This window comes from Gilliamella sp. ESL0250 (assembly GCF_013345045.1).
Classification (GTDB): Bacteria; Pseudomonadota; Gammaproteobacteria; order Enterobacterales; family Orbaceae; genus Gilliamella; species Gilliamella apicola_H.
On the sequence record NZ_JAAEDV010000010.1, the window covers coordinates 57,672 to 115,342 of the forward strand.

Consider the following 57,671-nt stretch of genomic DNA (forward strand, 5'->3'; position numbering starts at 1 on the left):
CTGTTCTGGGGTTATATTTTTTAAGAGTAAAAAGAAATACAATTTGTTTGCTCCCGTAGTCGGGAAGTTCTTTGTTGTGTCACTCACATCGGCGACTTTAAACCCTTTTTGATCATTCCATAAATCTGGCGATTCATCTCCAGCAGAAAACAATAAATTGGGCTGAGCAAAAGCAACGGAAGGACATGGCTTATCCATATTAGGAACAACAATATGATAGGTATAACGATCACCTATAAAGGTATTGCTCTTTGGCTGACCATACTTCGTTGATATACTAACATTTGTTGCCGTTAGTGTCAGTTTATAAGGTGCGCTACACGCGCTTAATGTTGCTTTTTGGTGATTTTTGACTTGTATTGTAATGTCTTGACCTTTTTTGTCTTGCCATTGGATCATCAAGCTCCCCGTTGCACTTATTTCAACATCACCATCGTCATCTTTCCCGTAATTATACGGTGAATTAACCAATTTATTTAACTCAATGCTAGGATAACTTGCCACTGGCACCATTGTTTGTATATCAGCAAACGTTGTGGTACTTGGTAACTCAATAGGATTGCTTGCGCTTGACGTATCTATCGTCGCATTAGGATAAAGCGCACTATTTACCCCAGGTGGAATATAATGCCCATTAGGTAACGTTATTCCTAATAGTCCTTCAGCACTATTTATTTTAGTTTCCCCACCATCCAAGCTTAAGTACGGAGCGCTTCCATTTACCACATTTGCTGTCGCTGCCGATAATGCATTCGCATTATTAACGAATAACATAGGATAAATAACAATCAATAGAATTAAACGTAAATTGCAACATTTTGACAATGACAAAGTACATTCAACTAACTTAGTTACTACATAGGAGCGATAATTAAAATAAGAAGCTAACCATGTAAAAAGAGAAGCATTTTTTGAAATTAATTTTTGTGGGTGATCAAGAAATGTGTTTGATTCCTTCATTTTATAATTACCTATTCCTTTTGATAATTCTTAACTTATTTTCAATTTTCTAGAATAAAATTCTATAGGTGCCTTTTTTATCTATTTTTCCATGCAAATAATAAGAACTGTGCAAATTAGCATATAGAACTTGCATTATAAATAAAAAACAATTGTTTGAAAGTAAAAAACTAGATTTTTGTTAAGATTTGTAAATATATTGTACAAACGCTACACGTTTATACCAAAGACTTGAGATAGATTTTTTGAATATATTATAATGACTTAAAAATCTTGGTAATTTAGACACTTTTATATCATGATAATAAACAGAAAATAAAAACTTTTGTTATATCGAGTCTACAGTAGGTATATCTTTATTCTATCATAAAAATAGACTTTGATGGTGTCTTTATTTTTTTGCTTGTTATAATACAAACTATCTTTTTTTAAATATCTAATGAAAATGACAGCAAACCCTTTATTACCTTTACGAGATAAGATTAATGAGCTAGATAAAACGTTGTTAGAACTTATTGCTGAACGACGCAAACTCTCAACACAAGTAATTCATACTAAAATTGATGCGAACATTCCGGTGCGCGATATGGAGCGTGAGCGTTCACTGATAAGATCCTTAATCAATCAAGGCAAAAACTATCATCTTGATGATGTATTTATTAAACGCTTATATCAATTAATTATCGAAGATTCAGTACTATTACAACAAAAAATATTACAAGAAAAGCTTAATCACGGCACTAGTGCCACTGCCAAAGTTGCCTTTTTAGGTCCCAAAGGATCTTATTCACATTCAGCTGCTCGCCGCTATGCTAGCGCTCACTTAGATGAAATGATTGAATTAGGCTGTTCAACCTTTAAAGATATTTTTGAACAAGTCGAAAATGGTGCGGTAGATTATGGCATTTTACCAATAGAAAATTCTAGCTCAGGCTCGATTAATGAGGTTTATGATTTATTGCAAAAAACCAATTTGCACATTATTGGTGAGCTTTCTTTACCTATCGATCATTGCGTTCTCGCTATACCAAATTCACAACTTGAGCAAATTAATACTATTTATAGTCATCCACAACCATTCCAGCAATGCAGTAACTTCCTAGAAAACTACCCTCATTGGAAGATTGTATATTGCGACAGTACCTCATCAGCAATGGAAACTGTTGTTAAATTAAATCAACCTAATGTTGCAGCAATCGGTAATAAAGATGGCGGTGAATTATATGGACTGCAAGTCCTTGAACATAACTTTGCTAATCAAAAAGAAAACATTACGCGTTTTATTGTGTTGGCACGCCAGCCGTTTGAGGTTTCGGATCAAATTCCAGCTAAAACCACAATTTTAATGAAGACTGGCCAACAAGCAGGTGCTTTAGTTGATGCCCTATTAGTATTACGTAATCATAATATCGTCATGACTAAACTTGAGTCGCGTCCAATTCATGGTACACCATGGGAAGAAATGTTTTATATTGATTTGCAAGGCAACATCCATTCTTATGAAATGCAAACAGCACTCAAAGAACTAGCATCAATGACGCTATATACTAAGGTGCTCGGATGCTATCCAAGTGATTCAATTGTTGCGGTAATGTAATGACTATGGCAATGCAACATTTTTCACAAGCGGTACTTAACTGGTATGAACAGTATGGTAGAAAATCACTACCTTGGCAAATCGAAAAAAGCCCTTATCATGTTTGGTTATCAGAAGTCATGTTGCAACAAACTCAAGTTGCAACTGTTATCCCTTACTTTAACCGTTTTATTGAACAATTCCCCAAGGTAACTGACCTAGCAAAAGCTTCAATAGATGATGTATTGCATCTTTGGACAGGTCTTGGCTATTATGCAAGGGCACGTAACTTACATAAAGCAGCCCAAATGATTGCTGAAAAGTTTAATGGTGAATTCCCAACACAATTTGACGATGTCATTGCACTACCCGGCATAGGGCGTTCAACTGCTGGGGCAATTTTATCACTTTCACAAAATCAGCATTATCCCATTTTAGATGGCAATGTAAAACGTGTTTTAACCCGATATTTTGCAGTTGAAGGCTGGCCTGGTATTAAAACTGTTGAAAATAATCTCTGGCAATTGAGTGAGCAAGTTACACCAAAAAATGATGTTGCAAAATTTAATCAAGCCATGATGGATATTGGAGCAACGGTTTGTACTCGCTCTAAACCTAAATGCACTTTATGTCCTTTACATAATCATTGTCTTGCCTATAAAACTGAAAGTTGGCAACAATACCCAACCAAAAAACCTAAAAATACTATTCCTGAAAAAATAGCTTATTTTTTAATGCTTGAATATAACCAAACTATTTGGCTCGAAAAAAGACCTGCGTCTGGCATTTGGGGAGGCCTATATTGTTTACCTCAGTTTTCAAGTAAACAAGCGTTAACTGACTGGTTAAAAAAATACGGAATTGAAACAACAAAACCAAAGCAACTCATTGCCTTTCGCCACACATTTAGCCATTTTCACTTAGATATTATTCCTATCCATTGTGTTATCACTAAATATAAAAAATGTTGGGATGAATCTTGTGGCTATTGGTATAACCTTAAAGCTGACAATGCCAAAATAGGACTAGCAACGCCTATTTATAACTTATTAAAACAAACGACTTACTAACGCTTCTTTATCAGTATCTAGGTTATTTTTCGTATATAATTACCGATTATTTTTAACGATATTCTGTTATGCAAAGCAAACCACATCAAAGTTTATCTAGCTACTTAGTCTTTTTAATGGCATTTGCTATTGGTATTACTATTGCCAGCAATTATTATGCGCAGCCGCTATTACATTCGATTACACATGATCTGCATATAAAAGTAGAAAATGCAGGATCAATCATTATGGCTGCGCAATTTAGTTATGCTGTTGGCTTACTTTTTATCGCACCACTTGGCGATAAATTGGAGCGTAAAAGGCTGATTATTATTTTAATGATATTATCCACTTGTGGACTTATGGTAAGCGCATTATCTCAAAATATAGGCATGCTTATAATAGGCACAGCTATGACAGGGCTATTTTCAACGGTGGCTCAAGTTTTAATTCCTTTTGCCGCTACGCTATCAAAACCAGAGCATCGTGGTAAAATTGTGGGCATGTTAATGAGCGGTATGCTACTAGGTATTTTATTAGGTAGAACCTTTGCTGGCATCATTTCAACAATTGCTGATTGGCATGACGTGTATTGGATTGCAACAGGTATGATGACCATTGTGACGCTATTACTCTGGATTTCTCTACCTAGTTACCGTAGTGATATTAACATTAATTATTTTAAGCTGTTATGGTCGATTGCTTTATTATATAAACAAGAACCAACGCTTAGAATTCGTTCACTATTAGCCATTATATCATTTGCACTATTTTCACTATTATGGACACCGCTTGCCTTTTTGTTAACTAATGCACCATACCACTATTCTGATTTTATTATTGGCTTATTTGGACTTGCTGGTGCGGCTGGGGCAATGGGATCACCAATAGTAGGAAAATTGTCAGACAAAGGCAAAGGTTTTATTGCAACCACTATTGGGTTATGCTTATTACTGTTATCTTGGTTGCCACTCTCGTTAGCCCAATATTCAATTTATGCCTTAATTATTGGCGTGATTTTATTAGATTTTGCCGTACAAGTTACCCACGTCTCAAGTATGAATGCCATTTATCAAATTAGGCCCGAAGCACGCAGCCGAATGAATACAGGTTATATGGTATGTTATTTTATTGGCGGAATGCTAGGATCTGTGGGTTCGACCTATTTATTTAGTCATTACGGATGGATAGCGATAATCATTGCAAGCACGTCTTTGGCAATATTAGGTATCATTTGCTGGCTTTTTTATACTAAAACGCATTCCTATTAGAAACTTTTTGACAAAATCACAGTAATAAAATGTCAACCTAGATCAAATATGCATAGCATATTTGATCAATTGTTTTTTTAATAATGAGCTATGATTAATAGCATTCATACCAATGGTTCTTAATGTCTTTTTCAGCACATTATCACCATTAAACATATCTTGAATAGTTCGCATGGCTGTTAACATAACTAACGTATCTTTACGACGGTTAAACTCAAATGACTTCAAATTATTTACAAGTCCAATATCTTTTTGTGTATCAATTAATTGTTTAATGGTCGAAACTAATAAAGCGGAGTCTTGAAACCCTAAATTGACACCTTGTCCTGCTAAAGGATGAATCGTGTGCGCAGCATCACCAATAAGTACTAGGCGATGTTTAACAAATTGTTTTGCAAAACGCGCTTTTAATGGAAATACCATGCGCGGGTTAATTAATTTGCATTTGCCTACCTTATCGCCTGTTAACGCTGATAATTGATTTGAAAATTCAGATTCACAAAGCGAAGTCAAAATTGCTGCATTATCAGGTTTAGTCGACCAAACTAAGCAACTTTTATATTCATCCCAAAGAGGAAGAAAAGCGATAATCCCATTGGGATAAAATACTTGTCTAGCACAAGATTGATGTGGATACTCAGTTTCAACAGTTGTAATAACAGCATGATGAATATAATCGCGCTCAAAAACAGAAATATTTTCGCATCTACGCACCCAAGAATGAGCACCATCTGCACCTACCATTAATTTAGATTGTAAAACAGTTTTATCAGCAAGCGTCAAAAAGGCAAAGTCATCATTAAATGTACAATCAATGGCTTCACAACTAAAAATATTGATATTGGAGCAATTTAAAGCATATTGGTAAAGATAATGAGAAATGACATTATTTTCGATTATATATCCAAGGTTAGGATAATCATAATCTTTGGCATGAGCAGACAAATGAGCTTGACCATATTTTTCCCATACACCTATTTCGCTAAACTCTTGTACACGTTGACTAGCGCACAAATCATCCCATATACCGATTTGCGAAAAATACCGTTGACTTGCGCCATTAATAGCTGAAGCTCTAATACCAACATCTTCATATGACAAGGATGCATGCTGATGAATTTTAGTATCTATAATTGCAATGTTTAGAGCATATTGACTAAGTGCGCACGCCGTTGCTAAACCCACTAACCCACCACCAACAATTGCTACATCAAAATGAGTATTCATACCTATAAGTACAACTATTTATTATCTAACTTATCATCATTTTTCGATTCAACTTCGTCATCATTCATCGCCTTTTTAAAGCCTTTTAATGCTGAACCCAGATCCGAGCCTAAATTACGTAATTTTTTAGTCCCAAATAATAAAATAACTACGGCCAAAAACACTAAAAGGTGTGGAATGCTAAAAGACATAATCAAATCCTCTCAATAAATATAACGCTCTATTTAGGGTGGGCTTTAAAATAAATTTTATAAAGTGCTCATTATACTCTTTTTATGACGTGATTTCATGAATAGTTAAAGAATAAAAAAAGACCTGTATAAAATTATACAGGCCAACATGAAATATAAGGAATATAAGGAAAGAAAACAATGAAAAATCCTTACCCTGCTTATTATCCATTTTTTTTCGCTTTAGTCAACGTTTTTATTTGTTTTCTAGCTTATTTAACAATTTCACAAGAAACAAACAAATTCAATAAAAACATGATGATATATAAAATTTAACCACTAAAATTCACCTGATAAACATCAAATTTAATAAAAAAAACATTTATAAAACATTAAAATAAGCAAATTTCACAGAAAAATACAAGAATTCGAGCAGAAAAAACAAAAAATAATCGTTTTTTTTAACAACACGATAACTCTTATATTAAAAAACGAAAAACAACATAAAATCGAATATATAAAATTAAAAAAGCACAATTAACATAGAATAAAAACCACTGAATTGATTTTATATACTATTTTCATATACAAAATCACAAAAAAATGCACTATAATTAATGAATTTATGCGAGAAATAATGGATCAAAGATGAATTCAATTAAAAATAATAATGTTAAAACTTTCAAAGATAGATTACACAGCTCAATGCAAGGTTTATCTGTTTCTGCATTCGCGAAAAAATGCGATATGTCAGAAACTGTAATTAGAGATTATCTATCTGGTAAAACGTACCCATCACTTACCCGTTTAGAAGTCATTGCCGAAAAATGTAATGTTTCTTTCAATTGGCTGGCCACTGGGCATAGGCTAGAATTTGTAGATTCTAAAAATGAAGAAGATGTTTACAACGAAAATATTTATCGAATCCCTGTTTATAAAAAACAATTACCAACCAAAGAAGAAGCGCAAAAAGAACGTTTTGTTAGAGAAACACCGCCATTAATGAACTATCCTATTATTGAGGGTTGGGCTAAGCATCGCGGTTTAGATGCTAAAAAATTAATTATATACTGGGCAAAAGGTGATTTAATGTCTCCAGAAATAGAAAACAATAATGGGCTAATTCTAAATACTGAAATAACTGATATTGTTGATGGTGCAATATACCTAATTGAATATGAAGATATTACCTTTTTAAGAAAAGTACGTTTAACACTCGATGGGTGGTTGTTAATTTGTAATAATAGTCAGAATCCAACTATTGAAGTTTCTAAGATAGATTTTCATAAATACCATATTGTTGGGCGTGTGGTGCTTATTATTAAAGACATTTTTTAATACAACTAATCGCTATATATTAACTTTCAAGATATAATCCAAAAGCGAGGAAATATAAAACATTTTATTTCCTCACTAACTTCTTTGATATTGATAAATTTAGCAATAACAATTATATAGCTAAGTAATGCTTATTTAAATTTCATATAAAATTTGAGTGTAAAAATACTTTATAGCTATTTGCACTCACCCCATTTTTCTATATCATTGACAATATAATCAAAGAAAACCTTATTATTAATTAGGTCTAAATATGTATCAATTCTTCGAAAAATTGGTGTCATCTTATCCGAAAGATGAACCAGAGCCTATGGCTAAAAACTTTTTTAGTTTCATATGGCAATCAACTAAAGGAACTCGTTTATTTCTACTGTTATTAATTATTTTTAGTGCATTAGGTGGAGTTTTTGAAGCCTTTTTATATGCAGCTCTTGGTAAAGTCATTGATTGGCTTGCAGTTGTTGAACCTAGCAAATTTTGGCAACAAGAAAAAACAACATTAGTTTTATTAGCCTTAATCATCTTAGCAAGTACCATTATCATTGGACTACAAACGATTATTAAACACCAGTGCTTAGCTGGGAATTTTCCAATGCGAATGCGTTGGAACCTACATCGACTAGTACTTAATCAAAGTATGCGCTTTTTTCAAGATGAATTTGCGGGAAGAATATCAGCAAAAGTCATGCAAACGTCACTAGCAGTTCGTGATACTTGCTTTTTAGTGGCGGATATTTTCATCTATGTCCTAATTTCGTTTATTACTATGGCAACAATCATTGGGAAATTAGATATTTGGTTATTAATACCATTTATGAGCTGGTGTCTACTTTATGGTATTGCCATGTATTATTTTATTCCCCGATTAAGTAAAGTTGCAAGTATGCAGGCTGATGCTCGTTCTACAATGACAGGACGAGTAACCGATGCCTATACTAACATTATGACAGTAAAACTATTTTCTCATGCAGGCAATGAGGCAAAATATGCCCAAGAATCAATGGATGAGTTTTTAGTTACTGTTAATAAACAAATGCGCCTAGTGAGTAGTTTTGAAATTGTTAATCACTTATTGTCTATTTCGTTAGTACTAAGTACCACAGGCGTTGCACTTTGGTTATGGACGGATCAATTAATTGGCGTTGGCGCAATTGCAACAACAACGGCTGTTGCACTTCGTTTAAATGGTTTTTCACATTGGATCATGTGGGAAATAGCAGCTCTATTTGAAAATATTGGGGTTGTTAAAGATGGTATTAATACTTTTTCAGCAACTAAAACGGTTGTTGATCAACCCAATGCAACGTCGCTTGATGTTACTCAAGGTAAAATCGAATTTAAACATATTCATTTTACATATGACAAGAAGCAGCATCATTCAGTCATTGAAAATTTAGATTTAACAATTAAATCAGGTGAAAAAATCGGACTAGTTGGTCGTTCAGGGGCAGGTAAATCAACACTTATCAATTTATTGCTTCGCTTTTACGATTTACAAAGTGGCAAGATTGTTATTGACGGTCAAGATATTACCACTGTAAGTCAAGAAAGCCTGCGCGCGCAAATTGGTATGGTGACACAAGATACTTCATTATTGCATCGAACAGTAAGAGAAAACTTGCTCTATGGTAACAATCACGCAACCGAAGAACAAATGATTGAAGCAGCTCAAAAGGCACATGCTGATAACTTTATTCAAACGCTTGTTGATGCAAGAGGTCGAACTGGTTATGACGCATTTGTCGGTGAGCGAGGCATAAAATTATCCGGTGGACAAAGGCAGCGTATTGCAATTGCTCGCGTTATTCTTAAAAATGCCCCTATATTATTATTAGATGAAGCAACAAGTGCGTTGGATTCTGAAATAGAGCAAGCCATTCAAGAAAGCCTATACTCTTTAATGGAGGGAAAAACCGTTATAGCCATTGCTCACCGGTTATCAACTATTGCAGCAATGGATAGGTTGGTTGTACTTGATCAAGGTAAAATCATTGAACAAGGAACACACCAAGAATTACTCAAGAAAAATGGATTATATGCACAGCTTTGGAAACATCAAAGTGGTGGATTTTTAGGAAATAATCTTTAATTTAATACATTTTACTGACAATAAATCAGGACACATATTTCATTTTCATATCAAACCTATGTGTCCTTTTAGTCCTTAATTAATGAAATTTTTATAAAACTCTGATTCAAATCGCATAATTGCACTATTTTTTGGCTCATTTTGCCTATCGGCGTGGTAACCCGATATTAACTGTACAAAAGCCACATATCTACCATCAGACTTTTGGATAAATCCAGCTAAATTATAACATCCTTGAATATAACCTGTTTTGGCTCGTATTGTCTCTTTAAAAGGTGCTTGGTTAAAACTCTTACGATTTTGCAATGTACCATCAATCCCGGCAATTGGTAACATTTCAATAATCCTTAATTGCGTATTATGGGCAGCAATGTATTGCAAAATTTCCATTAATTTGTCAGCACTCACCAAGTTTAATCGAGATAAACCAGAACCATCAGCAATAACTAAGTTTTCAAGGTTAATACCTGCTTTTTTGCGTAAAATTTGCTTAACAGCATCACCACCATTACGCCATGTACCTTGAACATTATAATAATGAGCACCTAAAGTTCTAAAAATAGCATCTGCATATAAATTATTCGATTTTTTAAGCATCACGGTTAACAGTTCAGAAAGTGGTGCTGACTGATTAGAAGCTAACAAAGACAACTGTTCACTAGTCCTCTGATTGCGTTCAAAGAGTGATCCGGTATAAGTGATTTTTTGTTGCTTAAGTTCATTTTTAAAAATAGTAGAAAAATATTCAACACCATCAATTACCGCAAATTTTAGCGGCGTTTTATCAGAACTTGAGGCAATACACCCTGATAGATAATAACGATTTTTATCTAAATAGCTTACATCTAATTCACAATACTTATCATTGAGATTTTTACTGTTTTTTGCGATCGTTTTCACATCACCTGTCACAACAACAGGAATATTCGATGACTTAGAAATAGAGGCTTTCGCTCCTACTTTACCTGGGGTCAATGTTGCATAGAAACAATTATCATCAATAATCACTGCAGATGGTGGAGCATTGTAACAAGCTGTTAGATTATTCCATGACCACCCCTGAGCTTTGTCATGACTTGTAAATATTGAAGTATCGAGAATTACATTTCCTGCAATTTTTTCAATACCTTTTTGACGTAGCTCTGCAATCATATTTTTTAATTGTGCGCGAGTAAAAGTAGGATCGCCACTAAACTGAATAATCAGATCACCATTTAACTGTCTATTACTAACCGTGCCATTAGTTTGCATGCGCGTTATAAATCGGAAATCACTCCCTAATTCAAGCTCAGCTGCCAAAGCGGTTATTACTTTTTGAGTACTTGCAGGTTGTTTAAACTGATCACTTTTATATTTTGCTAATGTCTTAGGATTACTTCCTACAGACTGAATCAAAATGGATAAATCACTTCCTTTAGGTAAAGAAGATACGTAAGGTTCCACTGATTGTGCATGTAATAACCCTGAAAAAAGAGGAAGAAAAAAGAAAATAATTACCCTAAATTTTATCATGAATGTTGGCTCAAAAAGTTATTAAATTAAAACAGTTAAACGAGACCTGCAAATATAACTTTTTTTGATTTAGCTAGCAATATATACTCAATCACTTTTATAATTATGATCTATTTAATAATTCAGCATAACAAGAAACAAAATTCACTCCATATAGCATTTAATACTAGGTAATATAATTATGATTCAAGACTCATTAGGTTTTCCAATAGAAACTATATTGGTATTTATTGGGCTAGCCCTAGCCGCAATTATTATTGATTTATATGCTCACCATAACGATAAACCAATTAGTTTAAGCAATGCCATTGTTTGGTCTCTATTTTGGATAATGGTTGCCCTGGGGTTTGCGCTATACTTGTACCTTCATCATGGCAGTGCTATAGCCAGCTTATTTATTACAGGTTATGTCCTTGAAAAAGCATTATCGGTCGATAATTTGTTTGTGATTATGGCTATTTTTTCGTGGTTTGCAGTACCTAATAATTATCGTCATCGCTTACTTTATTGGGGAGTTATTGGTGCTATTATATTTCGCGCCATTTTTGTCGTAATTGGTACAGGTTTGTTATATTTGGGGCCGTGGATGGAATTTGTATTTTCAATCTTGGTGGCTTGCACAGGAATAATGATGTTGAAAAATCAAGACAATGACCAAGATATCAAAGATTACTCAAATCACTTTGCGTTTCGCATAGCCAAACGTATTTTTCCATCTTATCCCAAAGTTGTCGGCCATCACTTTTTATTATCTCAAAAACAACTTGATACAGAACTTACTAAACCTGAAAACAAAAATTTAGTCGATAAAATACCTAAAAGCAGGTTTTATGCTACACCGCTATTTTTATGTATTATTGTAATTGAACTCAGTGACGTTATGTTTGCCTTTGATTCTGTTCCTGCAGTGATTGCTGTCAGCCAAGAGCCACTAATCGTCTATAGTGCCATGATCTTTGCTATTTTAGGCCTTAGAACGATGTACTTTATTTTACAAGCCATGAAACAGTATTTAGTTCACCTTAGTAAGGCTGTTATCTGCTTACTCTTTTTTATTGCCGGAAAATTAGCTTTAAATGCAAGCAACCATTTATTGGGATATGGTGTTGATATCGATCCAACCACAAGTCTCTATATCGTTTTAGGTATACTTGCTTTGGGTATTATTGCCAGTATTATCTGGCCAGAAAAAAATAAATCTCAGTAACTGCAGTAATGATATTGGCAGGGTTCCCTGCCATTTTGAGTTTAGATTCATTGGCGTTTTAAAGAGCGAATAAAATAGCTCACACCTAAAATAGCAAACCAAATAGGTGTGGCTACTAATGCTTGGCGGGTATCAGCCTCGAAAGTAAGTAACACAATCATGAAAGCAAAAAAAGCTAAACAGACACCGCACATCAAAATCCCGCCAGGCATTTTAAATTGAGATTGTTCATGCAAGTTTAATTTTTTACGACGATAAGCAATATAAGAAATAAGAATCATCGACCAAATAAACATAAATAAAATAGCGGAAATTGTGGTTACTATGGTAAAGGCCTCCATAACATCAGGCACTAAATAAATCAAAACCACACCACCAAATAAACAAGCACACGAAAATACTAAACCATTCGCTGGCACTGAACGACTTGATAATTTACCAAAAGGTTCTGGCGCATCTTGTTTTTTAGCAAGTCCAAATAGCATTCTACTTGTTGAGTAAATACCGCTATTAGCTGAAGATGCTGCTGATGTCAGTACTACAAAATTAATAATACTTGCGGCAGCTGGCAAACCAATTAAAGTAAATAATTCAACAAACGGACTTTTATTTGGAGAAATTAACGTCCACGGTGTGACACTCATAATAATAATTAAAGCAAAAACATAGAAAAAAATAATACGTGCTGGCACGGAGTTAATAGCACGAGGTAAATTTTTGCTCGGATCAACTGTTTCTGCAGCGGTTGTACCAACTAATTCAATTCCCACAAAAGCAAAAATGGCAATTTGAAATCCAGCAAAAAAACCCATAGTACCATGAGGAAAAAAACCACCGTATTGCCATAGATTTGAAAATGTAGCTGTGGTATCAGTTTGTTCAGAATGGAAAGCCGTTACAATAAGCATGAGTCCAATACCAATCAGAGCTAAAATTGCAACAATCTTAATCATTGAAAACCAAAACTCTGTCTCACCAAACATTTTTACAGTTAACAGGTTTAAGGTTAATAGTAAGACAACCGTTAATAACATTGGTATCCAAGATTGTAATTCTGGGAACCAATGTTGAGCATAACCAGCAATTGCGATAACATCCGCAACACCTGTAACCACCCAACAAAACCAATAAGTCCAACCAGTAAAAAAACCCGCCCAAGGGCCTAAAAGGTCGTTGGCAAAATCACTAAAAGACTTGTACTTCAAATTAGAAAGCAGAATTTCCCCCATCGCGCGCATAACAAAAAAAAGGATAAAACCAATAATCATATACACAAAAATAATAGAAGGTCCAGCAAGGCTAATTGTTTTTCCTGAGCCCATAAATAAGCCAGTGCCAATTGCGCCACTGATTGCAATTAATTGAATATGACGATTAGAAAGGTTTCGCTTTAGATCATGCTTTGAGGATGTAATGCTCATCGCTTTTATTACCTTTAGTTTTCAAAATGTTCTAATATTTCTTTTATTATAGGACTATAAAGTCTCCAACGTTAAATCGCAAGCTGAATCTTTATGAAAAATTTTTATGGTTACTTCATAATTATTGGTAGTTTCTTATAATAGAATTGTGTAGCATAACTAGTTATATTACTTAACATATTATATATGATTTACCAAAATGAAAGAAAACAGCCATTATTATCGTTTTTATTTTTTATGTGTTTTACTTGTCTTATCTCTTCTAATTGGTAGCCAATACAATTCAAATAAACCAATCAATCAAGGTCAACAATATAAAGATGGAAAACTATCTTTACCACTTAATATAAATCACCCTCAATTAAGTATTCCAGTTAATATATCAGACTATATTATTCAAATTGAAAAAATTAAATCATCATCCCCATCTTTATATCGTAAAAATGAACAAGTTTATAAGGCTATAGATGAATGGATAAACCACTCTTTAAGGACTGATGAATTTTACAAAGTTGGACTTAACAGTTATGAAATGGCTGGACAAGATGAATACGGTAATGTGCATTTGACAGGCTACTACACCCCGATAATCAAAGCAAGGCATCAACCAACCGCAGAATTTAAATATCCTATTTACAAAATGCCTGATAACAGTGGCGAACAATTACCAAATCGCGAACAAATTTATGATGGTGCATTAGCTGGAAAGGATCTTGAAATTGCTTATAGTAACTCTTTAATGGATAACTTCATTATGGAAGTACAAGGTAGTGCTTATGTTGATTTTGAAGATGGCTCGCCTTTAGTTTTCTTCTGCTATGGGGGTAAAAATAATCATGGTTATTCAAGTATAGGAAGATTATTAGTAGAACAAGGTGAAATAGCAAAAGAAAACATGTCGATACAATCAATTAAAGCTTGGGCTGAAAATAAACATGAAAAGCAACTTAAAGATTTATTAATTCAAAACCATTCATTCGTTTTTTTCAAACCACAATATAATGCTGAGGTTACAGGCGCAGCAGAAGTACCTTTGATTGCAAATGCATCAGTTGCTTCAGATAAATCTATTATTCCTATAGGGTCTGTAGTATTAGTCGATGTACCACTTCTTGATGAAAATGGACAATATCGAGGTAGACGAGAAACTCGACTGATGGTAGCACTCGATGTTGGCGGTGCGATAAAAGGACAACATTTTGACCTTTATTTGGGCATTGGTGATAAACCAGGTAAATTAGCAGGATATTATAACCACTATGGACGTGCATGGGTGCTAAAGCCTTAAACGACTAACATCGACGCCACTAAAAGAACCTGTTAGAATAAAGCAATACAAGCTGAATTGAGGATAACTCATGAGATTATGCGACAGAGATATCGAAGCGTATTTGCAAAATGGTAAATTAAAAATAACACCACAACCTGCTAAAAGCAGTATTAATGGTGCGACAGTTGATGTTAGATTAGGTAACCAATTTAGAACTTTCCGAGAACATACCACACCTTATATAGATTTAAGTGGACCTAAAGAAGAAGTATCAGCTGTGTTAGAACGAGTAATGAGTGAAGAAATGATATTACCTGAGGGGGATGCCTTTTACCTACACCCTGGTGAATTAGCATTAGCTGTAACATTAGAATCAGTCACTATTCCTGACGATTTGGTTGGTTGGTTAGATGGACGTTCATCGCTTGCCAGACTAGGACTTATGGTTCACGTTACAGCTCATCGTATCGATCCGGGTTGGCAAGGACAAATTGTTTTAGAATTTTATAATTCAGGAAAAATTCCATTAGCACTTAGGCCTGGCATGACAATCGGAGCCCTCAGTTTTGAAACACTTACAGGATCTGCTGCAAGGCCATATAATAGAAGGCAAGATGCAAAATATAAAGACCAACATGGCGCTGTCGCCAGTCGTATTGATAAAGACTAAGCGGTTTATAACTATAACAAAGGAACGTTAATATGATCAAAAAAATATTGGTTATTCTTTTTGCCTTAATTTTACTTATCACAATTAGTATTTTTTCGCTTATTGTTTTTGTCGATCCTAACAACTTTCGTGGGTTTATCTCTGATACAGTGAAAGATAAAACAAGTTATGAGTTATCTATTGATGGCAATTTGCGCTGGCATATATGGCCACAAATAAGTATTCTAACCGATTCAGTAAAACTATATGATACTGGCGCTCAAAAGCCGATTTTGATAGCAGATAATATGAGACTAGATGTTGAATTATTACCTCTTTTCTCAAAAAAATTATCAGTTAAAAATGTATTTATCAAATCAGCAATCATCAACATTACAGATGAAAGTAAAGGCAATATTGCAAAAAATGATACTAATAGACCATCTATTAATGCGAATACTCATGAAACATCCGATTCAAAAAATCAAAAAAATTCATCTAGTTGGAAATTTAGCTTAAATAAATTTGAAGTTGCTGATAGTACTGTGGTGCTTCAACATAAAAATGATCTCATTAACTTCAGAAATATCAATCTAGTAGTAGAACAAAATAAAGATAAAAACATTTCAATCGATCTAAGTGGTAATATAGATAAAAATCAACAAGATGCATCATACATAGCCCATGCTTATGTCGATTTAAATCAATTCCCTGAACAAGCAATAATTAATTTAAAAAAATTTGATTTCACTTATAAAGGCGTCGCTAATTCTACTAAAGAACTAAAAGGTAACATAAATGGCGTATTTAACTATCAGCAGACGCCTACGTTGCTGAAAAGCCAAAATTTATCTTTTTCAATTAATGACAATTATTTTACTGGTACTATCAATGCTGAGTTAGCAAATAAACCGTACATAGATGTGCAGGTAAATTCAGATAAAATCGATCTCTCCTCGTTTTTGAAAATAGATGAAAAATCGAATAAAAAGACAACGACCCAACAAACTTCACCTGTGGTGTCAAATATTACTAAAACCAATAATGAATTAAGCTTTCTAAATACTTTTAACGCTAAAGCTAAGTTAAATATTAAACAGATCAATGCTAACAAAATAACATTAAATAATATTAACATTGATATGACTAATAATGACGGTATTGCAATATTTAAAAACATCAGTTTAGATTTTGCTAAGGGTCATATAGTCGCAACAGGTGTTGCAAATGGCAAACAAAAAAATACACTTGTAAAGCTTAATACCAAGATAACTGATGTTGATTTAAATACATTTTTTAACCAAATGGATACGGCACATGATCTAGAAGGCTTATTTAACGCTACAGGGGATTTAGAGAGTAACAGCTTATCAGGTTCCAAACTTTTAGCTAACTTGCAAGGCAATGTCGCTATTGTTGTAAATAATGCAAGACTCAATAATCTGAATATTCAAAGTATTATCCAAAATGCAGCAGCACATTATTCAAAAGATGTCATGACACCTGAAAATCAAAAAAAATATACCGAATTTCATACAATTTCGGCCAATGCTGAATTGAAACAGGGAAATTTGGAGTTTTCGACATTAAACGCTAATTCTGAAACACTTGATGTCATTGACGGTTCAGGAAGAGTCGGAATATTAAAACAGGACTTGGATATAAATTTGAACTTAAAAATGCTAGGTGGTTGGAATGCTAAAAATGAAACTATTGCAAAACTACAAAAGTTAACAATACCGCTGCGCATTTATGGTCAATTTACTAAACTTCGTTACCAAATTGATATTGGTAAATTAGTTACCGATGTGTTAAGTGATAAATTACAAGAACGTTTAGAAAAACTTCGCGATAAATTAGAGAATCATAATTCTAAAGATCATTCGAAATCTAAATCAAGAGCTACCGATATCTTAGGAGAATTACTAAGAAAATAAGAATAAAAAAGGTGAGTAAAACTCACCTTTTTATGCCTAACATAAGCTAATTATAAAATAAACTTACTTAAATCCTCATCTGCAACAAGTTTATCTAAATGATCACCAACGTATTTAGCATCAATTGTAACAGTCTGTCCATCAAGTTCACTCGCCTCAAATGAGACTTCTTCCATCAAGCGTTCCAATACAGTATGTAGCCTACGAGCACCAATATTTTCATTTTGTTCATTCACTTGCCATGCTGATTCTGCTATTTTACGAATACCATCTGGAGTAAAATCGATATTGACACCTTCCGTTGCCATTAGCGCCTTATATTGAACAGTAAGCGAAGCATTTGGTTCTGTTAAAATACGCTCAAAATCTTCACTAGTTAGTGCTTGTAATTCAACTCGAATAGGTAATCGACCTTGCAATTCAGGGATTAAATCAGATGGATTTGCTGTTTGGAAAGCGCCTGAAGCAATAAACAATATATGATCTGTTTTAACAGAGCCATGTTTAGTCGACACAGTACAACCTTCAACTAATGGTAACAGATCTCGTTGCACTCCCTCACGTGAAACATCTGGACCTGATGAGTTACCACGTTTACAGACTTTATCTATCTCATCAATAAAAACAATTCCGTTTTGTTCAACTGCCTCAATAGCTTCATGTTTAAGCTCATCAGGATTAACTAATTTAGCAGCTTCTTCTTCAATTAGCTGTTTAAATGCATCTTTGATCTTCATTTTACGTGGTTTAGTTTTTTGTCCACCTAAATTTTGAAACATTGACTGCAACTGATTCGTCATCTCTTCCATACCTGGAGGCGCCATAATTTCAACACCAATATTGACACCTGCGACTTCAATTTCAATCTCTTTATCATCAAGTGCACCTTCACGTAGTTTTTTGCGAAAAGCTTGCCTTGCAGCTGAATCAGTATTATTTTCAACTTGTCCCCAACCATCTTTAGCCGGCGGTACAAGTACATCTAAAATACGATCCTCTGCTAATTCTTCCGCTCTATTACGGTTACGTTCAATCGCTTCTTGACGGATCATTTTTACCGCAGAATCAGTTAAATCACGAATAATGGAATCAACTTCTTTACCTACATAACCAACTTCAGTAAATTTAGTCGCTTCGACTTTAATAAACGGAGCATGTGCTAATTTTGCTAAACGTCTTGCAATTTCCGTTTTACCAACACCTGTTGGGCCAATCATAAGTATATTTTTGGGTGTAACCTCATGACGCAATGTTTCATCAAGTTGCATACGACGCCAGCGATTACGCAGTGCTATAGCCACAGAACGTTTTGCTTTATCTTGTCCTATGATGTGTTGGTTTAGTTCGCTTACAATTTCGCGAGGAGTCATTTCAGACATAATAATATTCTCTTTAATTCGGTTGATTAGTAATTGAGTTCTTCAATAGTTTGGAAGTTATTGGTATATACACAAATATCGCCCGCTATTGACAATGATTTTTGTACGATATCGTGTGCAGAAAGTGAGGTATTATCTAGTAAAGCTCGAGCCGCTGCTTGCGCATAAGGACCGCCAGACCCAATAGCAATTAAATCATCTTCTGGTTGGATAACATCACCAGTACCTGTAATAATCAATGATGCACTTTCATCAGCAACAGCAAGTAATGCTTCTAGTTTGCGTAACATTCTATCGGTTCGCCAATCTTTAGCGAGTTCAACAGCAGCCTTAGTTAAATGTCCTTGGTGCATCTCTAATTTCCGCTCAAACAGCTCAAATAGTGTAAAAGCATCAGCAGTACCACCAGCAAAACCTGCAATCACTTTGTTATTATATAAACGACGAACTTTACGGGCATTACCCTTCATAATAATACGTTCGCCTAACGTGACTTGACCATCACCACCAATAACGACTTGCCCCTCACGACGGACACTGACAATTGTTGTCATGTTCTGCTCCTTCTTTTACTTAAAAACTTGATTCGAAATGAATAGAGGATATATTGGGATGATTAATGTAATTTCAATATTCACATTTGAAGATATAGATAATTTATTGTAAAAAAGTTTCAGAAAACATCGTGTTTGCGTATAAAAATTATTTCGGTTGAAAGTCAATTGTCATCGTTTTGACTTGATTATAAAAACCACTTGCAGGTTTGGGAATTACAGCTTGTTTAGTCGCAGCAAGCGCTTCTCGACATAATGCGTCATCACCACCTTTTGCACTAACATCAAGTAATAAGCCATCAGGTGCTATTTGAATATCTAACACACAATTTCGACCACTATATAATTTGTTAGGATTAATAAACTTATTACTGATGGCATTTTGAACTAAAGATTTATATTTATTAAGTTCTCCATCTGAAACACCTTTACGAGCAGCGGCACCACCTGATGGAGTTGGTGCGCCTGATGTCAATCCACCTAGCAGATTATCAAGTTCTTTATCTTTTTTAGCTTGTGCGGCTTTTTTTGCTTTTTCGGCAGCAGCTTTGTCAGCGGCTTGCTTTTTTGCTTGTTCTTCTTTTTGCTTATTTAATTCTTCTTGTTTACGTTCATTTTCAATTCGTTGCTTTTCAATAAGTTCTTGTTCAGCTTTTTGTTTCGCCAATTCTTGTTGTTTACGCAAAGTTTCTTCTCGTTGTTTATCCAACAATTCTCGCTCTGCTTTTAATTTAGCTTCCTGCTCTGCTTTTTGTTTTGCTAATTCAGCCTGCTGTTGCTCTAAACGCTGTTTTTCAGCCTGTCTTTTTTGCTCTTCTAACTGTTCTTTTACTTTGCGAGCTTCTTCTTCTTTCTGCCTTGCTACCTGCGCAGCTTGTGCAGCCTCTGCTTCTTGCTTTTGTTGCTGTTCAACTTTTAATCGCTCCTTTTCTAGCTCTTTAAGTCGCTGTTGTTGGGCAAGCTGCTGCTCTTGTAGCTTCCGAGCCTGCTCATCTATTTGTTGCTGCCTTTGTTGTTCTGCTTGTTTTTGGCTCACCTGTGTCTTTAATTGTCTTTGATATTGTTCGGTCATGACGGAAGGATCAACCATAATAGCATCAATAGCATTTCCATTAACGCTACCATAGTTAGCATCGTTATCATACATAGCTCGGTAACCCAAAATAATAATTAAAATCACGTGTAATATAATGGATACGATAATAGCTATACTTAATTTTGAATTTGACTTATAAGACATTGCAGACTTCTTGCTATATTATTTTATTTAAATTGGTTGAGTCATTAAACCCACAGACTTAACACCTGCAGATTGTAATAAATTCAACGCTTTTATAATTTCTTCATAGGGAACATCTTTAGCGCCACCAACTAAAAAAACAGCTTTTTCGTTAAGTGACATCTGTTGCTTAACTTCTGCAACAATTTGTTCTTGTGGTAAATTAGATTGACGGTTCTGATCAATAATCAGTGAATATATACCAATACCAGACACTTCAATAATGATTGGTTTATTTTCTGAAGGGGAGACCGTTTTAGATTCTGACGCTTGTGGCAGATCAACCTCGACACTTTGGCTAATAATTGGCGCTGTTGCCATAAAAATAAGCACTAAAACTAATAACACATCAAGCAAAGGTACTATATTGATTTCAGATTTAGTTGTATAACGTGAACGTCTACTCATAATTATTTCCTGACAGCAACTGCTTGACGTTGTAAAATTGCTGAAAATTCATCAATAAAGTTAAGGTAGCTTTGTTCAATTCGGTTCACACTTAATGACAAGCGGTTATAGGCAAGAACCGCAGGAATAGCAGCAAATAAACCAATTGCAGTGGCAATTAATGCCTCAGCAATCCCAGGTGCAACCATTTGTAATGTTGCTTGTTTAGCAGAGCCTAAAGAAATAAATGCATTCATAATACCCCAGACAGTACCAAACAAACCAATATATGGACTAATAGAACCCACTGTACCTAAAAAAGGGATATGCAATTCTAAAATATCAAGCTCACGATTCATTGCTAAACGCATAGAACGTGATGATCCATCTAAGGCTGATTCTGCCATATTTGGGTTAATTTGATAAAGTCGTGAAAACTCTTTAAAACCTGAATAGAAAATATGTTCTGTACCACTAATATCTTCTTTATTAAATTTTGCTTTATCAAATAAAACATTTAAATCATCTGCAACCCAAAAACTATTATCAAATTGCTCAATCTGTTTTTTAGCTTTACCTAAAATCTTAGTTCGTTGAAATATAATAGCCCACGACATAACAGAAAAAGTAAGTAACAACAACATAACGCATTTTACTAATAAACCTGCTTGCAAAAACAGATCAATAATATTCATATAAACTCCAAAACTAATAACTTAGGAAGCCCACATGGCTTCATCTTAGTGATATTCACACAAGCAATAAGAACATCCGCTGTGCTGATAACTTGGTTATTTTGATTAAAAATAGTCTGCTTAAAAATAATAGACGCCTTGCGAACTTGCTCAGCACTAGTCTTAATAGTCAGCATATCATCTAAACGAGCCGGGAAATGGTAGCTAATATCCATCTTTTTTACCACAAAAGCAATACCCTCTTGTAATAACTTTTGCTGGCTAATATCAAGTTGCCTTAGCATTTCGGTCCTAGCTCGTTCAAAAAAAGCAAGATACCTAGCATGGTAAACGACGCCACCCGCATCTGTATCTTCATAGTAAACTCTTGCATTCCATATAAATTGTTTCATGTCCAAATCGCACTAATTAAATTTGAGACTATTATATCTGAATACAAAATTCGCTGCACTATGATATGAAAAAAACCAAATGAAAACAATTATCATTTATTTTTAACAGCCATACATAAAAATAAAAAGGTGGCTATTTGCCACCTTTTTTATTACTTTTTAAATCATATTATTTGTTATTAGACTCTTTTTCGCTACTGTCTCGCTCAACCCATAAGCCAATTATAGCTGATAGCATACACGCAGCAATAAGTCCTATAAACCATAAAACGTAATACATAATAGTTCCTTAATAAAGAGAATGTTTATTATTTTCGATATGATTTTTATCCAGTCTTCCAAACATTTTAATATATGACCAAATGGTATAAAAAAGAACAATAGGCAAAAATATAAGAACAACAACAAACATAATATTAAGTGTTAATTGACTTGATGATGCATCCCATATTGTCAAACTTGCATTTGGCATAATGCTTGAAGGCATAATGAATGGGAAAGTTGCAATACCATAGGTGAATAGAACACACGCAATGGTTAATGCTGATGAAATAAATACTAATGCATTTTTATTTAAACTAGAAAAAAGAATGGTTAATAGTGGTAACATTACCCCTAAAGCAGGCACTATCCATAAAATAGGATAATTCATATAGTTAGCTAACCACGATGCATCAGTAGATACTGTTTTATTCAATGGATTAGATGCGGCATTATAATCAATGACACTAGTAACTTCATAACCATGAATACCAAATGCCACCCAAACACCTGCTAACACAAATGCAATTAGCATAACCAAACTAGCGATTTGTGTAGCTTTTCTAGCTCTTAAATAGAGCTCGCCCGATGTTTTCATCTGTAACCATGCTCCACCATGAGCAACAAATAACATTAAACTCACAACACCTGTCAATAGTGCAAAAGGATTAAGCAAACCGAAGAAATTACCATCATAAAACACTCGATAAGAGTTATCAAACCTAAACGGAACACCTTCTAATAAGTTGCCAAAAGCGACACCAAAAACGAGTGCAGGTACAAAGCTACCTGCAAAAATGCCACCATCCCATAAATTACGCCATTTTGAGTTCTCTAGTTTACTACGATAATCAAAACCGATTGGTCTAAAAAACAGCGCGCAAAGCACTAAAATCATCGCAATATAAAAACCAGAAAATGACGCAGCATAGGCCATAGGCCAAGCGGCAAATATTCCCGCCCCAGCAGTAATTAACCAAACTTGGTTGCCATCCCAATGAGGAGCAATTGCATTAATCATAATACGACGTTCCGTATCTGTTTTACCGATAAAAGGTAATAAAATACCCACGCCCATATCAAAACCATCTGTGACAACAAAACCGATTAAAACAACACTAATCAGCACCCACCAGATGACGCGTACAATTTCGTAATCAATCATTGTGTATACTCCCTATGCCCTATTTTGTTATCGGTTGTGTTTTTTCATAATGATAGTTGCCCGTCCCTAACGAACTTGGTCCTAAGCGAGCAAACTTAAACATTAAGAATAATTCAGCAACTAAGAACAATGTATAAAGCCCACAAATAAGTACCATAGTGAATAACACTTCACCCGCTGTTAATGATGAATTGGCCACTCCAGTCGGTAAAATATCTTGAATCGCCCAAGGTTGACGTCCATATTCTGCAACAAACCAACCAGATTCACAAGCTAACCATGGGAACGGTAAAAATAGGACTAATAAACGATGTAACCAACGTTTTTCACCAATTTTATTTTTATAAGTTACCCATAATGCAAACCCCGTACCAAGAATCATTAGCAGACCTAAACCAACCATGACTCTAAACGCCCAAAATAGTGGCCATACTGTAGGAATTGAGTCCTCTGTCGCAGCTTTAATATGTTCTTCAGTCGCTTGAGGAATAGTTAGATTATCACGATCAGTAAAGCGTTTGACCAGATAACCATAGCCTAAATCAGCTTTATTATCCTCGAATGCTTTAAGGACGTCAGGATCTTGATTACCTTGTTGGATTTTTTCTAAATTTGTATAAGCTAAAATACCTTTACGAATCCTCGTTTCGTTATTCGCTAATATATCTTTTAAACCTGTTACTTGCGTGTCCAATGAACGCGTGGCCATTATGCCCATTGCATAAGGAATTTCTATTGCAAATAAATTTTCTTTATTCTTTTGTGATGGAAAGGCAATAGCATTGAATGATGCAGGTGCAGGTTGAGTTTCCCATTCAGCTTCAATGGCAGCAAGTTTAGCAGGTTGGACAGTTGTCAGTTCGTGCCCCGCTTCATCGCCCATAATAGCTACTGCAATTGACATGATAAGACCAAAGGGAGCAGCTACAGCAAAAGAACGTTTTGCAAATCCGACATCCCGTTTTTTTAGTAAATAATAAGAGCTGATGCTTAATACAAAGATCGCACCGGTCAAATAACCAGCAGCAACGGTATGAACAAATTTATATTGAGCAACGGTGTTAGTAATCAACTCAAAAAAGTTCGCCATTTCCATGCGTGAATTAATTGGGTTAAATTCAGATCCCACTGGGAATTGCATCCAACCATTAGCAACTAAGATCCAAAGTGCTGAAAGATTAGAACCAAATGCAACACACCAAGTTACCATTAAATGTTTACCACGGCTTAATCTATCCCAACCAAAAAAGAACAAACCTACCATGGTTGATTCTAAGAAAAATGCCATTAAACCTTCAATGGCTAATGGCGCACCAAAAATATCACCCACATAATGTGAATAATAAGACCAGTTAGTACCAAATTGAAATTCCATGGTCAAGCCAGTTGCGACCCCAACGGCGAAGTTGATAGCAAACAGCTTACCCCAGAATTTTGTCATATCTTTCCAAACTTGCTTGCCACTAACAACGTATACCGTTTCCATAATTGCTAGCATAAACGCTAAACCCAGCGTTAATGGTACAAAAATAAAATGATACATTGCAGTGAGTGCAAACTGGAGACGTGAAATTTCTACTATATCTAACATAAACGCTCCCTAAATCTTAAATGCTCACAAATTTTTTACGTTATTGATGAACATTATACACAGATAATTACAAAATAATAATTGATATACATCAAAAAAACTATATCGCAATTTGTTTTTTTACAGCATCGCCGATTTCGGCAAGACTTGTTACAACTGTAATACCTGCCGATTGCAATGCTTTAGATTTTTCCACCGCGGTGCCTTTATTACCCGAAATAATGGCTCCTGCATGCCCCATGCGTTTGCCTGATGGGGCAGAAATACCCGCAATATAAGCAATCACAGGTTTAGTTACGTGCTTTTTAACATATTCAGCAGCTTCTTCTTCGGCACTCCCACCAATCTCGCCGATCATCACAATAACTTCAGTTTTAGGATCTTGTTCAAGTAACGCTAAAATAGAAATAAAATCGCTACCTGGAATAGGATCACCGCCGATGCCCACACACACAGATTGCCCTAAACCGATATCGGTTGTTTGTTTAACCGCTTCATAAGTTAAGGTACCGGAACGAGAAACAATTCCTACCTTTCCTGCACGATGGATATGACCTGGCATAATACCTATTTTACATTCATCAGGGACAATAATTCCCGGACAGTTCGGTCCAATCATTACAACATCATTTAACTGTAATTTTTCTTTAACAACAAGCATATCTAGAGTTGGGATACCTTCAGTAATACAAACAATGAGTTTAATACCTGCATCAATTGCTTCTAAAATCGAATCTTTACCAAAGGCTGCTGGCACATAAATGACACTTGCTGTTGCACCTGTTGCTTCAACCGCTTCTTTAACTGTATTAAAAACGGGTAAACCTAAATGAATTGTACCACCTTTGCCTGGCGTTACGCCACCGACTAACTTGGTACCATAATCAAGTGCTTGCTGTGAATGGAAAGATCCTTGACTCCCAGTGAATCCTTGGCAGATAACTTTGGTTTCTTTATTAACTAAAATTGACATAATAACTATTCTCCACGCACCCTATCATTAAGCAACAGCGACAATTTTTTGGGCCGCATCGGTTAAACTTTCTGCAGTAATAACATTTAATTTACTTTTCGCTAAAATTTCTCGAGCAAGCGGAGCATTATTACCTTCAAGACGGACAACAACGGGAACAGTCAGGCCTATTTCTTTAATTGCACTAATAACGCCATCGGCAATTAAATCACAACGAACAATGCCACCAAAAATATTAACCAAAATCGCTTTCACATTTGTATCAGATAATATTAACTTAAATGCTTCAGCAACGCGTTCTTTCGTTGTACCTCCACCGACATCCAAAAAGTTGGCTGGTTCACCACCATATAGTTTAATAATATCCATAGTTGCCATCGCAAGACCTGCGCCATTAACCATACAGCCAATATTGCCATTTAATGATACATAGCTAATACCTTGTTTTGCAGCAATTGACTCACGCTCATCCTCTTGAGTTGTATCTCTTAAAATAGTTAAATTAGGATGCCTAAAAAGCGCGTTATCGTCTAAAACAACTTTTGCATCTAAACAAATGAGTTCTTCTGAATCAGTAATCACTAACGGATTGATTTCAGCTAGTGAAACATCATTTTCTAAAAAGAGTTTTGCTAAATTAACAAATAATTTTGTAAACTGATTAACTAATTTTCCTGTTAACCCCAATTTAAACGCAAGTTCACGACCTTGATAAGCACAAGGACCGGTTAAAGGATCAAGTGAGGTTTTATAAATTAAGTGTGGTGATTTTTCGGCAACGCTTTCTATATCAACCCCCCCCTCTGTCGATGCCATAATCACAATACGCTTCGAACTGCGATCGACCACCGCCCCTAAATACAGTTCTTTGTGAATATTAGACGCCTTTTCAATTAAAATCTTATTAACTGGCTGACCTTTATCGGTGGTTTGATAAGTAACAAGGTATTGCCCCAACCAATTTTCAGCAAATTGCTTTATTTCATCATAATTTTGAGTACATATAACGCCACCGGCTTTACCTCTCCCGCCTGCATGAACTTGACATTTAGCAACCCAAGAACCTGAAGGTAATTGAGCTAATATATCTTGTATTTCACCAATTGAGTTACAAACGTACCCTTCTGGCACGGGTAAATTATATTGCTTAAAAAGATATTTAGATTGATATTCATGCAAATTCATAAAGAAATTCCATAGCCAATGTTAATATGAAAACAGGTAGTAATTCTAATGCAAGATGAATAAATTGTATAGCAAATAATAACTTATGTTCTGTGCAATTTAGAACGATTGCTGATAATAGATGACAATGATATACTCCTAAAATATTTAATAAGGTAAATAGTAAAGGTACAAATATGAAACAAGTTGGTATTTTTTTTGGTAGTGACACAGGTAATACAGAAAATGTAGCAAAGCAAATCCAACTCATTTTGGGTAGTGACAAAGCTGAACTTTTCGACATTGCAAAAGCCTCTAAAGAGAACATTGAACAATACAATTACCTATTTTTTGGTATTCCAACTTGGTACTATGGTGAGTCTCAAGCAGACTGGGACGACTTTTTCCCCAATTTAGAAAAAATAAATTTTAGTGGTAAAACCGTGGCGATTTTTGGTTGTGGCGATCAAGAAGACTATGCCGAATATTTTTGTGATGCCATGGGAACACTTCGCGATATTATTGAGCCTAAAGGTGCCAAAATTGTTGGGCATTGGTCAACTGAAGGTTATAGTTTTGAAGCGTCAAAAAGTTTAGTTGACGACACACATTTCGTTGGTTTAGCAATTGACGAAGATCGTCAACCAGAATTAACTGAACAGAGAATCAACAATTGGGTGAACCAAGTTAAAACCGAAATGAAAATTTAATCTATTAAAATGATTTCTTTTATTTACCGTATATAGTTCCTATAATAGGTAATTATTCATCACTAATGGGAAGTAATATGACAAATCATGATAATAATGCGGCACTCAAAAGCGCTGGTTTAAAGGTTACACTACCTCGATTAAAGATTTTAGAGTTATTACGAGATCCTTCATGTCAACATATTACAGTAGAAGATCTTTATAAAAAACTACTTGATATGGGTGAAGAAATCGGGCTTGCAACCGTTTATCGTGTTTTGAATCAATTTGACGATGCAGGAATTGTTACTCGCCATAACTTTGAGGGTGGCAAAGCAGTTTTCGAACTAGCTACACAGCAACATCACGATCATTTAATTTGTTTAGATTGTGGCGAAGTATTTGAGTTTCGCGATGATATTATTAATGCGAGACAAAAAGAAATCGCCGAACAATATGGTGTAAAATTGACTTTTCACAGTTTATATCTTTATGGGCATTGTCAATCTGGCAACTGTAAAGCGCATCCTGAACTTCATCACAAAAAATAAGCCTATTCCAATAGGCTTTTTACTTATTTTTAAATATGACAACTTACCTTTTTATTAGGTTAACAATCAAATGAAACAGCTTTTAAACTTTATTCCTCTGGTGTTCTTTTTTGTTTTTCTAACCATGTATGATGTCTTTGTTGGCGTTCAAGCATTGATGATCGCCGCAACAGTATGCTTTCTTCTCATTCTTATTCTATATAGAAAAATAGATAAAGTAGAATTGATCTCTTATCTAATGATCATGGTTTTCGGTGGATTTACACTTTATTTGCGTGACCCGAATATAATCAAATGGAAAGTCACTATTATTAATTTTTTATTTGCCACAGCCTTATTAATTAGCCAATACTTTTTCAAAAAAAACCTACTTCAAAAAATGCTAGGCAAAGAAATACAGCTTGATACTGCTATTTGGAATAAACTAAATTTATTATGGATCTTCTTTTTTATATTATGTGGCGCCATTAGTTTAGGTGCAACCTATTACACGACGGACGATTTCTTTTGGATATTTAAAGTATTTATTTTACCTGGCGCATCGTTACTATTATCGTTAATATCAGGTATTTATATTTACAAAAATATGAATAAAGATATAGATAATAAACAATAAGTTATAACAAACGGAGTATTTTAGCATGACACAAGATACAACCCCTAAAGGTCAATTAGTGCTTAGAACGCTTGCCATGCCGGCTGATACCAATCCTCACGGACACATTTTTGGTGGGTGGATCATGTCTCAAATGGATCTTGCTGGTGGTATTTTATCAAAAGAGATCGCAAGAAATCGGGTTGTAACAGTTAATGCTAGTAGCATTACATTTTACAAACCAGCAATGGTAGGTGATGTTGTTTGTTGTTATGCACATTGCATCAAAACAGGAAAAACATCAATCACGATAGGTATTGAAGTTTGGGTTAAAAAAGTCATTGATACATCTGACACTACACAACGTTTTTGCATAACAGATGCTGTATTCACTTATGTTTCAGTAGATAAACATAATAACCCAAAACCATTACCTGAGGTTTTTCAACATTATGATTGTACTAAAGATCCAATAGCTAAACTGAATCTAATTCATAGCTAAGTAAATATGCAATTTACCTCATTTCATGCTTTAATCAGTACTTTGATCTTCCTTGTTTATTGGCTGATTATTGTTTCAACAACATTACGAATTGTCTTCAAACGAAGACCAACGACTTATGTTATTGCATGGATGTTAGTCATTTATATCTTACCACTTGTTGGTGTGTTCCTTTATTTTACACTGGGTGAAGCTCACTTAGGGCAGCAACGCGCTAAGCGAGCGCAAAAAATGCGTCCAACGATTTCTAAGTTTATTAACCGACTAAGTGACTTTCCAGATATCTTCACTAAAAACGTAAGCCAAGTCAGCAAGCCGATTTTCCAGCTTTGTAAACACCAAACAGGGTTTGATGGAATTAATGGTAATCATATTGAGCTATTGAGTGAAACAAACGTCATTTTCGACCGCTTAATTGATGATATCAATCGAGCAACGTCCAATATTGAAATGGTATTTTATATCTGGAATGAAGGCGGTCGGGCTGATGATGTCGAGCAAGCACTCATTCAAGCAACTAAACGAGGCGTAACTTGTCGATTAATGGTTGATTCTGCTGGTAGCCGACATTTTATTAAGTCCAACGCAAGTAAAAGAATGCGTGATGCTGGTATTACCATTATTGAAGCTTTACAAGTCAACTTGCTTCGATTTATGTTTCGACGTCTGGACTTACGTCAACACCGCAAAGTAGCTATTATCGATAACTATATCACTTATACTGGCAGCATGAATATTGTCGATCCACGTTTTTTTAAACAAAATAAACATGTTGGCGAATGGGTTGATATCATGGTTAGAGTAAGTGGTCCAGTTACAACACTTATGGGCGCTATATATGCCTGCGATTGGCAGCTAGAAACAGGCAAATATTTAGCCCTACCACAAATCACTGATTTTGCCGAACCACCAGAAGATAAAAAACACATTATGCAATTAATCGCATCAGGTCCTGGCTATATGGAAAGCATGATACACCAAGTATTATTAACGGCAATTTATTCAGCGCAAGAACAAATTATTTTTACTACACCTTATTTAGTACCGACTGATGATATTTTACACGCTGTATGCACCGCAACTCAGCGAGGTGTTGAAGTCATCATCATTATTCCCAAAAATATTGATTCACTAATGGTAAAATGGGCAAGCCGGGCTTTCTTTTCAGAGTTATTAAACGGTGGTGTCAAACTTTATCAATTCAAAGACAACTTATTACATACCAAAAGTGTTTTAATCGATAATCAATTAAGCCTTGTTGGCACTGTAAATTTAGATATGCGCAGCTTATGGCTTAATTTTGAAATTACAACTGTAATTGATGATGCAGAATTTGCTCAGTCACTATCAATTCTCTTACAAAAATATTTATCTCATTCAGATAAAATAAGTACTGAAAAATGGAACCAACGCCCAATTTGGCAACGCATTGTTGAACGACTATTTTACTGTTTTGCTCCTTTGCTATGATTTTTAAGTTAATTTTAAGCTCTCAGCTATTATTACTAGTTGTTAATAACCACTTTGAGAAACATCGGGTAAAAACTGATTATCCGCTAAACGATAAACTTCGCTCTCGATAGAACCATCAACATTAAGTGTGATTTCTCGCCAACCTGGCGCATCATCACTAGATACTCGAAAATCATAACATTCAGGTTTAAATTGAAAACACGTTGAAGGAGTTGAAAATGCGTGACAATGATGCCAAACATAATCTTGTTTTTGATGAATGTGTCCCCAACCTATTCCCTTTACATTAACATTTTTTTGAATAATTTGCTCGAGTTGATCACTATTTTTTAAAATATGGTGATCTAACCAATGACATCCAGAATTAATTGGATGATGGTGTAAAAAAACTAATGCATTTCGAGCAAAATGCTCAGTTAAAGCATTTTGTAAAAATTCAAGTTCAGCTTCTGGTAAAAATCCATATGCTTGACCAATAACTTGGCTGTTTAATAAAACAACCAGCCAGTTATCCCCCAATAACACTATTTTATTATCAGCCAGCTGATAATTTGCAAACACATCTTGCATACTAGCATAGTTATCATGGTTGCCAGCTAACCACACACAAGGCGTATTAAACTTGTTTATTTGCTCGGCAAAACGGGCATAAGCTTTTTTAGAACCATCTTGTACAAAGTCACCTGTTGCCACAATCAAATCAAACTGCTTATTATTACGTCCAATTTCATTGATAACTGCTAAAAAACTTGCATTGGAATTAATACCAAGCAATGAACCATCTTCATCAGCAAAAAGATGAGTATCAGTTATATGCAATATTTTACCGTAATTTTTATTACGAATTGGAAGTTTTAACAATGACCTCAAAATTCACTCCAATTACTTATCAATCTATAATTATGGTTAATAGTGTCAGCAACAAAATAGGCATTGTGACAGGCAACATAATTTTTATTATAAATCTTAGTGTTATACAAAAGTGTAAAACAGTTCACACTTTTATGAAAGAAATAATTAAATTTGAATACTAAAAAAGTTATTCCCACTCTTTTTTTAATAATTGATAATTAAGTTCTAGCCATTGAAGCGCAATAATTGATGCAGCATTGTTAATCACTCCATCTTTCATCCATTGATAAGCTTGATTGCGACCAACAACATGAACTTTAATATCTTCGCTTTCTTCAGCAAGACCATGAATACCTTTGGCTGTTGATGAATCGACTTCACCCACTAAAATATGCAATTGTTCTGTTAACCCACCGGGTGATGCTAAATAACTGATGATAGGTTTACATCGACCAATAACGACTCCAGCTTCCTCCATTGCTTCACGTTTTGCTACTTCTTCAAATGATTCATTTTCATGATCTATCATGCCTGCAATGAGTTCTAGCATCCAAGGACTATCTTGCGTTTCAATAGCGGCAATCCGAATTTGTTCAATTAGCACAACTTCATCACGTTTTGCATCATATGCTAAAAGCACAACTGCATGTCCACGTTCTAAAATTTCGCGTGTTACAACCTCGCTCATTGAACCATCAAATTTGCGATATTGAAAACGATATTCAAACAAAGAAAAAAAACCTTTATACAAGATTCGTTTAGTTAGATTAAATACATCATTTTTGTCAAAATGTACCGGATTATTTTTAATTTTCATATATATTCTCGATTTTAAAATGAATTTGAATAAAAAGTGCGAATGGCATGCAAACTATGCTTACTATATACTAATTATCTGTTAAAATTATGCCATTAAAAATACTACTATATTTTAATGATTTTTAAAGAGAAGATTAATGAAAAAAACTTTAACCTTTTTAATTGGCTTAGCATTAAGTCAATCTGTCTTTGCTGAAAATTTAATTCAAGTTTATGAACAAGCAAAAGAAACCAACCCAGATCTGCGCAGTTCATTAGCTGAAAAAAATAAAGCATACGCGGCAATTTCAGGTTCTCGAGCGAGTTTACTACCGCAAGTTGGTTTAAGTGCTTCTTACGGTGTAACTCATGGTCGACGTGATACGAGTGGTATAAAATCCAAAAGTGGCAATTTATACCAAGTAACGGCTTCTCAAAGCATTTTTAATTTCTCAAATTGGAAAGCCTTAGATATTACTAAAAAACAAGCAAGTGTTGCCGATATTGCTTATCAATACCAAGGTCAAACATTAATCTTAAATACTTCTGTTGCTTATTTTAATGTACTAAAAGCACTGGATGCATTGAGCTTTATTGATGCCCAGAAAAAAGCCATTGGACGTCAGTTAGAACAAACTCGTCAACAACATCAAGTTGGTTTAGTCGCCATTACTGATGTACAAAATGCCCAAGCTAACTATGACCTAACTGTTGCACAACAAGTTAACGCATTAAATGAACTAAACAATGCCATCGAAGATTTACGTCAAGTCAGTGGTCGTTTTTATTCTAATTTAGCAAGCGTTAACACCAACACTTTTAGAACGGAAAAACCAACGCAAATCAGTACATTGTTAAAGCAATCCGAAGCATCTAATCTTAATTTATTAACAATGAAATTAAATCGAGACATCGCACGTGAACAGATCAGACTTTCACAAGCAGGCCATCTGCCTACAGCAAGTGTAGATGCATCAACTAATTTAAATAAAACTGATAGATATGGTAATAACATAGCGCCAGGTGCACATGGTGGTAAATCTTATTCAGGAAATAACTATGTTGGTGTCAGTGTAAATCTACCTATCTTTTCGGGTGGTGCAACAATATCTAAAGTTGAACAAGCACAACAAAATTACGTGAGTTTCAGCGAAAAACTAGAAAGTACCAATCGTGGCGTAATTAATCAAGTACGTTCATCATACAACAATATTTCATCATCAATAAGTGCAATCAAAGCTTATCAACAAGCAGTAGTTTCTGCACAAAGTTCATTAGAAGCCAATAATTCAGGTTATCAAGTTGGAACACGAACAATTGTTGACGTATTAAATGCCACAACCCAGCTATACAATTCTAAACGAAATTTATCTGATGCAAAATATAATTATCTAACTAGCTTACTCCAATTAAAATATGCAGTAGGAACCTTAACTGCTAACGATTTAGTTTATCTAAACAATATGTTAGGTAAAGAAGTGAGCACTTTAGTGACGATAAAATAGCTATTGGTTCTTTTATGACAACTGTTAAAAAGGCGAGCAAATCGCCTTTTTAACAGTTATTTAATAATTTAATATTTAAAAATCACATATCCTGCTAACTTTAACTTTGTTAATCATATTCTGCTATTTTAATTAAAAATATAGTAAACGCGAATTTTGTAACACGCTCCGATAAAACAGGTAAGCTTATATCCTAAATGTATCATTTGCTCGATAATAATTTATTTCGTCAATAAACCAATTATCATCATGTCCATAATTCGATTTATTTTGGGCTATATAGTCTAATGAACCAACTAACATCCACCCTCTTAAATTTAATCCTTGAACGATAAAAGGCATTTCCATACCCTCTTCATCCAGATATATTTCATCATCATTTAAATCTTGAATATAATCCCATGGAATATAATAAAACTCTGTATGTTTTGGATCACTATTCCACAATTCTAAGTTTGCATAAATCCATTCACCTTGATCTAAAAGATAGAGGTTCATGATTAATTCATCTATAGACTTAAAGCTATTCATTAGTATTTTTAAATTTGAATAGACAAAACAAAGTGTAAATATCCATTTTTCATAATAAAATTTTTAGGCGTTACCCGTTTCGGGATTTTATCTATCGATTTCACCACCAACAAACAGATCATCTGGTAATTCAGTGACAAATGTATGACTTAAATTCAAATCACCACCGACAGATAAGTTATTTGGCAATCGGGTTATTTGAGTATAACCAAGCCCTAAGTCACCACCGACAATAAGATTATTAGGCAATTGAGAAATGGCTGTTTCGCTTAAATCTAAATCACCTCCAACCATTAAATCATCAGGTAAAGCTGTGATCGCATTATTACATATATATAAATCACCATAGACAGTTAATTTTTTAGGCATTTTATAAACTGATCCATCAGGCCAATAAAAATCGCCCATTACAGTCAAATAGTCGCATAATTCACTGACTGACGCACCAACCAAATCCAAGCTTTCATAAATATACAATATACCATCACGTGCTGAGTAAATAACCCCATGCTTATTTAAATAATCAAAAAAATCCATTACACTTGCTAATATTTTTAGGTCAAAATTTTATATAATACCTACCGGAACTATTAAAATATCACATAAAAAATATCTATTTGTCATATCGAGAAATAGCGGACTTAGATATATCGATATATCATTTTTTATACTCAAACGTATAGTTTTCTGAAACTTCTTAACAAGCATATTAACTTGTTAAGATGTATTTTTTACATGATGAGAATAAAAATTACGAAATGCGCATTCCCGGTTTAGCACCACTATCTGGCGATAACAAATACACGCCGTCACCATCATCTTTACCACTGGCACAAAGCACCATACCTTCTGAAACACCAAAGCGCATTTTACGAGGGGCTAAGTTAGCAATCATAATGGTTAAACGCCCAATTAGTACTTCTGGATCAGGATAAAACTGCTTGATGCCTGAAAACACATTACGAGTTTCATCACCAATATCAAGCGTCAACTGGAGTAATTTATCGGATCCTTCAACAAAACAGGCATGTTTAATTAAAGCAACACGCATATCAACTTTGGTAAAATCGTCAAAATTAATCGTATCGGCAATAGGTTCGGCAACATTTGTTTTAGCTGGTGTTGCTAGGGCAACTTGTTCTTTTGTTTCTTCAATCATGGCAGTAATTTTATCCATATCAATACGGTTAAATAGGGCTTTAAACTGATTTATCTTATGGCCAGTTAACGCATTAGCAATAGTATTCCATTCTAATTTGCTATTTAAAAATGCTTCTGTTCGCTCAGCTAATGAAGGCACTATTGGTTTTAAATAGGTCATTAAAATACGGAATAGGTGAATACCCATTGAGCAAATATCTTGCAATGTTTGATCTTGCCCTTCTTGTTTAGCAACCACCCATGGCGCTTTTTCGTCAATATAACGATTAGCTTCGTCAGCAAGTGCCATAATTTCACGAATCGCCTTACCTGATTCACGTTGCTCAAAATAATCAGCAATGATTTGAGATTTTTCAACAAAATACGCATAAATTGCTGGTTCAGCTACATTATCCGATAATTTGCCGTCAAAGCGTTTATAAATAAATCCAGCCGAACGTGAAGCAATATTAACAACTTTGTTAACTAAATCGCTATTTACACGTTGAACAAAGTCTTCTAAATTTAAATCAATATCATCAATATGTGGTGACAGCTTAGCGGCATAATAATAGCGTAAGCAATCAGGATCTAAGTGTTTTAGATAGGTACTTGCTTGAATAAAAGTACCTCGCGACTTAGACATTTTTGCGCCGTCAACAGTTACATAACCATGCACAAAAATATTCGATGGTTTGCGATGTTCGCTACCCTCTAGCATTGCCGGCCAAAATAAACTATGAAAGTAAACAATATCTTTACCAATAAAGTGATAAAGCTCAGTGCTTGAATCTTTATTCCAAAACTCATCAAAAATTGGTTTATTTTGTGTATTGCAGTAGTTTAAAAAAGAGCCCATATAACCAATTGGTGCATCTAACCAGACATAAAAATATTTACCTGGCGCATCGGGGATTTCAAAACCAAAATAAGGAGCATCACGGCTAATATCCCACGGCTGTAAGCCTGATTCAAACCACTCTTGCATTTTATTAGCGACTTGGTCTTGTAGTGTCCCTGAGCGAATCCACTCTTGTAACATAATTGAAAAAGCCGGCAGATCAAAAAAGAAATGTTCTGACTCTTTTAAAATTGGCGTTGCCCCCGAAACCACAGACTTAGGATTAATTAAATCAATCGGATTGTAAGTTGCACTACACACTTCACAGTTATCGCCATATTGATCTGGGGCTTTACAACGTGGGCAAGTACCTTTTACAAAGCGATCAGGTAAAAACATCTGTTTTTCAGGATCAAATAGCTGTGAAATGACTTTGGTTTTAATATAACCATTGGCTTTTAAACGCTTATAAATTTGTGCTGATATTTCACGATTTTCTGAGCTATGGGTTGAATGGTAATTATCATAACTAATATTAAATCCAGCAAAATCACGCTGATGCTCAGTTTTTACTTCACTAATCATCTGTTCAGGCGTAATGCCAATTTGTTGTGCTTTGAGCATAATTGGTGTGCCATGCGCATCGTCGGCACAAATAAAATAGATCTCATTACCACGCATACGTTGATAACGTACCCATACATCAGCTTGAATATGTTCAAGCATATGACCTAAGTGAATTGCACCATTGGCATAAGGCAGTGCGCAAGTCACCAATATTTTGCGTTGAGTTGTCATGTTGATTTATTACCCTTTATTACATAATGGCAGAAATAGTACATCAATCGTGGGATTATCGCTAGATTTATGCCATAATTTGATAAAATTTCTATACTCGATTCACTTTGCAAATGGCAAATAATCCTTTTTGAAGAATGTAAAATATTATCATTTTTCCACCTCTTTAAAGAAGAGTATTGAAAATGAACAAGTATAAATATCAATGCATAAAGAGATAACAGCAATGAACATTGAAGTAAAAAAGATTCTTGAGAATTTTACTCATGCAACCTTACAAAAAAATTTACTTGAACTTGGTGCACTAACTAAATGCGAAATATTTAATCAGCATTTATCCATTAATTTAACCATGCCCTTTGCTTGGCAAAACGCTTTTGACGAGTTAAAAAAAATAGCCACCCCAAAATTACTTAAACTTAACGACATTAAAGACGTTGACTGGCACATTGACTATAAAATTGCCACATTAAAACGCGCTAATGACCAACATGCCATTAACAATATAAAAAATATTATCGCCATAAGTTCAGGCAAAGGTGGCGTGGGTAAATCATCAACAGCCGTCAATCTTGCACTAGCTTTACAAAAACAAGGAGCCAAAGTAGGTATTTTAGATGCAGATATTTATGGCCCTTCAATTCCAACCATGTTAGGCACAGAAAAACAGCAACCGTTAACACCTGACAATAAACACATGACCCCAATTATGTCACACGGATTAGCCAGTAACTCTATTGGTTATTTAGTCGATCCAGATAGCGCCATGGTATGGCGAGGACCAATGGCAAGCAAGGCATTAATGCAAATATTACAAGATACATTATGGCCTGAACTTGATTATTTGGTTATTGATATGCCTCCGGGAACTGGGGACATCCAATTAACCCTAGCACAAAGCATTCCAGTAACGGCAGCAATCATTGTCAGTACACCGCAAGACATCGCATTAATTGATGCTAAAAAAGGCATGGCCATGTTTAATAAAGTCAACATCCCTACATTAGGCATTATTGAAAACATGAGTTACCACATTTGCGAAAATTGTGGTCATCACGAAGCCATTTTTGGCGAAGGTGGAGCACAGCGTTTAGCTGAGCAATATCAAACAAAATTACTCGGAAAAATGCCACTCCATAAAATGTTACGCCAAGATCTCGATACAGGGCAACCTACTGTTATTAGCCATCCTGATAGCGAATTTACCCAGCTTTATTGCCAAATTGCCGGGCGTATTGCCAGTGAGTTATATTGGCAAGGCGAAGCAATTTTACCGGATATTTCCTTTAAGACGCTATAACAAAGAATAAGCTTGGCTGTCAACAACAGCCAATGCTATTGATATTTTATAATTAATTTGGCATAACATCGCCACGATCAGTCGCGCAATAACTGCCCCATTATCACCCTTATTTTAAATGGTGGAACTCGGCTTTTGCCCTCGTTAATTGTTGATTAAAAGCGGTATTCGTATGTAATTGAGCAACCACCGCAGCTGCCATCACCTTAGCAGCATCAACATCACTTTGCCAATGATAGCCGCAAATAACGCGGCTTTCGCCAATCTCATAACCTCGTTTTAAAATTTCATTTTGACGCGCTGGATTTATCTCTGCTAACACAAGTGAAATAGCAAACCCCATTGTTGTATGACCAGAGGGATAGGATCCATTGGTCGATAGCGTTTTTTCATCATCTGGGCGACAGGTTGGTTCATGGAAAAATGAAAACGGTCGAATACGATTATAATGGTTTTTAGCTGAGCGCGTTGCCAAATCCCCTGCATCTTCTTTCATTGTAGTAACTAATTTGTAAATTTCTGGCGTTTTCTTATCAGAAATTTCAAACCCAAAAGATGGTGAAAATTGCTTAGTTATATTATCTTTACTTGAATCAGCATCTAAGTAGGCCTGTTTTCCACGTTCTGTATTACGAACAGACTTACCCCAATCGTACATTGCTTTATCGCGTAAAAAATCAATGCTGTCAAAAGTAGGAGGCGGTGGCAAAAGCAGCAAGCTATTAGGTGCTTGTTCTTCTTTAAGGAAAAAATCATTAGGATCTGTTGTTACATCTTTTCCCCCAGAAGCAAAAACATTTGAACATATTAAAGAAGCAACAAATAACGAACAAAAAAATTTTTTTTGCATATACTTCTCCTTATACAAATAAGGGATAACTATCAAAACATGTTATCGAAACAAAAAACGCTTAAATAACATCTAATTAATTAATAATTTTGTATGAAACAACAACACGGTCAGCAAGATATCAATAGCTGTTCAACAATAAAATACAGCAACATATTAATAAAGATTGAGTATTTTTAATGTGATAGTCATCACAATTATATTTACCGTGGAATATTTGAAAGGCTAATTTAGATCATTACCGTGACAAATATGCTCAATATTTATCACGGTTCTAGAATGAATTTAAGCAAAAATCTTATCGCGGAACATAAAAAATACCGCACCTAAAAGACACAAACCCGCCCAAATATAGTCTGTCTTAAATGGCTCTTTTAAAATATAAATTGAAAAAGGGATAAAAACAGACAAACTAATTACTTCCTGAATAATCTTTAATTGACTTGCGCTGGCAACCTGAAAACCAATGCGATTAGCAGGCACTTGCAATAAATACTCAAATAACGCAATCCCCCAGCTAGCAAACACCGCCACTAGCCAAACTTGGTTATGTAAAAACCGCAAATGCCCATACCACGCAAAAGTCATAAAAGCATTACTAAAAGTCAGTAAACAAACAGTAATAAGTAATTGATTCATAGTGTTGATATAAGAGTAAAGAAAGGGACTGGCATTATATACCATTGTCTAATAAACATACAAAACAGAAATAATTTAATTACATTAAAAAACAACATTATTAACAATAGCTGAAATTGGCTAATTCATCACTAAAAACATGATAGCGCTATTGCTCGGTAACCTGTTTAGGTCTATATTGAATCAACGCCAATAGGTGCAAAAGCTTTAATGCATTGAACGTCGTTATCCTATCAACACTGAAATTTATTACAACACAATTATTATCCCCCCCAAAGGAAACAGTTATGCAAAAAAGAGTCAATGAAGTTACTATGCGTGGAGCCCCTATTACTTTGTTAGGTTCCAAAATTAATGTTGGTGACATGGCACCTGATTTTATCGTGCAAGATTTAGCAATGAAACCCATTAAATTATCCGATTTTAAAGGTAAAATCAGAATTATTAATTCGGTACCATCCATTGATACTTCGGTATGTAGTGCCCAAGTTCACCGTTTCAATGTAGAAGCAGCAAAACTAAAAGATACCGTGATATTTTCAATTAGTGTTGATTTACCTTTTGCATTAAATCGCTATTGTGCGGCTGAAGGCATTGATGTGGTCAAAGTCATTTCTGACCATAAAGATCTGGATTTTGGTTTAAAATATGGCACTGTTATTGAAGAACTACGTTTACTTTCTCGTGCCGTATTTGTTATTGATAAAAATGACAAAATTGCTTATGTTGAATATGTTAAAGAAACATCTTCAGAACCTAATTATGATAAAGCCCTAGCGGCTGCTAAAGCATTAGCATAAATAGCAACAATGATACTTCGCCACCCAATCCCATAGTGGTGGCAGTTTACTTTAAGATTTATTCATGGCAGCTATTTTATAGACAAAAATATTCAGTTATAATCAAACATAATCTAATCTTCCCTCCATACTCTTAATCATGAACAATAGTATTACCCGATCTCGCATTTGGTCATCAATTCTTTGCCTTGCATTTGCGGCATTTATTTTTAATACAACGGAATTTGTTCCTGTTGGGCTATTGCCTAATATTGCTGAAAGCTTTTCAATGGATGTAGCTCATGCTGGATTATTACTCACCATTTATGCGTGGGCTGTCTCGTTATTATCATTGCCACTCACAGTATTAACGTCAAAAATGGAACGAAGAAAGCTACTCATCCTTTTATTTTACCTATTTATTGGTAGTCATATTTTAGCTGGATTTGCGTGGAATTTTTACAGTTTGATGGTAGCAAGAATTGGTATTGCTTGTGCACATGCGGTATTTTGGGCAATTACAACACCGCTTGCCGTTCGGTTAGCGCCCAATGGTAAAAAAGCTAAAGCAATGGGCTTTATTGTTATTGGCGTATCGATGGCAACCATTCTAGGCATTCCAATTGGCACCATCATAGGACAACTCGTTGGCTGGCGCGTAACTTTTTTATGTATTGCTGGTATCGCTTTTTGCGTGATGATATTACTACTCCGCTTATTGCCTACTGTACCAAGCATGGATATTCTCTCTATCAAAGATATTCCTATGGTATTAAAACGCCCAATACTGCTAAACATTTATCTATTAATAGCCATTATAATTGCTGGCCACTTCACTGCTTATACCTACATTACGCCATTTATGAAAGATGTTGGCGGATTTAATCAAAATGTTATCGTCGCTTTATTGTTAGTAGTCGGTTTTTCTGGCATGATTGGCAGCGTTATTTTTGCAAAATACGCCGAAAAAAATCCAACCGCCATTTTAGTGATCCCTATGTTGTCATTGATCGCTTGTTTATTATCACTTTATGTCTGTTCGTTCACACTTTATACCGCAATCATTCAATGTTTGATCTGGGGGCTTTCGATTACCATTATTGGCATGGTCATGCAAAGCAAAGTCATCGACGCAGCGCCCGATGCAACCGATATTGCCACATCTGTTTATTCAGGTATTTACAATATTGGAATAGGCGGAGGCGCTTTTATAGGTAGTAAAGTATTAATTTTACTATCAACGGAGGATATTGGTTTTGTTGGCGCCGTTTTCGTTATTATTGCGTTGTTATTTTTCTGTCTTTGTTCTAGAAAATTGTGGAATAATAAAACCATTTTATAAAAATCTTAAAGCTCAGAAACAGCATTATTTATTATATAACGCCAATAAATAATGCTGAAAATAACACTCTTACATTATGATTTACTTAAAGACTCTAACTGTTCCCATCGTTCAAAAGCAGATTCTAATTCGGCTTCTTTGTCGGTCAAAGATTGTAAGATTGGACCTGTAACCTCGTGGGGTTGATTAAAAAAGTCACTTTGACCAATCTGTGCTTGTAAATCAGCAATAGCTAATTCTAATTGTTCTATTTTGCTTGGTAATTGTGTTAACTCTCGTTGCTCATTATAACTCAACTTAACCTTCTTTTTAGTGGCTTGATCATTGCTTTTGTTATTCGTCGTGCTTAATGCTTTTTTAGGCTGTTTAACATCATTAACTGCCGCTACTTTAACCGGTTGTGCTTGTTGCTGTTGTTGCAGAGCATCGGCATAACCACCGGCATAAATACCAATATGCCCTTTGTCCTCAAAAAACCAACATTGGGTAACCACATTATCAACAAACTGCCGATCATGACTAACTAGTAAGACTGTTCCCTGATAATCATTAACCAACTCTTCTAACAATTCCAGCGTTTCAATATCCAGATCATTGGTCGGTTCATCAAGTATTAATAAATTACTAGGCTTTAAAAATAGTTTAGCCAGCAATAAACGATTACGCTCCCCACCTGATAATGCACGAACAGGTGTTCGGGCGCGTTTTGGCGGGAATAAAAAATCTTGCAGATAACCAAGTATATGACGTGATCGTCCATTAACCATCACTTCTTGTTTACCTTCAGCTAAATTATCCATCACGTTTTTTTCAGGATCAAGCTCTAATCGATATTGATCAAAATAGGCCACTTCAAGCTTTGTACCACAATGTACGCTACCTGATATTGGCGCTAAATTGCCTAACATCAGTTTTAACAACGTCGTTTTACCAATACCATTAGGACCAATTAGAGCTATTTTATCGCCACGTAATACTTGTACAGTAAAATCATTAACTAGCAATTTATCTGCTATCTGATAGGTCACATTTTCAAGCTCAAAAACGATTTTTCCTGAACGTAATGCTTCTTCAATTTGCATTTTGGCACTGCCCATCACTTGGCGACGCTCACTATACTCTTGACGCATTGCTTTTAATGCTCGTACTCGCCCTTCATTACGTGTACGGCGTGCTTTAATACCTTGGCGAATCCAGACCTCTTCTTGAGCCAATTTTTTATCAAATTCAGCATTTTGCAATTCTTCAACGCGCAATGCTTCCTCTTTACCAAGTAAATAGTTATCGTAGTTACCGCTCCAAGAGGCAATTTTACCTCGATCTAAATCAATAATACGCGTTGCCATTTGGCGAATAAATGAACGGTCATGAGAAATAAACACAATACTGCCATTAAAGCTTTTCAAAAACTCTTCCAACCATTTTATGGTTTGAATATCTAAATGGTTTGTTGGTTCATCAAGCAATAAAACCGATGGTTGACAAACCAATGCCTTGGCTAATGCAGCTTTACGAAGCCAGCCACCTGATAGTGAAGATAACAATGCATCACCATCAAGTGATAACGACGAAATAACATTACGAATACGACTATCTAATTGCCAGCCATTTTGATGATCTAACTGCTCTTGCATTTTCGCTAATTTAGCCAAGTTACTTTCGCAAGGATCGAGTTCAACGCGATGAGCCAAATCATAATAATCTCGTAATAACTGTGCTTGTTCGTGTAATCCTTCTGCCACAAAGTCAAACACATTGCCTTGCACATCGCGAGGAGGATCTTGCTGTAAACGTGAAACAATCACATTATTTTCATAAATAATTTGCCCTTCATCTAATGGCACTTCTTTATTTAACACTTTAAGTAACGTTGATTTGCCAGCACCATTACGACCAACAAGACAAACACGCTCGTTTGGTTCAATAGACATATCGATATGATCAAGCAATGGCGCATCGCTAAATGAAAGATAAGCATTGGTAAGATTAATTAATGACATATTAGTGATTTTTTTTGGATATTAAGTAATAAGGTATTATTCTATCATAAAGTTGCCAAAGGTAACTAAATCAAATACCAAAGATACACTAATAGGTGTCACAAATATTAGAAATTACTGTTCTATTCTATAAAAAAACACAAATACTGTTATATTAATTAATAAAAATATTAATTCGCTCGGTATGGAGATTATTATGAGCCATATGTGGACATTTCAACGTGTTGGTGGACTTGATCAAGTTGTATTTAAAAGTGCCAATGACATTATCAATTTACCTGATTTAGACCCTAAATTATGGGTTGCTCTAAGTTGCCCAACAACAGGCTTAGATTTTGATAAGCGAACTTTAGCCCTACTTGATTCGGACAATGATGGACGTATTCGCATACCTGATATTTTAGATGCCATCAGTTGGACTCGAGATAAAATTATTTCATTTGATAGTATTTTAAAAATGAATGAAACACTCCCATTATCACAAATTAACACATCAACTCCATCAGGAAAAAAACTCTCTGTCACCGCTGATAGCATTTTAGCAAGCTTAAATAAAAGTCAGTTGGATTATTTAACGCAAGATGACATACAGCAATGTATAAAAATCAATGCTGACAAGCTTTACAATGGTGATTTAATCTTCCCAGCATCAAGCGAATTATCACCTGATATGCAAGCATTTATTCAAACGGCAATCAAAACCACGGGTGCGCAGAAAGATATGAGTGGACAAAATGGCATTGATTTAAACATAGCTACTACCTTTGTCGACAACCTAAAAACATGGTTACAATGGCAAACCAAAATAAATAACACACAAACACCATTTGGGAAAGATACCGCCGAAATTTGGAAATTAACCCAGCTATTAAAACCCAAAATTGATGATTATTTTTTACGTGTTGAACTGGCACAATACGCACCGCAAGCACAAACCGCGCTCAACGTCGACGAAAAATATATCGTACCAACACAAAATGGATTACTGTCTGACGAAGCTTTAGCCGAGTTACCACTATCAAAAATCGATAAAACCAATGCGCTAGATCTTGTCAATGGCCTTAATCCACTTTGGAAAGCTAAAATCAGCCGATTTAAAACATTAGTGGCGTCATCCTTATCTAATCCCGATCAACTAACACAGCAAGAATGGCAAGATATTCAACAAAGTTTGCAAGCTTACACAGTCCTTATTAGCGCTAAGCCTAAAATGGCACAATTAACGGTTGAAATTGAACCTTTTGCCAGTTTAGAAGATATGTCAAATAACGCCATTACCAATTTAGCTAACGATGATTTACTCAACGAATTTAAGCAGATGGTTGAACAAGATAACAAAACACCAATATCTGCATCAGATGTACTAGTGTTAGAAAAATTAGTCCTGTTTCATAAACATCTTTACCGTTTACTGGTTAACTTTGTCTCTTTTGCAGACTTCTTCACACCAAAAACTCGAGCTGCCTTTCAACTAGGTAATCTTTATATAGATGGTCGCTGTGCAACTCTTTGTGTTGCAGTTGATAATATCGCCAAACACGCAACCATGGCAAATTATTCTGAACTTTGTCTACTTTATTGTGAATGTACACGGCATGGGCAAAAACAACTGATTGCCGCTGCCATGACCGCAGGGCAAGGTGATCTATTAATTGAAGGTCGCAATGGTGTGTTTATCGACAATGAAGGGAACGATTGGGATGCCAATGTCGTTAAAATAATAACCAAACCAATTAGCATTCAGCAAGCGATTTTGGCACCATATCAGCGCATTGGGCGCTGTATTACCGAACAAATTAACAAATGGGCAAGCAGCAAAGATGCCGATGTTGAAAAATCGAGTGTACAAGCATTGCAAAACCCAGCTAATAAATTTGATATTGGCAAAAGCGTCGGTATTTTTGCAGCAATCGGTTTAGCCGTTGGAGCAATCGGCACGGCATTAGCTTCGATTTTTCAAGCGATCTTTTCGCTCACTTGGTGGCAATTCCCTTTGTTTTTTGTTGGGATATTCCTGATTATTTCTGGTCCTTCTGTTATTTTAGCATGGTTAAAATTACGCCGAAGAACTCTTGGACCACTGCTTGAAGCATCAGGCTGGGCTATTAACGGGCAAGTTAAAATCAACTTAATGCTAGGCGGGCTACTCACCAGCAAAGCCGAACTTCCAACAAATGCAAAACGTAATTTGCATGACCCTATGAAACAGCGCCATCAAAAGCTGATCGTTACTTTTTGGTTAGCTATTTTACTTGTTGGTGTTGGAGCGACAGCGGGATGGTTATGGCATGAAGGTTACCTTGACCGCTATATCGAGCAGCATAATCAAGAACAAACCAAAAATAAAACTGACACAACCACCAATATTGACAAATAAAACCAACAAACCATTTCGCCGACAATAGTCGGCGAAATTAATCAGCCATTAATGCTGATAAACCGGCAAGCGGCGACAAATAGCTAAAACTTTGTCTTTTACTACTTGAATGGTTTGCTCGTCATCAATATTATCTAAAACATCACAAATCCAATTTGCCAAATCGCTTGATTCAGCTTCTTTAAAGCCTCGGCGAGTAATAGCTGGCGTACCAATACGCACGCCTGATGTCACAAACGGACTTTGTGGATCTTTAGGTACACTATTTTTATTGACAGTAATATTGGCACTCCCCAAAGCAGCATCAGCTTCTTTACCGGTGATATTTTTATCAACTAAATCAATTAAAAACAGATGATTATGTGTTTCACCAGAAACCACTTTATAGCCACGTTGTACAATCACGTCAACCATCGTTTTGGCATTTTTAACCACTTGTTGTTGATATTCTTTATAAGTGGGTTCCATTGCTTCTTTTAATGCTACCGCTTTAGCGGCAATCACATGCATTAAAGGTCCACCTTGCGCTCCAGGAAAGACCGCCGAATTTAACTTTTTATATAATTCTTCACTGCCACCTTTGGCTAAAATCAATCCACCGCGTGGACCACCTAGAGTTTTATGGGTTGTTGTAGTCACAACGTGTGCATAAGGAACAGGATTTGGATAAACATCTGCGGCAACCAAACCAGCAACGTGCGCCATATCCACAAACAAATAAGCACCCACACTATCAGCAATTTCGCGCATACGTTTCCAATCCACCACCCCAGAATAAGCCGAAAACCCACCAATAATCATTTTCGGTTTAGACTCTTGAGCTGTTTTAGCTAGCTTGTCATAATCAATGCGTCCTGAATCATCAACGCCATAATCCACAATATGATAAAGCTTGCCAGAAAAGCTAACCGGCGAACCATGTGTCAAATGCCCACCTTCTGATAGATTCATACCTAAAACAGTATCGCCAGTTTTTAACAGCGCCATATAAACCGCAAAATTGGCCTGTGAACCTGAATGCGGTTGCACATTAGCATAATCAGCGCCAAATAAGGCCTTAGCACGTTCAATTGCTAATTTTTCAACAACATCAACATATTCACAACCACCATAATAACGTTTCCCTGGATAACCTTCGGCATATTTGTTGGTGAGCTGTGATCCTTGCGCCTGCATTACTCGTGGGCTGGTATAGTTTTCTGATGCGATCAGCTCAAGATGATCTTCTTGACGCTGCTCTTCGCCTTTAATGGCATCCCACAATTCCTTATCATACTCGGCAATAGTCATATCTTTATTAAACATGTTGACTCCTTATTATTTATTGCATCAGCCTTAAAGGCATAGTTGCACAATATGCGTATGCATAATGTGGTATAAAAAATCACAGTTAATTATCCTTACTTAATCAACGTGTGATTTCAATCTTTTTTTAGAGTTATAAAAAATATTTATATTAAATAGACAAATAAAAATGGTCTCAAGGAGGCAGGCATTATCGATAATATGAATCCTAAAGCAGTTTTGATTAGACTTTTAGTGAAAAGCTTTGGAAACAGTGTAAAAAAACGTCAAAGAATGTTTAGGTAGCTAATTTATTTTATTTAATTTTTGTTTTTTTAATAAAGTCAACCTATTAATTACTTGCCCGATATTTAACTTCCACAAAATGTGAACAAATGGGTGACTTTTATTCGATTTTTCATTACATCAATGTTGGCTTAAATATTCGACCTGATGAGAGGATAACCGATACTTATCTACTATGAGATAAAAGAATCGATTATCAATACAAAAAAATAGGAAAATTGATTATTTAGGTGAATAATCAGCTCGAAAATAGTGATCACTTATTTTCGATAATTCACCATTACTAATGATCTTTTTGATACCCTCATTGATATCTTTGGTTAACTGTTCGCCTTTAGCTCCTTTACTGATTAACAAGTAACTGTATGGCGAACCAATACGATCAGCATCTTCTTTTCTTAATTCTATTATTTTAAGATTAAGATTATGTTCGTTAATCAATTGTGATAGCATCACTTTATCGATTAATTGAAAATCATATTGTCCAGTTTCAACATGTTGCAGTACTGGCAATAAATCAGCTTCACTATACACAATTTTAACAGGATTATTGGGATGCTGTTCATTATAAAGCTCTAATGCGGTAGCATAATTCAGTCCCGGTGTCACTTCGGTTGATTTGCCATTTAGATCAGCAAAGTTTTTAATGTCGTTACTGTTTTTTGCCACCGCAATGGCGTACTGGTTTTTAAAAATAGGATCAGAATAAAAATACTTTTCTTTGCGCTTTTCATTCATGGCATAATTATTGGCGCCTACCTGATAACGCTGCGCATCAAGCCCAGCTAAAACAGAAGGAAATTCTGTAATTTCAAAGCTAATCTCGTATTGCGGTAATTTTGCAAATATTGCTTTTACCACATCAATATCATATCCCATTAACTCACCTTTCTCATCTACTGTGGTGAAAGGGCTCGGTGCACCCGATGTTGCAATAATAATTGTTTCTTTACCTTTTGCTTCTTCGCCCTTATTTTGGTTATCACAACCAGTCAAAAATAAAGCCCCTACTGCTAAAATACTTAACCATTTTTTGTAATTCATAAAGCTATTCCCCCGTAAATTTAGCTCAATACCGCAAATGGATTTTTTGCACTCTTTTTTATCGATATTTTAAATAAAACCCATATGTCTCATTTCAGTTATATGATCGGCTTGATAACGCGCCATGCCAGTTTTCATTACTTCAAAGCCCAAATTTTTATAAAATTCGACGGTTTGTGGATGGGTGTAAAGGATGATATTGCACTGTTTTACTTGCTCAACAAGTTTATCAACAATCAGCCGTCCATACTGTTGTCCATGTAGGTGTTTCGCCAATGCAATGTTATATACAGCTGCCTGACAAACACCATCAGATAATGCACGCCCAACACCCACTACTCGGTTTTTTTCCAGTAAAAATACAACGGAATAGCTCTTACGAAACACTAGTTCTTGTGTTTTAGCATCCAATGAACTAAGTCCATAAAAAGCAAGTAAATCAGCGACATCTTGCCAATTAATTCCATCACAATGTTGTCGAATAATAATATTCATTTATACTCCATTTATTAAATTTCATAATCTATTTGCCCAGCAGAATAATATCTGGCCAAAAAATCTTTCGTTCTTGATTGAGTTGGATTTGAAAACACCTGCTGCGGTGAACCATCTTCAATGATTTGACCTTTATCTAAAAATAGCACCCGAGTTGCAATATCATGTACAAAACTCATTTCATGAGAAACTAAAATCATAGTAATGCCTGATTTAGCGGCTATTTTGATGGTTGCTAACACTTCACCCACCAGTTCAAGATCTAGTGCCGAGGTGGGTTCATCAAGCAACAACACTTTCGGTTCCATAGCTAACGCCCTAGCAATTGCAACTCTTTGCTGTTGCCCACCTGATAACTGTTTTGGATAATGATAAATTCGCTCCGCAAGACCAACCTGAGCCAATTTTTCATAGGCTATCTGCTGCGCTTTATCCTTTGGGTATTTTTTCACAATCATTAACCCTTCCATAACATTTTCTAAAGCATTTTTTTGTTGAAATAAATTGAATTGTTGAAACACCATTGCTGTTTGCTGGCGAAACGCCACAACTTCATGCCTTTTTCTACAACTGACATCAAATTCAAAATGATCAATACGGATCTGACCTTGTTGTGGTTTTTCTAATAAATTTAAACACCGTAAAAGTGTTGATTTACCAGCACCCGATGCCCCAATAATTGCGACAATTTCATGGGGGCGAATGTGAAAGTTAAGTTGATTCAATATCAGATTATGATGAAAAGATAATGTCAAATTTTGCACATTAATCATAATAATTTCCCTCGGCGATAACTTGGAGTGTTAACACTGTCAGAAATGGTTAAACGCTTTTCTAAATATTTCATAATCAGTTCAATAATAATGGTCAATACCCAGTAAATTAATGCTAATGAAATATAAACTTCAAAATAACGATAACTATGCCCAGCTAAAGTTTTCCCTCGACCGGTCATTTCGGTTACTGAACAGACAAACGCTAATGATGTGCCTTTTAGTAAACCAATTAGCGCATTACCTAAATTAGGTAAGGCCACAATAACGGCTTCAGGAATGACAATTCTTCGTAACAATTGGCTATAGGTCATGCCCAATGATTGCGCAGCTTCAATCTGACCTTTATTCACAGACTGTAATGCTGCGCGGATTGTTTCTGAATTATAAGCTGCCTCGTTTAACGAAAAGGCAATTAACACAAAAAACATTGGAGATATGCCATTAATATTATAGTGAGTGTCATAAAAATAATTGATATAACGCAATAAGATAGGAATACCATAAAAGCTTAAATAAAGCTGTACTAATAATGGCGTTCCTCTTATAAAAGAGACAAATACCGCTGATATTTGTGATAATATCGGTATTTTATTCATTTTGATGATAGCAATAATCAGACCGAGCATTACCCCAAGTAACATTGAGAAAAAAGTAATAAAAAGTGTTACGGGCAAATAAGCAAGTAACATTGGGATTTGAGTAAAAATCAATCCAATATCTAATATATTTGGCATTATAATTATCCCATTAATTAAATTAGTGACTTGAACTAAACTGTTTATCTCGGTTATGTGGTGTATGCCAATTACTCACATCTGGACCTAAGGGTAAAATATCATAAGGATTATGCGCATTATCACCCAAAAAATAGCCTTTCTTTATTGCTTCAAAATCAGTAGTTTCACCAAAAGCAGGTATTTGATAAAGATCTCGTGCATAGGCCCATAAGTTAGGATAGTCGATAATTCGATTACGATTGGTTTTAAAGGCGCCATAGTAGGCAACATCAAATCGAGCTAATGTCACATAGAGGCGAATATCAGAATCAGTTATCTTATCACCAAATAGATAACGTGATTGACTCAAACGCTGTTCTAGCTTATCTAAGCGATTAAAAACAATATGATAAGCATCTTCATAAGCTTTTTGCGAACGAGCAAAACCTGCTTTGTACACGCCATTATTTACTTCATGAAATATTACATCGTTTAGTGCATCAATATCCACTCGTAATTGTTCAGGATAAAGGTCTGGTGCACCCGTTTTATGGAAAGGTTTAAATGCGGTTTCCCAATAATAAGTCAGTTTAAAATAATCGTTATTGACAACTTTGCCAGTTTTTATATCGACAACGGTTGGCACTGTCGCCCTGCCATCATACTCAGGATCAGTTAAAGCATAAATTTCAGGTAGATAACGAATACCTAATACAGGATCAACACCACCGGCATCAAGCGAAAATTCCCAGCCATTAGAGGTTCTAACTGGACTTACTTTACCGATACTAATTACATCATCTAACCCTAATAATTTGATAGCTATCATTGATCGGTGTGCCCAAGGGCAAATAGCTGCCCAAATTAAACGATAACGACCCGCCTCAACGGGTAACTGTCCAGGTTTATCGCCAAATGGTGTACCAAAACGGTTAGTTTGGCGGACAAATGCCCCATTTTTGTCAATTTCATTATTTTCATTAGTAACGATCTTTCCTATAGCTAAAGACATACGCTTACTCCTTATTATTTAGTACTGCAAAATTTAACTCTCTGGACAACTAGGTTAGTTCAATCTAGCATCAAATATTTTGCAGTTAAAATAACAAATAAGCATATTTATATAATTATCAATTATATATGAAATAAGCTACTATATAAAAATTGTCTTAATTTAATTATTTATTTACCTAAACGTCTATATAATCTTTCTGGACGGCCAATTTTCCCATGATTAAGTTCAACTGTTAATAATTTGATTTGGACGCAATATTCTAAATATCGCCTAGCAGTTGTTTTGCTAATATTGGCTTTTTCTACTATTTCATCAACGGTGAGAGCGTTCTCGCTCTGCATAAAAATGTCTTTCACTTTTTGTAATGTGATTTCCTCAATGCCTTTTGAGTGTCGGTTCATATTAACAAAGTCTTTGGTTTGCAAATTGAAAAGTTCATCAATTTTTCGTTGATTGACGTGTTTTTGTAAGCTTTGTCGATATAAAAAAAGTTCAAACCGTTCAAGCGAATGCTTTAATCGTTGATAAGAGACGGGTTTAATCAAATAATCAAACGCACCATAACGAATTGCTTTACTACATGTATCCATATCACTTGCTGCTGTCATAAAAATGACATAACAGTCTAGATGATTGTTGATGATATATTCAAATAATTCTATTCCTTTTCCGTCAGGCAAGTAATTATCGAGCAAAATCAATGTTGGCTTTAATTTTTCTACCATCATCTTAGCTTCAGATAAATTCGAAGCAATACCGATTACTTTGACCCTTGTATCTTTTTGAATAAACTCGGCATTGAGTTCTGCTAAAATGGGCTCATCTTCAACAATCAGCACTTTAATATTATCTTCTTGAAATTCTTTCATATAGTTGCCTTTCTATTGTTTAGGTATAAATACAGAAAAAATTGTTCCATAAGGGGTATTATCTTCAAATGTAATATAACCATTGGCCTTTTTTATATAGGTTGAAACAAGATGTAAACCTATGCCATGTTCTTTACCCTCTTGAGATGTGACGCCAGGTTCGAAAATTGAATCACGAATATTTTCATCGATACCACAACCTTGGTCACTGATCTCAAGAACAATTTCATCTGTTGCATCACTAAGATATAAATAAATTGTTTTATCACCACGATCATTTTTTAAACTGGCATTAAAGGCATTATCAAGCAAATTACCTAAAATTGACATAAATTCTGTTTCGGTGATAAGTAAAGGTAATACACTTAATTGGCATGCAGGATCAAATAATAGATTTAAACCTATTTCATGTGATTTTGCATATTTACCAATTAACAAACCACATACAGCTGGCATCTTAAAATGTGTGGTGATAAAATCTAAATTACTTTGGTTATCAGCAGAATGCAATGCGATAAAAGATTGCGCTTCTTCATACCGTTTCATATAAATTAAACCCGATAATGTTGCCAACCAATTTAGATGCTCATGCCTTAATGCGCGCAAATTATCGACATATTGTGTCACTTGTGTTAATTGCATACTTAATATATTAATATCATCAAAGTTACGAAAAGTAATAACCCAACCTTGAATTTTATCATCGATGACCACACGAACTTTGCTTGCAATAACAATAATACTATTGAAATAACAAATATGATCATGCATGTCTTCGGTTTGGTTATCATTTTTATAAATAAAATCGCTTGATTTAATAAATGCCCTCAAATCATGTTCATGTAACTCATCATCACTTATCTTAATCTTTAACATAGCACGAGCAGATTGATTAATATTGATAATTTTATAATTAAGATCAATTGCGATAACCCCTTCAAAAATCGACTCCATGATCGACTTTTGGCTTTTCACCAATAGTGCAATGGCTTTAGGCTCTAAATTAAACATCTGTTTTTTAATTGCTTTTGAAAAACAATATGAAAAGATAAATAACGCTAAAAACAATAAGGAGCAAAAAAAGATAAATGGTATAAATTGCTGTATATGCAATGCATAAATATCATCAATCATATAACCGACCGAGACAATGCCGATAATTTTACCGTGATCAACAATCGGTGCTTTGCCTCTTAATGCTAAACCAAGAGATCCTTCACTGATGGATATGCTACTATTACCGTTAAGAACCTCTTGATTATCACCACCAACCATGGGGGAGTGTAAAGGACTATTAGCTGTGTGAAATAGACGGTTGGCATTCGCATCACCAATAACAATATAGCTCGCATCGCTTTGTTCAAATATCTCTGTGATTAAATTAGCGATTTTATTTGTGTCTTTTTCTTTGACATATTCAATTAAACTTGGTAAAACAGATAACTCTTTTGCTTGAATCTGCGCTTTTTCGCCCAAGCTTCGATACAAATTTGTTTCTGTTGTGTTCCAAATATAGCTCTGTAATAGCGCAAGAATAATCAATGAAAAAAACAAAAGCGATAAAAAAAGCTTTGTTGTAAACGATAACGGGATTTTTTTTCGCATTTTTGCATTTACTTTTCAAATTAAATTCTAATAAGTGTAACACAGCATTAAAAAACATTTAGCCTTTAAAACCATAAAAACCACAGTTAATTTATGATTTATATCACAAAAATTTCATTAATTTTTTGTAAAGATACACTCCAACAATTTCGAATAAATTAAGACATTTTGGAGAAAAAAATAAATGGCGGATTTCAAGTCACTTGAAAATAAACATAATCAAAAAGAATCAACGAGTAAGCCCCTTGAAGAAAAGTTAACAGGTTGGCCATATAATTGGTGGCGCCTTATGGACAACTATAAAATTGGTGTAATTCCACTTCCATTATTTATTATTGCCGGTATCCTTATTTGTGCAGAAGTGTTAGTAACTGGCAAGTTACCTAGCGAAATCGTGGTCATGGTGGTTACTTGTGCTTTCTTTGGTTTCTTATGTGGTGAAATTGGTAAACGTTTACCTATTGTAGGTAAAATGGGGGCAGCAGCAATCTGTGCAACTTTTATTCCATCTGCACTTGTTTATTATGGTATTTTGCCTACACCAGTTGTTGAAGCAACGACCAAATTCTATAAAGATACACATATCCTTTATTTATATATCTGCTGTATCATCGTAGGTAGTATTATGAATATGGATAAGAGAACACTTATTCAAGGCTTCTTAAGAATCTTTGCGCCAATGCTTTGCGGTGAAATTGTTGGTATGATTGTTGGTGTAGCTGTCGGTTATTTACTTGGTTTAACACCATTTGAAACATTTTTCTTCTTAGTTTTACCTATCATGGCTGGTGGTGTAGGTGAAGGTGCAATTCCACTTTCAATTGGTTATGCTGCAATTTTAGGTATGGAACAAGGTGATGCACTTGGTCGAGTATTACCAATTGTCATGCTTGGTGGTTTAACTGGTATTATTTGTGGTGGTATTCTTAACCGTATTGGTAAAATTTATCCTCACTTAACAGGTAACGGTCGATTATTACCCGCATCTAAGGATGATGATTCAATGGACAAAAAATCTGCTAAACCTGAAATGGCAATAGATGTTACAACATTTGCTTCAGGTGTTTTATTAGCGGCTATCCTTTATATGGTTGGTATGATTGGACACAAATTAATCGGTCTTCCTGCTCCAGTGGGTATGTTATTTGCAGCAGTTTTTGTTAAATTAGTATCAGGTGTTTCACCAAAAGTATTAAGTGGCTCACAAGTTGTTTATAAATTTTTCCAAACATCAGTAACTTACCCAATTCTATTTGCAGTAGGTGTGGCAATTACTCCATGGGAAAGAATTGTTGATGCTTTCACTATTACTAACTTAATTGTTATTGTTTGTACAGTAGTGAGCTTAGTGACCACTGGTTTCTTTGTGTCAAAAGCACTTGGTATGTATCCTGTTGATGCTGCTGTTATTTCTTGTTGTCAAAGTGGCCAAGGGGGAACTGGTGACGTGGCAATCTTAACTGCTGCAGAACGTATGGAGCTAATGCCATTTGCACAAATTGCAACTCGTATTGGTGGTGCAATTAATGTGTCAGTATCATTACTTATTCTCGGCAATTTCTTAGTATAGATTTAACATATTAAAAAACAACCTTAGTTTATACTAAGGTTGTTTATTTTTATTTTATATTTACAATTAACACAAATAGCTTTTAAGGAGTTTTCATGAAGCTTGTCAGTTATCTTGTTTCTGGTAGAGCAAGTTTTGGTCTTCTTACTCACAACGGTATTGTTGATTTAAAGCAAAAATTAGGTGATAAATATGCCGATTTAAAATCACTACTTGCCGACAAAGAAGGATTATCTATTGCCAAAACCTATCTTGATGCCCCAAGTGACATTGATGAACAAGACATTACTTTTTTACCCGTCATTCCAAATCCAAACAAAATTTTATGTGTTGGTATGAACTATGCCGAAAAACGAGCAGAATTTAATGAAACCAGCTCCGCACCGACGCTTTTCGTTCGTTTTCCTGACTCACAAACAGGTCACAAAACCAATATTATAAAACCAGCCATTACTAATGAATTAGATTATGAGGGCGAATTAGCAATTATTATTGGTAAAACAGGTTTTCGTATTAAGCAAGAAGATGCGTTATCATATGTAGCAGGTTATAGCTGTTATATGGATGGTTCTATTCGCGACTGGCAGTATACATGGTTTACCGCTGGTAAAAATTGGCCAAGCACTGGCGCATTTGGCCCATGTATTACAACAAGTGATGAGATTCCTGATCCAAAAGAATTATCTTTAACCACTTATTTAAATGGCGAGCAAATGCAACATGATTCTATCAAAAATCTTGTGCATACTGTGCCTGAATTAATTTCATATATCAGTACATTTACTCATTTATCGCCTGGAGATGTCATTCTTACTGGTTCACCTGGTGGAGTGGGTAAAAAACGTCACCCTCCTGTGTTTATGCAAGATGGGGATATTATTGAAGTTGAAATTACCAAGATTGGGCGTTTAAC

52 protein-coding genes and 1 pseudogene (2 of these 53 cut by a window edge) are annotated in these 57,671 nt (G+C 35.1%); 21 read left to right on the plus strand and 32 right to left on the minus strand.

What is annotated here, in order from left to right; translation table 11 throughout:
- Positions 1-960, minus strand: partial view of a hypothetical protein gene (locus tag GYY69_RS08780; RefSeq protein ID WP_174797334.1) — the 5' portion only. Its footprint begins 657 nt before the window's first position; only the first 960 of its 1,617 coding nucleotides appear in the window; the start codon lies at positions 958-960; its stop codon lies beyond the left edge, outside the window.
- A 445-nt stretch (positions 961-1,405) separates the two neighbouring features.
- Between GYY69_RS08780 and pheA the strand changes: the two genes are divergently transcribed.
- The 3 genes from pheA to GYY69_RS08795 all read left to right on the plus strand — a co-directional run bounded on the left by pheA (position 1,406) and on the right by GYY69_RS08795 (position 4,856).
- Entirely contained in the window at positions 1,406-2,557 is a 1,152-nt protein-coding gene (gene pheA / locus GYY69_RS08785) for a bifunctional chorismate mutase/prephenate dehydratase (RefSeq protein WP_174797335.1), read from the plus strand.
- A gap of 5 nt (positions 2,558-2,562) precedes the next feature.
- Positions 2,563-3,606 (plus strand): A/G-specific adenine glycosylase, encoded by a 1,044-nt coding sequence (mutY, locus tag GYY69_RS08790; protein WP_174797392.1) that lies wholly within the window; start codon positions 2,563-2,565, stop codon positions 3,604-3,606.
- 68 nt (positions 3,607-3,674) lie between these two features.
- Positions 3,675-4,856, plus strand: coding sequence for an MFS transporter (locus GYY69_RS08795; protein WP_174797336.1), 1,182 nt, complete (start codon positions 3,675-3,677; stop codon positions 4,854-4,856).
- A gap of 42 nt (positions 4,857-4,898) precedes the next feature.
- Here the strand turns inward: GYY69_RS08795 and GYY69_RS08800 are convergent, their stop codons facing one another.
- Both GYY69_RS08800 and GYY69_RS08805 read right to left on the minus strand, forming a co-directional pair.
- On the minus strand, positions 4,899-6,083 hold the full coding sequence (locus tag GYY69_RS08800; RefSeq protein ID WP_174797337.1) for an FAD-dependent monooxygenase: 1,185 nt from the start codon (positions 6,081-6,083) through the stop codon (positions 4,899-4,901).
- Positions 6,084-6,097: 14 nt separating this feature from the next.
- The gene (locus GYY69_RS08805; RefSeq protein ID WP_065637331.1) at positions 6,098-6,274 is read right to left on the minus strand and encodes a Sec-independent protein translocase subunit TatA; all 177 of its coding nucleotides are present in this window, start codon (positions 6,272-6,274) and stop codon (positions 6,098-6,100) included.
- Between the two features lie 627 nt (positions 6,275-6,901).
- Here GYY69_RS08805 and GYY69_RS08810 point away from each other — a divergent pair.
- Both GYY69_RS08810 and GYY69_RS08815 read left to right on the plus strand, forming a co-directional pair.
- Positions 6,902-7,591 (plus strand): LexA family transcriptional regulator, encoded by a 690-nt coding sequence (locus tag GYY69_RS08810; RefSeq protein WP_174797338.1) that lies wholly within the window; start codon positions 6,902-6,904, stop codon positions 7,589-7,591.
- 253 nt (positions 7,592-7,844) lie between these two features.
- Entirely contained in the window at positions 7,845-9,680 is a 1,836-nt protein-coding gene (locus GYY69_RS08815; RefSeq protein WP_174797339.1) for an ABC transporter ATP-binding protein, read from the plus strand.
- Between the two features lie 75 nt (positions 9,681-9,755).
- Here GYY69_RS08815 and dacB read toward each other — a convergent pair whose 3' ends face one another.
- Positions 9,756-11,192 carry a serine-type D-Ala-D-Ala carboxypeptidase gene (dacB, locus tag GYY69_RS08820; protein ID WP_174797340.1) on the minus strand — a complete coding sequence of 479 codons (1,437 nt, stop codon included), beginning with the start codon at positions 11,190-11,192 and terminating at the stop codon, positions 9,756-9,758.
- 181 nt (positions 11,193-11,373) lie between these two features.
- On the opposite strand from dacB, the gene GYY69_RS08825 reads away from it, so the two are divergent.
- Positions 11,374-12,399 (plus strand): TerC/Alx family metal homeostasis membrane protein, encoded by a 1,026-nt coding sequence (locus GYY69_RS08825; protein WP_174797341.1) that lies wholly within the window; start codon positions 11,374-11,376, stop codon positions 12,397-12,399.
- 47 nt (positions 12,400-12,446) lie between these two features.
- On the opposite strand, the gene cycA is transcribed toward GYY69_RS08825, so the two are convergent.
- Positions 12,447-13,820: a D-serine/D-alanine/glycine transporter gene (gene cycA, locus GYY69_RS08830; protein WP_174797342.1), complete on the minus strand. Its 1,374-nt coding sequence runs from the start codon at positions 13,818-13,820 to the stop codon at positions 12,447-12,449.
- 199 nt (positions 13,821-14,019) lie between these two features.
- Between cycA and mltA the strand changes: the two genes are divergently transcribed.
- The 3 genes from mltA (at position 14,020) to asmA (ending at position 17,676) form a co-directional block, all read left to right on the plus strand.
- Positions 14,020-15,108 carry a murein transglycosylase A gene (mltA, locus tag GYY69_RS08835; protein WP_174797343.1) on the plus strand — a complete coding sequence of 363 codons (1,089 nt, stop codon included), beginning with the start codon at positions 14,020-14,022 and terminating at the stop codon, positions 15,106-15,108.
- A gap of 70 nt (positions 15,109-15,178) precedes the next feature.
- Entirely contained in the window at positions 15,179-15,760 is a 582-nt protein-coding gene (gene dcd, locus GYY69_RS08840; protein ID WP_174797344.1) for a dCTP deaminase, read from the plus strand.
- A 32-nt stretch (positions 15,761-15,792) separates the two neighbouring features.
- On the plus strand, positions 15,793-17,676 hold the full coding sequence (gene asmA, locus GYY69_RS08845; protein WP_174797345.1) for an outer membrane assembly protein AsmA: 1,884 nt from the start codon (positions 15,793-15,795) through the stop codon (positions 17,674-17,676).
- 50 nt (positions 17,677-17,726) lie between these two features.
- On the opposite strand, the gene hslU is transcribed toward asmA, so the two are convergent.
- From hslU to sucC, 11 genes are all read right to left on the minus strand, one after another.
- A complete protein-coding gene (gene hslU / locus GYY69_RS08850) occupies positions 17,727-19,055 on the minus strand; it encodes an HslU--HslV peptidase ATPase subunit (RefSeq protein WP_065637340.1) in 1,329 nt (442 codons plus the stop codon).
- Positions 19,056-19,081: 26 nt separating this feature from the next.
- On the minus strand, positions 19,082-19,609 hold the full coding sequence (gene hslV, locus GYY69_RS08855; protein ID WP_025316169.1) for an ATP-dependent protease subunit HslV: 528 nt from the start codon (positions 19,607-19,609) through the stop codon (positions 19,082-19,084).
- A gap of 148 nt (positions 19,610-19,757) precedes the next feature.
- Positions 19,758-20,849 carry a cell envelope integrity protein TolA gene (gene tolA, locus GYY69_RS08860; RefSeq protein ID WP_174797346.1) on the minus strand — a complete coding sequence of 364 codons (1,092 nt, stop codon included), beginning with the start codon at positions 20,847-20,849 and terminating at the stop codon, positions 19,758-19,760.
- A gap of 27 nt (positions 20,850-20,876) precedes the next feature.
- Positions 20,877-21,296 (minus strand): colicin uptake protein TolR, encoded by a 420-nt coding sequence (gene tolR / locus GYY69_RS08865; protein ID WP_174797347.1) that lies wholly within the window; start codon positions 21,294-21,296, stop codon positions 20,877-20,879.
- Between the two features lie 2 nt (positions 21,297-21,298).
- Entirely contained in the window at positions 21,299-21,970 is a 672-nt protein-coding gene (gene tolQ, locus GYY69_RS08870; protein ID WP_174797348.1) for a protein TolQ, read from the minus strand.
- Positions 21,967-22,368, minus strand: a complete 402-nt coding sequence (ybgC, locus tag GYY69_RS08875) for a tol-pal system-associated acyl-CoA thioesterase (protein WP_446718895.1) — start codon at positions 22,366-22,368, stop codon at positions 21,967-21,969. The genes tolQ and ybgC overlap by 4 nt, the downstream gene beginning before the upstream one ends.
- A gap of 163 nt (positions 22,369-22,531) precedes the next feature.
- Positions 22,532-22,642, minus strand: coding sequence for a cytochrome bd oxidase small subunit, CydX/CbdX family (locus tag GYY69_RS08880; protein ID WP_174797350.1), 111 nt, complete (start codon positions 22,640-22,642; stop codon positions 22,532-22,534).
- Between the two features lie 9 nt (positions 22,643-22,651).
- Positions 22,652-23,788, minus strand: coding sequence for a cytochrome d ubiquinol oxidase subunit II (gene cydB, locus GYY69_RS08885; protein ID WP_174797351.1), 1,137 nt, complete (start codon positions 23,786-23,788; stop codon positions 22,652-22,654).
- A 19-nt stretch (positions 23,789-23,807) separates the two neighbouring features.
- Entirely contained in the window at positions 23,808-25,379 is a 1,572-nt protein-coding gene (locus tag GYY69_RS08890; RefSeq protein WP_174797352.1) for a cytochrome ubiquinol oxidase subunit I, read from the minus strand.
- Positions 25,380-25,479: 100 nt separating this feature from the next.
- Positions 25,480-26,352, minus strand: coding sequence for a succinate--CoA ligase subunit alpha (sucD, locus tag GYY69_RS08895; RefSeq protein ID WP_174797353.1), 873 nt, complete (start codon positions 26,350-26,352; stop codon positions 25,480-25,482).
- Positions 26,353-26,379: 27 nt separating this feature from the next.
- A complete protein-coding gene (gene sucC, locus GYY69_RS08900; RefSeq protein WP_174797354.1) occupies positions 26,380-27,537 on the minus strand; it encodes an ADP-forming succinate--CoA ligase subunit beta in 1,158 nt (385 codons plus the stop codon).
- Positions 27,538-27,713: 176 nt separating this feature from the next.
- On the opposite strand from sucC, the gene fldA reads away from it, so the two are divergent.
- The 5 genes from fldA (at position 27,714) to cls (ending at position 31,323) form a co-directional block, all read left to right on the plus strand.
- Positions 27,714-28,226 carry a flavodoxin FldA gene (gene fldA / locus GYY69_RS08905; protein WP_174797355.1) on the plus strand — a complete coding sequence of 171 codons (513 nt, stop codon included), beginning with the start codon at positions 27,714-27,716 and terminating at the stop codon, positions 28,224-28,226.
- 77 nt (positions 28,227-28,303) lie between these two features.
- Positions 28,304-28,756 carry a ferric iron uptake transcriptional regulator gene (fur, locus tag GYY69_RS08910; protein WP_065637350.1) on the plus strand — a complete coding sequence of 151 codons (453 nt, stop codon included), beginning with the start codon at positions 28,304-28,306 and terminating at the stop codon, positions 28,754-28,756.
- A 70-nt stretch (positions 28,757-28,826) separates the two neighbouring features.
- Positions 28,827-29,372, plus strand: a complete 546-nt coding sequence (locus GYY69_RS08915; RefSeq protein ID WP_174797356.1) for an inner membrane-spanning protein YciB — start codon at positions 28,827-28,829, stop codon at positions 29,370-29,372.
- 25 nt (positions 29,373-29,397) lie between these two features.
- Entirely contained in the window at positions 29,398-29,853 is a 456-nt protein-coding gene (gene yciA / locus GYY69_RS08920; RefSeq protein ID WP_065637352.1) for an acyl-CoA thioester hydrolase YciA, read from the plus strand.
- A 6-nt stretch (positions 29,854-29,859) separates the two neighbouring features.
- A complete protein-coding gene (gene cls, locus GYY69_RS08925; protein ID WP_174797357.1) occupies positions 29,860-31,323 on the plus strand; it encodes a cardiolipin synthase in 1,464 nt (487 codons plus the stop codon).
- A gap of 42 nt (positions 31,324-31,365) precedes the next feature.
- Here cls and cpdA read toward each other — a convergent pair whose 3' ends face one another.
- The gene (gene cpdA, locus GYY69_RS08930) at positions 31,366-32,196 is read right to left on the minus strand and encodes a 3',5'-cyclic-AMP phosphodiesterase (protein WP_174797358.1); all 831 of its coding nucleotides are present in this window, start codon (positions 32,194-32,196) and stop codon (positions 31,366-31,368) included.
- A gap of 169 nt (positions 32,197-32,365) precedes the next feature.
- Positions 32,366-32,995 carry an ADP-ribose diphosphatase gene (gene nudF, locus GYY69_RS08935; protein ID WP_174797359.1) on the minus strand — a complete coding sequence of 210 codons (630 nt, stop codon included), beginning with the start codon at positions 32,993-32,995 and terminating at the stop codon, positions 32,366-32,368.
- Positions 32,996-33,134: 139 nt separating this feature from the next.
- On the opposite strand from nudF, the gene tolC reads away from it, so the two are divergent.
- Positions 33,135-34,481, plus strand: coding sequence for an outer membrane channel protein TolC (gene tolC / locus GYY69_RS08940; protein WP_174797360.1), 1,347 nt, complete (start codon positions 33,135-33,137; stop codon positions 34,479-34,481).
- 186 nt (positions 34,482-34,667) lie between these two features.
- Here the strand turns inward: tolC and GYY69_RS08945 are convergent, their stop codons facing one another.
- The 3 genes from GYY69_RS08945 to metG form a co-directional block, all read right to left on the minus strand.
- Positions 34,668-35,012: a hypothetical protein gene (locus GYY69_RS08945; protein ID WP_174797361.1), complete on the minus strand. Its 345-nt coding sequence runs from the start codon at positions 35,010-35,012 to the stop codon at positions 34,668-34,670.
- An 87-nt stretch (positions 35,013-35,099) separates the two neighbouring features.
- A complete protein-coding gene (locus GYY69_RS08950) occupies positions 35,100-35,549 on the minus strand; it encodes a hypothetical protein (protein ID WP_174797362.1) in 450 nt (149 codons plus the stop codon).
- Between the two features lie 214 nt (positions 35,550-35,763).
- A complete protein-coding gene (metG, locus tag GYY69_RS08955; protein WP_174797363.1) occupies positions 35,764-37,791 on the minus strand; it encodes a methionine--tRNA ligase in 2,028 nt (675 codons plus the stop codon).
- A 226-nt stretch (positions 37,792-38,017) separates the two neighbouring features.
- On the opposite strand from metG, the gene apbC reads away from it, so the two are divergent.
- Positions 38,018-39,091, plus strand: coding sequence for an iron-sulfur cluster carrier protein ApbC (apbC, locus tag GYY69_RS08960; RefSeq protein WP_202984984.1), 1,074 nt, complete (start codon positions 38,018-38,020; stop codon positions 39,089-39,091).
- A 109-nt stretch (positions 39,092-39,200) separates the two neighbouring features.
- Here the strand turns inward: apbC and GYY69_RS08965 are convergent, their stop codons facing one another.
- Together GYY69_RS08965 and GYY69_RS08970 are read right to left on the minus strand one after the other, a co-directional pair.
- The gene (locus GYY69_RS08965) at positions 39,201-39,941 is read right to left on the minus strand and encodes an acid phosphatase (protein ID WP_174797365.1); all 741 of its coding nucleotides are present in this window, start codon (positions 39,939-39,941) and stop codon (positions 39,201-39,203) included.
- 285 nt (positions 39,942-40,226) lie between these two features.
- Entirely contained in the window at positions 40,227-40,580 is a 354-nt protein-coding gene (locus GYY69_RS08970) for a DMT family protein (RefSeq protein WP_174797366.1), read from the minus strand.
- A 287-nt stretch (positions 40,581-40,867) separates the two neighbouring features.
- Between GYY69_RS08970 and tpx the strand changes: the two genes are divergently transcribed.
- Together tpx and GYY69_RS08980 are read left to right on the plus strand one after the other, a co-directional pair.
- Positions 40,868-41,380 (plus strand): thiol peroxidase, encoded by a 513-nt coding sequence (gene tpx, locus GYY69_RS08975; protein WP_174797367.1) that lies wholly within the window; start codon positions 40,868-40,870, stop codon positions 41,378-41,380.
- A 139-nt stretch (positions 41,381-41,519) separates the two neighbouring features.
- Complete coding sequence (locus tag GYY69_RS08980; RefSeq protein ID WP_174797368.1) at positions 41,520-42,701, plus strand: sugar transporter; 1,182 nt, start codon at positions 41,520-41,522, stop codon at positions 42,699-42,701.
- 74 nt (positions 42,702-42,775) lie between these two features.
- On the opposite strand, the gene GYY69_RS08985 is transcribed toward GYY69_RS08980, so the two are convergent.
- Complete coding sequence (locus GYY69_RS08985; protein WP_174797369.1) at positions 42,776-44,701, minus strand: ABC transporter ATP-binding protein; 1,926 nt, start codon at positions 44,699-44,701, stop codon at positions 42,776-42,778.
- Between the two features lie 196 nt (positions 44,702-44,897).
- On the opposite strand from GYY69_RS08985, the gene GYY69_RS08990 reads away from it, so the two are divergent.
- Complete coding sequence (locus GYY69_RS08990; protein WP_174797370.1) at positions 44,898-47,078, plus strand: MerC domain-containing protein; 2,181 nt, start codon at positions 44,898-44,900, stop codon at positions 47,076-47,078.
- A gap of 48 nt (positions 47,079-47,126) precedes the next feature.
- Here the strand turns inward: GYY69_RS08990 and glyA are convergent, their stop codons facing one another.
- The 8 genes from glyA to GYY69_RS09030 form a co-directional block, all read right to left on the minus strand.
- Positions 47,127-48,383: a serine hydroxymethyltransferase gene (glyA, locus tag GYY69_RS08995; RefSeq protein ID WP_174797371.1), complete on the minus strand. Its 1,257-nt coding sequence runs from the start codon at positions 48,381-48,383 to the stop codon at positions 47,127-47,129.
- Positions 48,384-48,890: 507 nt separating this feature from the next.
- The gene (locus GYY69_RS09000; protein WP_174797372.1) at positions 48,891-49,712 is read right to left on the minus strand and encodes a transporter substrate-binding domain-containing protein; all 822 of its coding nucleotides are present in this window, start codon (positions 49,710-49,712) and stop codon (positions 48,891-48,893) included.
- Positions 49,713-49,781: 69 nt separating this feature from the next.
- Positions 49,782-50,207 (minus strand): GNAT family N-acetyltransferase, encoded by a 426-nt coding sequence (locus GYY69_RS09005; protein WP_174797373.1) that lies wholly within the window; start codon positions 50,205-50,207, stop codon positions 49,782-49,784.
- Positions 50,208-50,221: 14 nt separating this feature from the next.
- Positions 50,222-50,980, minus strand: coding sequence for an amino acid ABC transporter ATP-binding protein (locus GYY69_RS09010; RefSeq protein WP_174797374.1), 759 nt, complete (start codon positions 50,978-50,980; stop codon positions 50,222-50,224).
- Positions 50,977-51,717: an amino acid ABC transporter permease gene (locus GYY69_RS09015; protein WP_174797375.1), complete on the minus strand. Its 741-nt coding sequence runs from the start codon at positions 51,715-51,717 to the stop codon at positions 50,977-50,979. Before GYY69_RS09015 ends, GYY69_RS09010 begins: the two co-directional genes overlap by 4 nt.
- A 22-nt stretch (positions 51,718-51,739) precedes the next feature.
- Positions 51,740-52,711, minus strand: coding sequence for a glutathione S-transferase family protein (locus tag GYY69_RS09020; RefSeq protein ID WP_174797376.1), 972 nt, complete (start codon positions 52,709-52,711; stop codon positions 51,740-51,742).
- 170 nt (positions 52,712-52,881) lie between these two features.
- Positions 52,882-53,583: a response regulator gene (locus GYY69_RS09025; protein WP_174797377.1), complete on the minus strand. Its 702-nt coding sequence runs from the start codon at positions 53,581-53,583 to the stop codon at positions 52,882-52,884.
- Positions 53,584-53,595: 12 nt separating this feature from the next.
- The gene (locus GYY69_RS09030) at positions 53,596-55,188 is read right to left on the minus strand and encodes an ATP-binding protein (RefSeq protein ID WP_174797378.1); all 1,593 of its coding nucleotides are present in this window, start codon (positions 55,186-55,188) and stop codon (positions 53,596-53,598) included.
- A 277-nt stretch (positions 55,189-55,465) separates the two neighbouring features.
- Here GYY69_RS09030 and GYY69_RS09035 point away from each other — a divergent pair.
- Positions 55,466-56,758: pseudogene (locus tag GYY69_RS09035) on the plus strand (2-hydroxycarboxylate transporter family protein); the annotation flags it as partial.
- A gap of 95 nt (positions 56,759-56,853) precedes the next feature.
- Positions 56,854-57,671: the 5' portion of a fumarylacetoacetate hydrolase family protein gene (locus tag GYY69_RS09040; RefSeq protein WP_174797380.1), read on the plus strand. It continues 28 nt past the right edge of the window; only the first 818 of its 846 coding nucleotides appear in the window; the start codon lies at positions 56,854-56,856; its stop codon lies beyond the right edge, outside the window.

Excerpts from the sequence above, each read along its gene's own strand:
- pheA (WP_174797335.1), top strand. The coding sequence starts at position 1,406 with ATGACAGCAAACCCTTTATTACCTTTACGAGATAAGATTAATGAGCTA.
- mutY (WP_174797392.1), top strand. The coding sequence starts at position 2,563 with ATGGCAATGCAACATTTTTCACAAGCGGTACTTAACTGGTATGAACAG.
- GYY69_RS08795 (WP_174797336.1), top strand. The coding sequence starts at position 3,675 with ATGCAAAGCAAACCACATCAAAGTTTATCTAGCTACTTAGTCTTTTTA.
- GYY69_RS08800 (WP_174797337.1), bottom strand. The coding sequence starts at position 6,083 with ATGAATACTCATTTTGATGTAGCAATTGTTGGTGGTGGGTTAGTGGGT.
- GYY69_RS08805 (WP_065637331.1), bottom strand. The coding sequence starts at position 6,274 with ATGTCTTTTAGCATTCCACACCTTTTAGTGTTTTTGGCCGTAGTTATT.
- GYY69_RS08810 (WP_174797338.1), top strand. The coding sequence starts at position 6,902 with ATGAATTCAATTAAAAATAATAATGTTAAAACTTTCAAAGATAGATTA.
- GYY69_RS08815 (WP_174797339.1), top strand. The coding sequence starts at position 7,845 with ATGTATCAATTCTTCGAAAAATTGGTGTCATCTTATCCGAAAGATGAA.
- dacB (WP_174797340.1), bottom strand. The coding sequence starts at position 11,192 with ATGATAAAATTTAGGGTAATTATTTTCTTTTTTCTTCCTCTTTTTTCA.
- GYY69_RS08825 (WP_174797341.1), top strand. The coding sequence starts at position 11,374 with ATGATTCAAGACTCATTAGGTTTTCCAATAGAAACTATATTGGTATTT.
- cycA (WP_174797342.1), bottom strand. The coding sequence starts at position 13,820 with ATGAGCATTACATCCTCAAAGCATGATCTAAAGCGAAACCTTTCTAAT.
- mltA (WP_174797343.1), top strand. The coding sequence starts at position 14,020 with ATGAAAGAAAACAGCCATTATTATCGTTTTTATTTTTTATGTGTTTTA.
- dcd (WP_174797344.1), top strand. The coding sequence starts at position 15,179 with ATGAGATTATGCGACAGAGATATCGAAGCGTATTTGCAAAATGGTAAA.
- asmA (WP_174797345.1), top strand. The coding sequence starts at position 15,793 with ATGATCAAAAAAATATTGGTTATTCTTTTTGCCTTAATTTTACTTATC.
- hslU (WP_065637340.1), bottom strand. The coding sequence starts at position 19,055 with ATGTCTGAAATGACTCCTCGCGAAATTGTAAGCGAACTAAACCAACAC.
- hslV (WP_025316169.1), bottom strand. The coding sequence starts at position 19,609 with ATGACAACAATTGTCAGTGTCCGTCGTGAGGGGCAAGTCGTTATTGGT.
- tolA (WP_174797346.1), bottom strand. The coding sequence starts at position 20,849 with ATGTCTTATAAGTCAAATTCAAAATTAAGTATAGCTATTATCGTATCC.
- tolR (WP_174797347.1), bottom strand. The coding sequence starts at position 21,296 with ATGAGTAGACGTTCACGTTATACAACTAAATCTGAAATCAATATAGTA.
- tolQ (WP_174797348.1), bottom strand. The coding sequence starts at position 21,970 with ATGAATATTATTGATCTGTTTTTGCAAGCAGGTTTATTAGTAAAATGC.
- GYY69_RS08880 (WP_174797350.1), bottom strand. The coding sequence starts at position 22,642 with ATGTATTACGTTTTATGGTTTATAGGACTTATTGCTGCGTGTATGCTA.
- cydB (WP_174797351.1), bottom strand. The coding sequence starts at position 23,788 with ATGATTGATTACGAAATTGTACGCGTCATCTGGTGGGTGCTGATTAGT.
- GYY69_RS08890 (WP_174797352.1), bottom strand. The coding sequence starts at position 25,379 with ATGTTAGATATAGTAGAAATTTCACGTCTCCAGTTTGCACTCACTGCA.
- sucD (WP_174797353.1), bottom strand. The coding sequence starts at position 26,352 with ATGTCAATTTTAGTTAATAAAGAAACCAAAGTTATCTGCCAAGGATTC.
- sucC (WP_174797354.1), bottom strand. The coding sequence starts at position 27,537 with ATGAATTTGCATGAATATCAATCTAAATATCTTTTTAAGCAATATAAT.
- fldA (WP_174797355.1), top strand. The coding sequence starts at position 27,714 with ATGAAACAAGTTGGTATTTTTTTTGGTAGTGACACAGGTAATACAGAA.
- fur (WP_065637350.1), top strand. The coding sequence starts at position 28,304 with ATGACAAATCATGATAATAATGCGGCACTCAAAAGCGCTGGTTTAAAG.
- GYY69_RS08915 (WP_174797356.1), top strand. The coding sequence starts at position 28,827 with ATGAAACAGCTTTTAAACTTTATTCCTCTGGTGTTCTTTTTTGTTTTT.
- yciA (WP_065637352.1), top strand. The coding sequence starts at position 29,398 with ATGACACAAGATACAACCCCTAAAGGTCAATTAGTGCTTAGAACGCTT.
- cls (WP_174797357.1), top strand. The coding sequence starts at position 29,860 with ATGCAATTTACCTCATTTCATGCTTTAATCAGTACTTTGATCTTCCTT.
- nudF (WP_174797359.1), bottom strand. The coding sequence starts at position 32,995 with ATGAAAATTAAAAATAATCCGGTACATTTTGACAAAAATGATGTATTT.
- tolC (WP_174797360.1), top strand. The coding sequence starts at position 33,135 with ATGAAAAAAACTTTAACCTTTTTAATTGGCTTAGCATTAAGTCAATCT.
- GYY69_RS08945 (WP_174797361.1), bottom strand. The coding sequence starts at position 35,012 with ATGAATAGCTTTAAGTCTATAGATGAATTAATCATGAACCTCTATCTT.
- GYY69_RS08950 (WP_174797362.1), bottom strand. The coding sequence starts at position 35,549 with ATGGATTTTTTTGATTATTTAAATAAGCATGGGGTTATTTACTCAGCA.
- metG (WP_174797363.1), bottom strand. The coding sequence starts at position 37,791 with ATGACAACTCAACGCAAAATATTGGTGACTTGCGCACTGCCTTATGCC.
- apbC (WP_202984984.1), top strand. The coding sequence starts at position 38,018 with ATGAACATTGAAGTAAAAAAGATTCTTGAGAATTTTACTCATGCAACC.
- GYY69_RS08965 (WP_174797365.1), bottom strand. The coding sequence starts at position 39,941 with ATGCAAAAAAAATTTTTTTGTTCGTTATTTGTTGCTTCTTTAATATGT.
- GYY69_RS08970 (WP_174797366.1), bottom strand. The coding sequence starts at position 40,580 with ATGAATCAATTACTTATTACTGTTTGTTTACTGACTTTTAGTAATGCT.
- tpx (WP_174797367.1), top strand. The coding sequence starts at position 40,868 with ATGCAAAAAAGAGTCAATGAAGTTACTATGCGTGGAGCCCCTATTACT.
- GYY69_RS08980 (WP_174797368.1), top strand. The coding sequence starts at position 41,520 with ATGAACAATAGTATTACCCGATCTCGCATTTGGTCATCAATTCTTTGC.
- GYY69_RS08985 (WP_174797369.1), bottom strand. The coding sequence starts at position 44,701 with ATGTCATTAATTAATCTTACCAATGCTTATCTTTCATTTAGCGATGCG.
- GYY69_RS08990 (WP_174797370.1), top strand. The coding sequence starts at position 44,898 with ATGAGCCATATGTGGACATTTCAACGTGTTGGTGGACTTGATCAAGTT.
- glyA (WP_174797371.1), bottom strand. The coding sequence starts at position 48,383 with ATGTTTAATAAAGATATGACTATTGCCGAGTATGATAAGGAATTGTGG.
- GYY69_RS09000 (WP_174797372.1), bottom strand. The coding sequence starts at position 49,712 with ATGAATTACAAAAAATGGTTAAGTATTTTAGCAGTAGGGGCTTTATTT.
- GYY69_RS09005 (WP_174797373.1), bottom strand. The coding sequence starts at position 50,207 with ATGAATATTATTATTCGACAACATTGTGATGGAATTAATTGGCAAGAT.
- GYY69_RS09010 (WP_174797374.1), bottom strand. The coding sequence starts at position 50,980 with ATGATTAATGTGCAAAATTTGACATTATCTTTTCATCATAATCTGATA.
- GYY69_RS09015 (WP_174797375.1), bottom strand. The coding sequence starts at position 51,717 with ATGCCAAATATATTAGATATTGGATTGATTTTTACTCAAATCCCAATG.
- GYY69_RS09020 (WP_174797376.1), bottom strand. The coding sequence starts at position 52,711 with ATGTCTTTAGCTATAGGAAAGATCGTTACTAATGAAAATAATGAAATT.
- GYY69_RS09025 (WP_174797377.1), bottom strand. The coding sequence starts at position 53,583 with ATGAAAGAATTTCAAGAAGATAATATTAAAGTGCTGATTGTTGAAGAT.
- GYY69_RS09030 (WP_174797378.1), bottom strand. The coding sequence starts at position 55,188 with ATGCGAAAAAAAATCCCGTTATCGTTTACAACAAAGCTTTTTTTATCG.